Origin of the sequence: Saccharothrix sabaoui (assembly GCF_051756985.1) — a bacterium.
Lineage (GTDB): Bacteria > Actinomycetota > Actinomycetes > Mycobacteriales > Pseudonocardiaceae > Actinosynnema.
The window spans coordinates 1-41,040 of sequence record NZ_JBPKJK010000078.1; the positions used below are offsets into that span (position 1 = coordinate 1).

Below are 41,040 nucleotides of genomic sequence, written 5' to 3' on the forward strand. Positions count from 1 at the left end.
GGAAGACCGTCAGACGGTCGTGCGCGACCACTGCTGGTTGGTGCCGGTGTTGCACGGGTACTGCTTGAGGACCGCGCCGTCCGCGGTCGAGGCGGCCGGCACGTCCACGCACTTGCCGCTGTGCCGGGCCCGGAGCTGGAAGTAGGAGCCGTTCGCGACCATCTGGAACTGCTGGTTGGCGCCGGTTCCGCAGGTGTACTGGACGAGTTCGGCGCCGTCCGCCGTCGAGGCGCTCACCACGTCGAGGCACTTGCCGCTGTGGCGGCTGACGACGCGCCAGTAGCCGCCGCCGGCGTCCTGGAACTGCCACTGCTGCCACGCGTTGCCGCCGTACGCGTACTGGACGACGCGCGCGCCGTTGTCGGCGTTGGGCTGCTGGACGTCCATGGCCTTGCCGCTGTGCCGCGCGTCGACCCGGTAGAACGTGACCGGCGGGTTCGTGGAGCCGTCACCCCAGGCGTACCGGAGCCGGTCGGCGCCGGAGGCGTTGCGGACGGTCAGGTTCAGGTCGGTGCCGCTGCCGCTCAGGGCGTACATCGAGTACCAGTCGTACCCGATGGTGCCCGGCTTGCCGCCGAGGGCGGGCCAGTAGGTGCCGCCCATCCGGTTGTCGCGCATGACCTGGGCCATCGCGCGGATGTGGCGCACGAAGTTGTCGGCGCTGTTCGCGTCGCCGTAGTCGAGGCCGGTGGACATCGGCGCGCCGAACTCGGTCGCCACCGCCCGGGACGCGCAGTTGCCCAGGCGCGCCTGGATGTGGGAGCGGAAGGCGTCGTAGGTCATCGGGCCGTAGAAGAAGGCGTAGTGGTGGAAGGACAGCAGCGTCGCGGCGAAGCGGCTGTCGTTGCAGACGTCCCGCAGGTCCTGGCTGAAGCCGGTGCCGCCGATGAGCACCCGGCCAGGCACCGCCGAGGTGTGCTGGGCCAGCCAGTTCGCCGCGACGGTGCGCCAGTCCGCCGAGCTGTAGCCGTGCGGCTCGTTCATCGGCTCGAAGTAGACGTTGCCGTTCGAGCCGTAGGCACCCACCACTGCGGCCCACATCGCGTTCCACGCGGCGGGGTTCGTGATCCTGCCGCCGGAGGCGGCACCGTCCTCCCAGTAGGCGAGGATGACCTTGAACCCCCGCTCGGTCGCGGCGTCGACGGCGCCCCGGTAGGCGTTCCACCAGGTCGTGTCGGCCACGGTGTGGGTGTTGACGGGCAGCCGGACGGTGTTGACCCCCAGGGTGGCGGCCATGTCGTCGTAGAGGGCGTTGGCCTTGGCCCGCACCGTCGCGTAGCTGTCGGACCGGTTCAGGCCCTGCACGACGAGCGCACCGGTGCTGAAGTTGTCGCCCAGCACGGCCCAGTTCATGCCGCGGAACTGGCTGGTGGCGGCGTTCGCGGGCGGCGCGGGGGCGACGAGCGCCGCCGCCGCGGCGAGCGCGGTCACCGCGAGGGCGAGGAGCGACCGGCGCGACGACCGGGTTCTCCCCGGTGACTCCGACGGGCGACCGCCGGGTGCCGTGATCAGTGTCATGGAACGTCCCATCACTGGGTTGCGCTGGAGTGTGAACGTGCACATGCGTCGGCGACCGCCCGGCGGGGGAGCCGTCGACGGCCGATCGGGACTTGTGTGTCCATTGAGGACGGAGTCGGTGGTCCTACCTCGGCGGCGGTTCATTCACGCCGCGGATCGACCCGGATCTCCCGTCGGGATCTCGCACGGGGACGTTCGCGAGAGGGTGAAGAGTTCATCGTTGATCTCCTCGGCAACCACAGATGTTTGCGTTAACATTCGCGGCCGTCCCAGTGTGCGAGCAAGTGCCGGCGGTGTCAAGGGCGCGGTCGAGGGCGCGGTCGAGGGCGCACCGGCCGGCCACGGCGGACCTGTCGGTCGCCACTGGTACGTTCCCGCGAGCCCGGGCGGACGAGGTCGAGGAGGACACCGTGGCAGAGGTGGCACTGCGGCCGGTCGAGGACGCCGACCTCGACGCGCTGTTCGAGCAGATGCGCGACCCCGAGTCGGTCCGGATGGCGGCCTTCACCGCCGAGGACCCCGACGACCGCGCCGCGTTCGACGCGCACATGGCCAAGGTGCGCGCCCTGCCCGACGGCGTGCTGCGCGCGGTGACCCTCGACGGCCGCCTCGTCGGCAGCATCGCCTCCTTCGTCGTGGACGGCGACACCGAGATCACCTACTGGGTCGACCGCGCGGTCTGGGGCCGGGGGGTCGCCGGCCGGGCGCTGGCCCTGTTCCTCGACGCGCTCGCGACCCGCCCCCTGCACGCCCGCGCCGCCAGTGACAACCTCGGGTCGCTCAAGGTCCTGCGCAGGGCGGGCTTCGCGGTCGTCGGCACCGAGACCTCCTACGCCTCCGCCCGGAACGCGGAGATCGAGGAAACCGTCCTGCGCCTCGACTGACACCGGCAGGTCACCCGTACCCTTGCCGGATGCGACCCCTCCGGTACTCCGTCAACGTCACCTTGGACGGGTGCTGCGACCACGAGGCGATCCCCGCGGACGAAGAGCTGCACCGCCACCACACCGCGAACCTCGACCGGGCCGACGCGCTCCTCTTCGGACGGGTGACCTACGGGATGATGGAGGCGGCGTGGCGACCGGCCGCGCCGGCGGGGACGAGGCCCGGGTGGGCGGAGCCCTTCGCCCGGACGATCGACGCGGCGCGGAAGCACGTCGTGTCGAGCACCCTGGAGCGGGTCGACTGGAACGCGGAACTCGTGCGCGGGGACCTGGGCGAGGCCGTCGAGCGGCTCAAGCGGGAACCGGGCAGGGGGTTGTTCGTCGGCGGCGTGCGACTCCCGCTGGCGTTGGCGGAGCTGGGGCTGATCGACGAGTACGAGTTCGTGGTGCACCCCCGGATCGCGGGACGCGGGCCGACGGTGTTCGCGGGGCTGTCGGAGCTGGTCGACCTGGCGCTCGTGGACCGGCTGGAGTTCGCCTCGGGGGCGGTGGCACTGCGGTACGAGCCGAGGAGGTAACCCGGTGACCGACTCCCCGACCGCAGCCGCGCCGGCGCGGACCGCCACCCTCGTCGTCGACGACGGCACCGTGATCGCCCACCACCACTGGGACCCCGACCCCGGTACCTCACCGCACCCCGTGCCGGTGGTGCTCCAGCACGGCTTCGCCGCCGACACGCTGGTCGACTGGGCCGGGCGCGGCACGGTCGCCGCCCTCACCGCCGCCGGGCGCACCGTCGTGGGGGTCGACGCGCGCGGCCACGGCCGGTCCGGGAAGTCGCCCGACCCCGGCCGCTACGGCGAACGGCGCATGGCCCGCGACCTGCGCGCCGTCATCGCCACCCTCGACGCCCCCGCCGTGGACCTCGTCGGCTACTCGATGGGCGCGGTCGTCGCGCTCCTCACGGCCGCCGGGGAACCCGCCGTGCGCAGGCTGGTCGTCGGCGGCGTCGGCGCCGCGGTCGTCGAACTCGGCGGCGTCGACACCCGGGTCCTGCCCGACACCGTCCTCGCCGAAGCGCTCCTCGCCGACGACCCCGCCGCCCTGCCGCCCGAGGTCGCGGGTGTGCGCGCGTTCGCCGAGGCGCTGGGGGCGGACCTGCCGTCCCTCGCCGCGCAGGCCCGTTCCGTGCACCGGGGCGTCATCAACCTCGCCGCCGTCACCGCCCCGACGCTCGTCCTCGCCGGCGACGACGACCCGCTCGCCGCACGTCCCCGGGTGCTCGCCGACGCCGTTCCCGACGCCCGGCTCCGCCTGGTGGCGGGCGACCACGGCAGCACGGGCGGCCACCCCGACTTCCGGGCGGCGATCGTCGACTTCCTGCGCGGCTGACGAACGGCACCGCCCGCCACCGCGCGGACCCGGCGACGCCCTCCACCATCGACGCGGTGGATACCCGGGGTCAGCAGAAGTGATTTCCGCGCGGCGGCGGTGATCCCGAGACTGGGGGTCAGTGGTGCCGGTCGCCGAGGACCGGCAGGCGCACCGGTCCCGCCGGTGCTCCCCGACCCGGGAGGACCGCCGTGAGGGGTGCCGACGGGGGGTCCGTGCTCTCCCGCGTGGTGCGGATCTTCGAGGCGTTCGACCAGGACCACCCCACCCTGCGGGTCACCGACGTCGCCCGCCGCGGCGGCCTGCACCTGGCGACCGCGTCCCGGCTGGTCGAGGAGCTGGTCCGCCTCGGTTGGCTGAGCCGCGACGAGCACCGCCGGGTCGGCGTCGGCGTGCGGATGTGGGAGCTGGCGGTCCGCGCCTGCCCCGCGTCGGGCCTGCGCGAGGCGGCGATGCCGTTCCTGGAGGACCTGCACGCCGTGGTCGGGCACCACGCGCAGCTGGCGGTGCCGGCCGACGGCGAGGCGTTGTTCGTCGAACGCCTGTCCGCGCCCGGCGCGGTCGCCGCGGTCACCCGGATCGCCGGCCGGCTGCCCCCGCACGCCTCGTCGGCGGGCCTGGTGCTGCTCGCCTTCGGACCGGTCGAGCGGCAGGAGCGGGTGCTGGCCGGTCCCCTGCGCCGCTACACCCCGCACACCGTGGTCGACCCGCGCCGGCTGCGCGCCCTGCTGGCGGCCGTGCGCCGCGACGGGTATGCCTTCTGCCCCGGGTTCATCGACGAGCACGCCACCGGCGCCGCCGTGCCGGTGCGGGACGCGACGGGCGCGGTCGTCGCCGCGCTGTCGGTGGTCGTGCCCAACGACGACGACGCCCGCACGGCCGTCCCGGTGCTGCGCGCGGCGGCGCGCGGGGTGTCGCGGGCGCTGGGCCAGCGGGCCCGCGGGAGGTTCCCTCTCGACCAGTGAGAGCGCCGTGGTGCCGCGGACCGCCGCGGCGGCACCCTCGGACCCCACCGGCAACCCCGAGCAGCCCGGGAACCCCCGAGGAGCATCGATGACGATGAACCCCGCCGAGAACGCGCTGGTCGAACTGGTCGTGGTGGACAAGTCGCCGGTCGCCGACGACGTCGTGGCGCTCACCCTGCGCGGCCCCGCGCGGGACCGCCTGCCGGAGTGGGCGCCGGGGGCGCACGTCGACCTGGTGCTGCCGGGCGGGCTGGTCCGCCAGTACTCGCTGTGCGGTGACCGGTGGGACCCGTACGACTACCGGGTGGCGGTGCTGCGCGACCCCGCGGGTCGCGGCGGTTCGGTGTTCGTGCACGACGGGCTGCGCGTCGGCGACCGGGTGTCGCTCGGCGGTCCCCGCAACAACTTCCGCCTGGTCCCGTCCCCGTCCTACCTGTTCGTCGCGGGCGGCATCGGCATCACCCCGCTGCTGCCGATGGTCCGGCAGGCCGAGCTGGTCGGCGCCGACTGGCGCCTGCTCTACGGCGGGCGCAGCCTGCGCGGCATGGCGTTCCTGCCCGAGCTGGCCGCCTACGGCGACAAGGTCGTCGTCGTGCCGCAGGACGTGCGCGGCCTGCCGGACCTGGCCGCCTGGCTGCCCTCCCCCGGTTCGGCCACCAAGGTCTACTGCTGCGGCCCGGCCGCGCTGCTGCGGGCGGTGGAGGGGTTGTGCGCCGAGCACCCGCCGGGTCAGGTGCGCACGGAGCGGTTCGTGCCCGAGGACCGGGGCGCGCCGGCGCGGGACGAGCCGTTCGAGGTCGAGCTGCGCCGCTCCGGCCGCAGCGTGGTCGTCGCGCCGGGGCAGTCGGTGCTCGACGCCCTGAACGGCGTCGGGGTCGCCGTGCTGTCCTCCTGCCGCCGGGGGACGTGCGGGACCTGCGAGACCACCGTCCTGGGCGGTGAGCCGGACCACCGCGACTCGATCCTCGACGACGCCGAGCGCGCCTCGGGCGACTGCCTGTTCCCGTGCGTGTCGCGGTCGCGCTCCGACCGCCTGGTCCTCGACCTCTGACCACGAAGGAGTGGTTCCGTGTCGACCTCCCCGACCTCCCCGACCTCCCCGCGCGTGCCGCACGCCCCGACCGTGCCGACCACCGACGCGGACCCGTTCTCCCCCGACGTGCTGGAGGAACCGACGGCGTTCCAGGCGTGGCTGCGCGACGCCGGGCCCGTCGTCCACCTCGACCGGTACGGCGTGCACGCGATGGGCCGCTACGAGCAGGTGCGCGCCGCGCTGGTCGACTGGCAGGGCTTCCGGTCCGCCGCCGGGGTCGGGTTGGGCGACTTCCGCCACGAGGGGCCGTGGCGCCCGCCGAGCCCGCTGCTGGAGGCCGACCCGCCGCACCACGACGCGCCCCGGGCGGTGCTGTCGGGGGTGCTGGGGCCGCGTGCGCTGCGGCGGTTGCGCGCCGAGTGGTTCGCCGACGCCCGGGACCTGGTCGACGAGGTCGTGGCCGAGGGCGAGTTCGACGCGGTCACGGGGCTGGCCCGGGCGTTCCCGCTGCGGGTGTTCCCGGACGCGGTCGGCATCCCGCGCGAGGGCCGGGAGAACCTGCTGCCCTACGGCGACCACCTGTTCAACGCCTTCGGGCCCCGCAACGACCTCGTGCTCGCGGGACTGCCGCGCATCGGCGGGCTCGCCGGCTGGGTCGACGCGCGGTGCGCCCGCGAGGTGCTGTCCGACGACGGGTTCGGCGCCGCGATCTGGGCCGCCGCCGACCACGGCGACATCACCCACGAGCAGGCCCCGCTGGTGGTGCGCTCGCTGCTCTCCGCCGGGGTCGACACCACGGTCCACGGGCTGGCGGCGGTGCTGCACGCCTTCGCGACGCACCCGGAGCAGTGGCGGCGGTTGCGCGCCGAACCGCACCTGACGCGGGTGGCGTTCGACGAGGCGGTGCGCTGGGGGTCGCCGGTGCAGACGTTCTTCCGCACGGCCACCCGGGACGTCGAGGTCGCGGGGACCGTCGTCCCCGAGGGCGGGAAGATCCTGTTGTCCCTCGGCGCGGCCAACCGCGACCCGCGCAGGTGGGCCGACCCGGACGCCTTCGACCTCTCCCGCGACCCGTCCGGCCACGTCGGTTTCGGCACGGGCCTGCACCAGTGCGTCGGGCAGCACGTCGCCCGCCTGGAGGCCGAAGCGCTGCTGACCGCGCTGGCGGCCCGGGTCGAGCGCCTGGAGGTCGCCGGGCCGACCAGGCGGCACCACAACAACACCCTGCGGGCTTGGGACTCCCTGCCCGTGCGGGTCCACCCCGCGTAGTGCGGCTCTGTGCCAGGACGCGCGCCGGTCGGGAGGCGCGGCGCGAGGAGGCGAAGAACCCCTTCGAGTGATCCCCGGGCGCCTGGGGACCCCGCGGTCGGGGTCAGCGGCGGTCGGGGTCAGCGGCGGTCGGGACGGGTCAGGAACGGGCTCGTGCCGTCGGTCCAGCCGAGGAACCGCACGCCCGTCCCGCCCAGTGCCGTCCCGTCCGCCGTGAAGCGGCCACCGCCGAGCACGTGCAGCAGACCGTCGACCGCCGGTTCGAGCACGGTGCCGCGCGCCTCGCCCGCCAGCCTCTCCGCGTGGGCGAGCCGCACGGCGGGCTCGCAGAAGCTGAGCAGGAACAGGGCCTGCCGCCACGCGTACGCCGCGTTCTTCACCTGGATGAGCGCCGCGTGCCGGTGGTCCGGGCGCTGGGCCAGCCTGCGGAGGGTCCACCCGAACGCCTGCCACGCCGACCGCGGCGCGTGCTCGCGCAGTTCGTCGGTCAGGTCCAGGCCGTCGACCAGCACGGCGAGGTTGTGCGTGGTGAGGACCTGGCTCTGCTCCAGCACCATGCCGTTCGCCGCGGTGGAGCCACCGGGGGTGCCCGCCCGCCGCCGGCACAGCGCGGTGAAGTCCTCGGCGGTCCGCTTGCCCCAGCGCAGGACCGCGCGCCGGGGTTCGGGCCAGTCCGCCGGCAGGTCGTAGTAGTCCGCGTAGGGCGTGCCGGCCAGCAGGCGGCTCGCCACCACGCCGGCGTCGCGCCACTTGGTGGTGAACGTGCCGGTGAAGATGTCCGCGGCCACCTCCTCCACGAGCGGCAGCGCCAGCCCGGCCTGCTCCGCCTGCGCCCTCAGCTCGGTCACCAGCGGGTTCGGCAGCAGGGCGTGCGGGAACGCGGTGAGGGCCAGCACGACGGTCTGCCGCAGGGCCCGGTGGGCGGCCTTGGTGTTGCTCGGTTCGGGCGAGCGGTAAAGGGCGAGCGCGTCCACCCAGGGCAGCTCGGTGAACCGCACCTGGTGCTCCAGGTTGAGCAGCAGCAGGCCGCGGCGACGCCGGAACGCGGTGTAGGTCCGCTCGTGCAGCCCCGCCACGACCGGGTCGTCGATCGCCGCGCTCAGCAGCCGCGCGGTGAGCTGCGGCAGCACCTTCGCGAGCGTCTCCCCCGACGTGAGCACGCCGAGGCGCACCAGCTCGTCCGCCGGCGCTTCGAGCGCCCGCGCCGCCTTGCGCACCAGGTGGTCGGGCATCGCGGTGCCGCCGGGGACCTCGGCGGTCGCCTCGGTCCCGGACACCGCGGCCGTCACGACGTCGAGCGACGGCAGGCCGCCGTCCGCCGGGTACCGGTCCAGCCTCGTGGCCAGCACGCCGGCGAGCGCGGCGTTCGTCGGCGCGGCGACGGTCGCCACGTGGGTGGCGCGCCACGCGGCGCGCCGCGCGGTCCCGGGGACGCCGCGGCGGCTCACCGTGCCCGCGATGACGCGGCGGACCCAGCCGGCCTCCCGCGCGGTGAGCGCGTCGCCGCCTTCCGGGCAGGACTCCAGCGCGCGGTGCAGCCGCGCGAAGTTGCTCTTCGGGTTGGTCTGCCTGCCCGAGGGCGCGTGGGTGCGGCACGTCTCGGCGAAGTCCGCGAGCCACTCGGCCCGGGACGCCGCCCAGTCGGCGGGCCACACCCGGCACGGCCGGCCGCCGCGCACGTCCCCGTCCTCCCCGAGGTGCGGCAGCTCGCCGTCGACGGTGCGGCACCACAGCGCGACCAGCCGCTCGTAGAGCGGGTCCCACACGGTCAGCGCGTCGCGCATCGCGGCGAGCTGCGCCGGCACCCGCACGGAGCGCAGCGACCCGACGACGTCCGCCACCGAACCGAGGCGGACGGCGGAGCCGGAGGGCCGGGCGACCGGTTCGAAGGGCGGCACCAGTCGCAGCCGGTGCATCAGCGGGCGCAGTTCGGCGACCAGGTCGAGGGCCTGTTCCGGGAAGCCCTTGTCCAGCAGCAGCGCCACGACGGGCAGTGCCGCGTCCTCCGGCACCTCGACCCGGTAGTGGCCGCGGCGGAGCACGTCCAGCAGCTCGGCCTGGCCGGCGTCCCCGAGGTACCAGAGGTTGAGCCGCTCCCGCCCGTTCCCGCCGGGCACGTCGTCCGGGAGGGAGGCGACGCGGGCCGCCTCGTCCTCGGACAGCGGCACCTCGGCCAGGTGGCGGCCGGTCGCGAACCCGCCGTGCGCGACCTCCGGCGTCACCCACGCCGGGGTGTCCGCGACCGGGGTGCGGGAGCCGATCGCGAGCGTGCCGTCGGCCATCCCGGTGACGACGTCCTCCCAGCGCCGCAGCGTGCGCAGCGCCCGCTCGCGGTCGGCCCCGGTGCTCGCCGAGGCCACCGCGTCCAGCGCCCGCGCCAGTCGGCCGGTCGCGTAGCCGGGTGAGGCGGTGCGGAACTCTTCGGGCATCACGGACTCCACGGTCGGTCGGCCGTGGAGGCGGGATTCGAACCCGCACCCTCCCCGACCGAAGCGGGGCGATCTGCCGTTGATCCACTCCACGAGTAGCCGGATCGTATCGACCGCGCGCCCCGGCCGCCCCCGGTTTACCGGTGGGGTTCGCCCAGCCGGTCCTCGTCGGGGTGCCGGGGGCCGAGGACGGAGAGGAGTTGCAGCTTGTCGTAGCTCTCACTGCCCGGGACGGCGGTGTGGACGAGGAGCAGGTGCCCCTGGACGGGGTCGAGGAGCGTCTGGCAGTTCAGTTCGAGGAAGCCGAGGTCGGGGTGCACGTAGCGCTTGACCTCGTTGTAGTGGATGCCGATCTCGTGCTCGTCCCAGACGGCGCGGAACTCCTCGCTCTCGGCGAGCAGCAGTTCCTGGAGGTAGGCGGCCCGTGAGCCGGGCCCGCCGAGCGTGACCATCTTGCGCAGCCCGGCGACGAAGACGCGCGAGTGCAGCGGGTGGTCGTCGGGGTGGTACAGCGCCCGGGTGGCCGGGTCGGTGAACCACCGGTAGCAGATGCTGCGGGCCGGGCCGGTGTAGCGGGTGGTGTCGCCGGTGAGCGCGACGCCGAGCCGGGTCTGCCGGAGCGTCTCGCCGAGTTCGGTGACGATCTCGGCGGGGGTGTCGGCGAGCCGGTCGAGGATGCGGAGCAGGCCGGGGCTGATGTGCTCGCTGGTCGTGCCCCGCGCGGGCGGGTTGTGGCCGGCGAGGCGGAACAGGTGGTCGCGTTCGTCGAGGGACAGGTGCAGCCCCTGCGCGATCGAGGCGATCATCTCCTCGGACGGGCGCGGTCCGCGTTCCCGCTCGATCCGGCTGTAGTAGTCGGTGGAGATGTGGCAGAGCACGGCGACCTCCTCCCGGCGCAGCCCCGCGGTCCTGCGCCGCGGTCCGCGCGGGAGACCGACGTCCTCCGGTTGGAGCGACTCGCGGCGGCGGCGCAGGAACCCGGCCAGCCCGGCTCGGTCGATCACGACTGCTCCCCCTCCGGCTCCGGTGCTGGTCACCATCCTGGCACCCGCGCCGGGCGGCTGCCTCGGACTGCCGATCCCCCCTTCCGGGGACGTGGCGGGGCCCGGTGGGCCTGGGATCGACAGGCCGTGGATGTCCCCCGCCGACCGGGCGCAACCTGGTCGCACCCCTCCCCGACGAACCAGGAGCCGCACGTGGCACGCACTCGACCGGACATCACCGTTCCCGACCTCTCCGGGAAGCTCGCCGTCGTCACCGGCGCCAGCGACGGCGTCGGACTGGCGCTGACGGCCCGCCTCGCCGCCGCCGGGGCGGAGGTCGTCATGCCCGTCCGCAACCCCCGCAAGGGCGAGGCGGCTATCGCCCGGATCACGCGGCAGCACCCCGGGGCGGTCCTGTCCCTGCGGGAGCTGGACCTGTCGTCGCTGGGCTCGGTCGCCGCGCTGGGGGCCGTGCTGCGCGCCGAGGACCGCCCGATCCACGTCCTCGTCAACAACGCCGGTGTGATGACCCCGCCCCAGCGGCAGACCACCGCCGACGGGTTCGAGCTCCAGTTCGGCAGCAACCACCTGGGGCACTTCGCCCTCGTCGCCCACCTGCTGCCCCTGCTGCGCGCGGGACGTGCGCGGGTGACATCGCAGCTCAGCATCGCCGCGAACCACTACGCCGTCAACTGGGACGACCTGAACTGGGAGCGGTCCTACCGGGGTGGCCGCGCGTACAGCCAGTCCAAGATCGCGCTCGGCCTGTTCGGGCTCGAACTGGACCGCCGCAGCCGGGCCGGCGGCTGGGGCGTCACGAGCAACCTCGCCCACCCCGGCATCGCCCCCACCAACCTCCTGGCCGCGCGACCCGAGGTCGACCGGGCGCGGGACACCGCCGGCGTGCTCCTCATCCGCGCCCTCTCCCGGCGCGGCATCCTGGTCGGGACGGTCGAGACCGCGCTGCTCCCGGCCCTGCTGGCCGCCACCTCGCCGGACGCGCGCGGTGCGCGCCTGTACGGCCCCGGCGGTCCCGGGCACCTGTCCGGCGCGCCGGCCGAACAGGCCCTGTACTCCCGGCTGCGCGGCGAGGAGGACGCCGAGCGGATCTGGCGGATCTCCGAGGAGCTGACCGGTGTCACCTTCCCCGCGGACGAGCCGACCCACCCCGCCGCGGGGGTGCCGTCCGGTCCGCGGGGCGACCTCGGCGCGTGATCGACGCGCCGGACCCGGGCACGGGCACGGGGCGCTGACGACCGCCCGGCCGGCAGCACCTCGTCCTGCCCGGGGCGGCGCGAACGACGACGTGGCGGCCGGGGCAGTCCGCCCGGGCGGCGTGCGCCGCGTCGTGCCGCCCCGGACGTGTTCGGCCGCCGCCCTGCCACCCCGGACCGCCGGCTGCCGCCGACGCGCCCCCGCACCGCTCTTTCATCCACATGCGACAGTGGAAGCTAAAGCTACCGCAAGGACTTTTAGCACCCGCGCGCGTTGACTGGCCGAACGGGGCGTGACTACATTGACTCGCTGATCAAAGTCTATCGGTCCCACTATCGAAACTTTCGACCTTCGGTGGACGTCCACCGCAGCGGCACCCGTCGCCACCGACGCCGGAGCCCCCGTGCGACGCGGCCGGTCCCGACACCGATGTCAGGAGACGACACATGTCAGCACCAGCAGGGCGTGCGCGCCGCGTCCTCGCCGTGACGGCCGCCGCCGTCGCGGGCACGCTCGCCGTCGGCCTGGCGGTCGCCGCGCCGTCCACCGCCGGGCCGGGTTCGACGCTCGGGCAGCTCGCCGCCGCCAAGGGCCGCTACTTCGGCTCGGCCACGGACAACCCGACGTTGACCAACGCCCCCTACACCGCGGTGCTGGGCAGCGAGTTCAACCAGATCACCGTCGGCAACACCCAGAAGTGGCAGTACACCGAACCCAGCCGCGGGCGGTTCGACTACACCCAGGCCGACCAGATCGTCGCCTTCGCCCAGGCGCACGACCAGATCGTGCGCGGCCACACCCTCGTGTGGCACAACCAGCTCCCCGACTGGGTCGCCGGCGTGCCCGCCGGCGAGCTGCTCGGCGTGATGCGCAACCACATCGCCAACGTGGCCGGCCACTACCGGGGCAAGGTCGTGCACTGGGACGTGGTCAACGAGGCGTTCGAGGAGGACGGCACCCGGCGGCAGTCGGTGTTCCAGCAGAAGCTCGGCGACGGCTACCTCGCCGAGGCGTTCAAGGCCGCCCGCGCCGCCGACCCGAACGCCAAGCTCTACTACAACGACTACAACATCGAGGGCATCGGCGCCAAGAGCGACGCCGTGTACGAGCTGGTGAAGTCGTTCAAGCAGCAGGGCGTCCCCATCGACGGCGTCGGCATGCAGGCCCACCTCGTCCTCGGCCAGGTGCCCGCCACCCTCCAGCAGAACATCAAGCGCTTCGCCGACCTCGGCGTCGACGTGGCCATCACCGAGCTCGACATCCGCATGCGCACGCCCCGCGACGCCGCCAAGGACGCCCAGCAGGCGCGGGACTACCGGGCCGTGGTCGACGCCTGCCTGGCCGTGACCCGCTGCGTCGGCATCACGGTGTGGGACTTCTCCGACGGCCACTCCTGGATCCCCTCGGTCTTCCCGGGCGAGGGCGCGGCCCTGATCTACGACGAGGGCTTCGCCAAGAAGCCCTCCTACTGGGCCGTTCACGAAGCACTCGGCGGCACCACGACCACCACCACGACGACGACCACCACGACCGGCGGGAACGGCAGCGGCTGCACCGCCACCTACCGCGTGACCGGCCAGTGGCACGGCGGCTACCAGGTTGAGGTCACCGTCCGCAACACCGGCACCACCGCCACGACCGGGTGGACCGTCAGGTGGGCCCTGGCCCCGGGGCAGACCGTGGGCAACGCGTGGAACGGCGTGGCCACCGTCACCGGCCAGGACGTGACCGTGCGCAACGCCGCCTACAACGGCAGGATCGCCGTCAACGCCACCACCGCGTTCGGCTTCACCGGCACCTCCACCGGCGCCAACCCCGTGCCCACCGTCACCTGCGCCACGACCTGACCGCTCGCGGACGACGCGACACCGTCCTTTCCGTCGATCGCGTGGAATGCCAAGCGATGCCCAAGTCCCTGTCGGACGGGCCCACCCCGGCGCACACTGGTGCCCCACCCGGACATCGACCGACGACGGCGAGGTGATGGCTGTGCCGACCTGGACCTGCGTCGTGGTCTTCTGCGCGGTCCTGCTGCTGGTGGCGCACCTGGTCCAACGGCGCGACCGCGCTCGACGGGCGGGGTTGGTGGCACCGGCCGACACCACGGGGCGGTCCGGTGCCGACACGACGGCACGGGCCCGGCTCGGCCCGCACGGTGCCGGCGACGGCTCCACGGCCGGCTCCCACGGCGGTGACGGCGGCAACTGACCCGCGTCCCGCGGGCTGCTCGCGATCAGGTGGAACCGGTCCGCCGCCGGGGGCACGTCGCCCCCGGTGGCGGCGGTCGCGAGTGGACGCACGCCGTCCCGATCGCGGCCGTCACACGGTCGGGTAAGGGGGGCTCCCCGTTCCGGTGACAGTGCGGTGGTGGGCCGCCGCGGCTTCCTACGCTCGACGGACACGCCGCGCGAGGGAGCTGATCCTGTGACCCGGTCCACCATCCTCATCGCCACCGAGCGACCGACCGAGGACAGCACCGTGCCGGCGGCGAAGGTCGCGCAGGTCTGCGCGCACCTGCGCGACTGCGGGTACGAGGTGATGGTCGTGCACTCCACCGCCGACGCCGCCTCCGCGATCACCGCCCAGGCCGACCTCACCGCCGCCGTGGTGAGCTGGGAACTGGTCGGCGGCCCGCTCCAGCCCCCCGCCGGCGGCCCGGCCGTCCCGGGCGGCGTGCTGCGGATGCTGCTGGACCGGTTCTCCTCGCGGCTGCCCGTGTTCCTGCTGACCACCGGCGACTACAGCGACGAGACGCCGCTGTGGGTCTCCGAGGTCGTCAACGGCTGGATCTGGCTGCTGGAGGACACGCCCGACTTCATCGCGGGCCGCGTCGACTTCGCCGCGCGCCAGTACCTCGACCACGTCCTGCCGCCGTTCTTCCGCGAACTGCGCCGGTTCGACGACACCCACCCGTACTCGTGGCACACCCCGGCCCACGCGGGCGGCATCGCGTTCCTCAAGTCGCCGGTCGGTCGGGCGTTCTTCGACTACTTCGGCGAACGCCTGTTCCGCACCGACATCTCGGTGTCCGTCGGCGAACTCGGCTCGCTGTTCGAGCACACCGGCCCGGTCGGCGAGGCCGAGCGCAACGCCGCGCGGATCTTCGGCGCCGACGAGACCTACTTCGTGCTGCACGGCACGTCGACGTCCAACCGGATGATCATCCACAGCGCGGTCGCCAACGACGAGATCACCCTGCTCGACCGCAACTGCCACAAGGCGATCAACCACGGCGTCGTCCTCACCGGCGCGCGCCCCGTCTACCTGGTGCCCACCCGCAACGGCTACGGGATCACCGGGCCCGTCCCGCCGCACCGGTTGACCGCGGACGCGGTGCGCGAGCAGGTCGGGCGCACCCCGATCGCGGCGGGCGCGGTGCGCCCGGACCCGTCGTACGCGGTCATCACGAACTCCACCTACGACGGCCTCTGCTACGACACCACCCGGGTGGCCGAACTGCTGGGCGCGTCCACCCGCACCCTGCACTTCGACGAGGCGTGGTTCGCCTACGGCCGGTTCAACCCGCTCTACGCGCGCCGCTACGGGATGGCGGTCGACGGCGACGGGACGCCGGACGGGCAGCGCCCGACCGTGTTCGCCACCCACTCGTCGCACAAGCTGCTGGCCGCGCTGTCCCAGTCCGCGATGATCCACGTGAAGTCCGGCGGGAAGGCGCCGTTCGACCGGTCCCGGTTCAACGAGACGTACATGATGCACGGCACCACGTCGCCGCTGTACCCGATGATCGCCTCGTGCGACGTGGCGGCGGGCATGATGGACGGCCCGGCCGGGAACTGGCTGACCACCGAGGCGATCACCGAGGCGGTCCGGTTCCGGCAGGCGATGATCCGGCTCGGCAGGCGGCTGGCCGAGGCGGGCGACCGGCCGCCGTGGTTCTTCGGCGTGTGGCAGCCGACCGAGGTCACCGACGAGCGCGTCCCGTTCCACGAGGCCCCGCTCGACCTGCTGCGCACCGACCCGGGCTGCTGGGCGCTGGAGCCGGGTGCCGAGTGGCACGGCTTCCCCGACCTGGAACCCGGTTTCTGCCTGCTCGACCCGGTCAAGGTGACCGTCACCTGCCCCGGCGTCGACGCGCTCGGCGGGGTGTCGGCGTTCGGCGTCCCGGCCCGGGTGGTGACGGCGTACCTGGAGACCCGGCGGATCGTGGTGGAGAAGACCGACGTCTACACGTTCCTGGTGCTGTTCTCCATGGGCATCACGAAGGGCAAGTGGGGCACGCTGCTCGACGCGCTCACCGACTTCAAGCAGCTCCACGACGACGGCGCCCCGCTGGGCGAGGTGCTGCCGGACCTGGTGAAGGCCCACCCCGCGCGGTACCGGGGGCTGACGCTGCCGCAGCTGTGCGCCGAGATGCACCACACCCTCGCCGACGCCAAGGTCGTGCAGCTGCTCAACGAGGCGTTCACCAGCCCCACGCCGCCCACGGCGGTGATGACGCCCGCCGAGGCGCACCAGCGCTTCATCCGCGGCGAGACCGAACTCGTCGCCCTGGACGCCCTGGCCGACCGCGTGGTCGCCACCCAGGTCACGACCACGCCGCCCGGCATCCCGGTGCTGGTGCCCGGCGAGCGCGTCGGCTCGCCCGACGGCGCGCTCCTCCGCTACCTGCGCGTGCTGGAGGCGTTCGACCGGCGGTTCCCGGGGTTCGCCAGCGAGACCCACGGCGTGCGCCACCAGGACGGCGGCTACTGGATCTCGTGCGTGACCGGGTAGCGGCGTCGGCGGAGGCCGTTCCGGGCGCGGCGGCGAGGCGGCGGTCGCGGTCCGCCGGTCGCCGGGCCGTTCACGGCGTGCGGTGACCGGGGTCCGGCGGGACGCGCAGCGCCAGCAGGGCGGTGTCGTCGTCGGGGCGGCCTCGGTCGTGCTCGGTGATGGCGTCGCCGAGGCGGGTGACGGTCTGCCGGGCGTCCATCCCGCGGCACTCGGCCAGGACCCGGGCGAGGGTGTCCTCGCCGAACTGGGGGCGTTCGCCGTCGCCGTCGCCGTCGACGGGTGGGCGGGCCTCGGTGGCGCCGTCGGTGTAGAGCAGCAGGGTGTCGCCGGGGGCGAGGCGGAAGCGGGTGTCGGTGAGGGTGGTCTCGCGCACGACGCCGAGCAGGGTGCCGGTGCGCCCGGCGGGCTGGACGCGGCCGTCGGCGCGGCGGATCAGCGCGGGCGGGTGCCCGGCGAGGGCCAGGCGGCCGGCGATGCCGCCGCGGGTGGCGTGGAAGGTGGCGTAGACGGCGGTGAGGAACCGGTCGCTGCGCTGGTCGAGCATGGCGGTGTTGAGCTTGGTGAGCACGGTGGCCGGGGACGCGTGCCGGGTGGCCTCGGCGCGCAGGGTGTAGCGGGCCAGCGCGGTGACCTTGGCGGCCTCGGTGCCGTGCCCGCACACGTCGCCCATCACGGTGGCCCACCACCGCCCGGTGGTGGGGAACAGGTCGTAGAAGTCGCCCACGACCCGGTCGCCGTACGCGGGCAGGTAGGAGGCGGCGACCTCCAGCCCCGGCACGGGGGTGAGGGTCGGGGGCAGCAGGCTGTCCTGGAGGCTGCGCGCGAGGTGGCTGGAGGCGGTCAGCGCGGTCCGGGCGGTGTCCAGGGCGGTACGGGCGGTGATCAGCGACTGGCGCAGGTTGAGCTCGTTGCCCACCGCCCGCGCGAGCGTGGCCAGGGTCTTGAGCTCCTCGGGCCGCCACCGGCGGGGCTCGTCGTCGATCACGCACATGCTGCCCAGCACCTCGCCGCCCGGTCCGAGCACCGGGTAGCCGGCCCACGCGCCGATGCTCATCGGCACCACCGAGGGGTGGTCGCGGGTGCGCGGGTCGGTCGCCGCGTCGTCGACCACGAACCGCTCACCGGCCAGGCCGACGAGGAAGTAGCAGAAGCTGTCCCGCACCGGGGTGTGGCGCTGCGCGGGGTCGCGCGGGGTCACCCCGACGCAGGACTTCCAGAACGAGCGCTGGTCGTCCACCAGCGTGATGAACGCCCGCGCGCAGCCGGTGGTGGCCGCCGCGATCTGCGCGAGGTCGTCGAACGCCTCCTCCGCCGCGGTGTCGAGCAGGCCGGTGGCCCGCACCGCGGCCAGCCGCGCCGGGTCCGACAGCGCCGCCGGCAAGCCGTCCTCCCGCAACCCCCCGGGGAAGCGCACACCGTTGACCACAGCCACGACGAACCCCTTCGTGACGACCACCGGTCATCCGTCCGGGGCACCCCTCGCCGGACCCGTGAAGACCGGCAGGTGCCCACCGTAGTCTCCCCGCCGGGCGAGGCGGTCCTCCCGCCCGGTCGGGTTCGGTCCCTACGGCGTGGCGGTTTCCGCCGGGGGGTCGGCGAACCGGGTGACGAGGAGGTCGATCCGCCCCTCCTGGCCGTCCGGGGGGATGCGGCCGCCGTCGGCCAGGACGGCCATGCCGTGCAGCGCGCTCCAGGTGACCTCGGCGAACAGTTCGCGCCGCGCGCCCGGCGGGAAGCAGTGGACGAACTCGTCGAACCCGGCCCGCATCGCGGGCGGCGTCCCGGCGCTCGCGAACCGCAGGTCGGTGGGCAGGACGAACATGGCCTGGTACAGGGCGGGGTGCCCGGTCGCGAACTCCAGGTAGGCGCGGCAGACGGCGCGCAGGGCCCGTCCGGCGTCTGCGGCGTCTAGGTCTGCGGGGTCGGCGTCTGGGGGGTCGGCGTCTGCGGCGGCGGAGTCGGGGTCGGCGTCTGCGGCGGCGGGGTCGGGGTCGGGGTCGGCGGGGTCGGGGTGGGCGGCGGCCTGCCGCGCGCGGCGCAGGTGGGCGGCGAGTTCGGCGAACCCCTCCAGCGCGACGGCGCCCACGATGGCGTCCTTGCCGCTGAAGTGGCTGTAGAGCACCGGCTGGCTGTACTCGACGCGGTCGGCCAACCGCCGGGTCGTCACCGACTCCCAGCCCTCGGTCTCCGCGAGTTCGCGCGCGGCCGTGACGATCAGCCGGTGGCGGTGGGCGCGTTCGCGTTCGCGGCGCTCGCTGATGGCGGACATGGCGGCATCATAGCAACGCTAGACATCCTGTCGGCGACAACGTAGCGTTGCTGTCGTTGCTAGCGCCGCTAGGAAGCGGTGCCGCCGTCCAGGGGGAGGACCCACTCGTGCTCACCACCACCGCCACCGCGCTCGCCTTGCTGATCGGCGCGGGCATCATCGTCATCGGCGTGCGCGCCCTCGTCGCGCCGCGGGCCGCGGCGGGCTTCGGCATCCCCGGCACGCCGACCGAGGACCGCACCTTCCGGGCGTGGCTGTCCGTCAAGGCGGTGCGCGACATCGCCTCGGGCGTCTTCGTCCTCGTCCTGGTGCTCGCGGCGACACCGCAGGTGCTGGGCTGGTTCATGCTGGCTGCCACCGGCATCCCCGTCGGCGACGCGCTGATCGTGCTGCGCAGCAAGGGACCGAGGGCGGTGGCCTACGGCGTCCACGGGGGCACCGCCGCCGTGATGCTGGTGATCGGCGTGCTGCTGCTCGTCGCGTGACCGGGCCCCGGTCGGCCTCAGCCCATCAGCACCTCCCCCGTCAGGAACGCCAGGTCCAGGGCTTGCGGGGTGTCCGGGTCACCACCGCGGTCGGTCGCGCCGGTCAGCTCGACGTGGATGCCGCCGGGGTGCGTGCCGAGGCGTCGGTGGACCTCGAAGAAGCCCTGCACCTCGTCCACGACCCGGTCGAAGCGGCTCGCGCCGGGCGCGTTGCGGCGCAGCGGGTCGCACTGCCACACCACGTCGTGCCCGGACGCGGTCACCGCCTCCACGATCGGCGGCAGGGCGGTGCGGACGCGGTCGCTGCCCATCCCGACCATCAGCGTCACCCTGCCCGCCCGGAACCGGGGGTCGAGGCGGGCGACGTACTCCGCGACCAGGTCCGGCGTCGCGGTCGGGCCGATCCCCACGCCGATCGGGTTCGCCAGCAGCTCGACGAAGGCGATGTGCGCGCCGTCGGGCCGGGCGGTGCGCTCCCCGATCCACAGGAAGTGCCCGGACAGGTCGTAGAGCCCCGTGCCCGTGCGCAGCATGGCGCGCTCGTAGTCCAGCACCAGCGCCTCGTGCGAGGTGTGGACCTCGGCCCCGCGCAGCGCCCCGGTGTCGACGCGGCACGCGCGCACGAACCCCAGGCCCGCGTCGACCTCGTCCGCCAGCGCCCCGTAGCGCACCCCCCAGCGGGAGGTGCGGACGAACTCGCGGTTCCACTCGTTCACCCGCGCCAGGTCGGCGAAGCCCGACCGGGTCAGGTCGCGCACGAGGGTCGTCGTGGAGCAGGCGTCCAGGTAGGTCCGGGCCATGCGCGCGGGGTCGGGTGACCGGTCCGCCGCCTGCCCGGCCGGGTCGGCGAGGGGTGGTCGCGGCCCGGCGTGCCGCCCCGCGAACCGGCCGACCTGCACCACGGGGAGACCCGACGCGTAGGTCAGGACCAGCGCCGCCTGCGCCAGGGTCCGCAGGTTCGCCGTGACCCGGGCTTCGGGGTCACCGGCACCGGGGTCACCGGCACCGGGGTCGGGTGCCTCCGCGCGGTCCTCGCCCTGGAGCAGGAACGCCTCGCCACGCGCCACCCGGGCGAGGTGCGCGCCGAGCCGGTCGACCTCGGCGGCCGGGACGACGGGCGGTGCGCTCGCCGGCATGTCGTGGACGGACCTGGCGTGCTCGTCGTCCGACCACCGGGGCTGCCGGGCGGCGGGCTTCGCCAACGCCGCCGACACGCCGGGGAACCCGGGCGCGTCCCGGTCCGGCAGGTCGACCAGCGTGCCCTGGTCCCGCATCACGTCAGCACGTTCCCGTTGCCCGGCCGCACGGCGCGCGAGCGGCGCAGGTCCAGGTGCACGAAGCCGCGCTGCAACCAGCGGTCCCGGCCGTCGTAGCGCGGGGTGAACGCCGACCGCCCGTGCAGGGTGATCCGGTTGTCCACCAGGGCCATCGTGCCGGGGGTCAGCACCAGGGAGGTGCTGACGGCGGCCAGCGCGTCCGCGAGGGCGTCCAGCGCGGTGCCGGCGGCCTGGTCGAGCGGGTGGGTGCTCGCGAAGTCGACCCGCACGTCCGGGTCCTCGACGTCGCCGACGAGCACCGCGTGGGCCTTGGCCGCGGCGCCGGCCGCGCCGAACGAGGCGGGCGCCTCGGTGACGTAGCGGTCCTCGGCGAGTACGGCCAGGGTCGCCTCGGGGAGCAGCCGGACCGCCTGCCGCACGCAGGCCGTTGCCAGCGCGGCGACGTTGTCGTGGTCGTTGCGCAGGCAGAACAGCGAGAGGTAGTCCGGCCGGAACGGGTGGAAGGCGTTCTCCACGTGCATCTGGAGCCGGGTCGACCCGGCGTTGCCCTGGAACTCCTCCCGACCGGGCACCGGGACGACGTCCTGGAGCAGCGCGCCGAACTTCTCCTCGCGGAACGAGACCAGCTCGCCGAGGTAGAGGTCGACCATGACGCTGACGGCCGCCGCTCCGGTCGCCTGCCGCTGCACGGAGTTCATCACGGTCGGCGTCGGCGGCAGCAGGTCGTCCGCCGCGATCGGCAGGTTGCCGATCACCAGGACCCCCGTGTCGCCGGGGTCGTTGCGGAAGGCCCGCAGCGCCTCCCGCAGGGCCGCCGGCAGGCGCGCCGACGTCCGGCGCGCGGCGGCCACCCACTCCGGCGCGTCGACGAGGCGGGGTTCGACCCGGCTCAGCCCGTCGGCCAGCTCCCCCACGAGTGCGCGGTCGGCCGCGGTCAGCACGATGCCGCGCACCGAGGACGCGTGCAGGTTCAACGTCATGATTTCCCCCCGGGTGTGGTTCAGTCGTGGTAGTGGATCGAGATCTTCTCGTCGAGGTGGTCGTCGAACGCGATCATCTCGGCCTCGCTGCCGTGCACCGACATCACGAACGCGGGCCTGCCGGAGAACTCCGGGTAGGGCCGGACGAGGTCGCCGGGGAACAGGAACCTGGGCGTCAGCTCGACGCAGTCCAGCTCCGCGACCTCGTCGAGACCGGCGATCTCCCGGATCACCCCGGCGCCGCCGCACGGCACGATGTAGTTGCTGGCGTAGCCGGTGATCCGCGGTTCGTCGGTGAGCCCCACCGGTTCCCGCCCCAGGGCGACGCGCAGCGCGTTGCCGATGAAGTCGATCCCGGTGCTGTGCCGGACGATGAAGTGCGACACCCCGGAGCCGCCGATCCTGGCGCCGACGTCGAACACGAACGGCGTCCCGTCGGAGCGGAGGCGCAGCTCGGAGTGCACCGGTCCGCTCTCGATCCCGAGCGCCTCGTTCACCAGGCCGATCTGCTCCACGACGGTCGACCGGACGTCCGGGGGCAGGTTCGCCGGGGCGCGGTAGACGCCTTCCTCGAAGTACGGTCCGCGCGGTTCGCCCTTGTAGCCGATGGAGTGGACGTAGGTCCGGCCCCGCCGGACGAAGCTCTCCACCGCGAACTCGGGGCCGTCGACGTACTCCTGGACGAGCAGGCCGCGCGCGGCGGACTCGGGCGGCAGGTCCCGCCGGGCCACCTCCTCCACCCGGAGCAGCTCCTCGGCGAGGTCGGCCGGGTCGTCCACCCGGACCACGCCCATGCTGCCGTACGCCGACGCGGGTTTGACCACCACGGGGAACCGGAGGTCCCCCAGCGGCGGGGGTTGGGCCGCGACGGGCACGGCGACCGACGCGGGCGTGTGGGCCCCCGCCGCGCGCAGGAGCCGGTGCACGCCCCGCTTGTCGGTGGCGTTCACCGCGGCCTCGGGCGAGATGCCCGGCAGCCCGAGCTCCGCCGCGATCACCGCGGTGATCGGCACCGCCGGGTCGTCCATCGTGAACACGCCGTCGAGCCGGTGCTCGTCGCGGTAGGACCGCAGCGCCCGCAGCGCGTCGGCCGGGTCGCCGAGCACGTCGCAGCGGAGGACGTCGACGACGCCGTCCGGCACGTCGTCGACGACCTCGCCGGGGCGGGGCACGAGGACGAATTCACAGCCGACCCGGTCGTGCGCCTCGAACACCCACGGCAGCACGGGCCGCGCGTGGATCAGTCCGATCCTCGGTCTGTCGATGACTTCTCCCCTTTCAGCGCACGGCCCTCGTCCGGCCGTCGAGTCGGGTCCCCCGAGCGGACCACGAGCAGCACGCCCGCGGCGGCGAGCGCGAACAGCGTCACCTCGAACACGGTGAACACCGGGGCCACGCCCAGGACCCATTCGGTGCTGCGCACCAGGAAGGGCAGGCACACGGCCGCCGACGCGGTGAACAGCGGCCCGCGCACCAGCACCAGTTCGTGCGAGAGGACGTACACGGGCGCGGTGAAGACCGCCCCGAGCAGGAACAGCGCCCCGAGCTGCGCCAGGGACAGGGACCAGAGGTCCTCGCCGATCAGCAGCGCGGTGGGGACCAGCATCAGGGTCGCCACCCCGGCGATCCCCGGCAGGGACGCGAGCGAGGGCAGGTCCCCCATCTCGGCCCGGTAGGCGAACCCGTAGAGCGAGTAGAAGAACGTCCCCGCCAGCGCCAGGCCGACGCCGAGCGCGATCGTCCAGCCGGTGGCCTGCGCCAGGCCGACCGGGACGCCGTGGCGCAGGCCGTAGACGACGGACGCCGCGACGGCGAGGACCGTCCCGACCCACTTGGTGGGCGTGGACCGCTCCCGGAACGCGGCCACGCCGATGACCAGGGTGAGGCAGGGCATGAGGCCGACCAGGATGCCGCTCGCGGACGCCCCGATCATCGTGATGGCGAAGACGGTGCACACCGAGTAGAGGAAGAACCCCAGCAGCGCCAGCTTGGCCAGCGCCACCGGTCGCCGCAGCGCGACGACGGACGCCTTCCGGTACCTGGCCTTGACCAGCACCAGGCCGATGACCACCGGCAGGGTGAACAGCGTGCGGACGCCGGCGACCGTCAACGGCGGCAGCTGCGCCAGCAGCCGTCCGGACATCACCCAGCCGCCGGTCAGCAGGGCCACCATGCCCACCGCCATGACCGGCACCCGGAGGGCCCGCCAGCTCACGACGCCCCGCGCCACTGGCCGCGGCACCACTGCCCGCCGTGCCGCGGCCCGCCCTGCCACTGGCCGCCGTGCCACTGCCCGCCCTGCCGCTGCCCGTCCTGCCGCCGGCCACCGCGCCGACACCGGACCCGCGCCGGGTCGGCCGCGCACCGTTCCACGCGCACCGGGTCAGAGCTCCCCTACGCCGAAGCTCAGCGCCGGGACCCGCTCGGCGGTGCCCCGGTAGCGCCGCAGCACCTCCTGCTCCTCGGTGAAGGCGAACTTGTCCTTGTCCGCGCCGGGTCGGAGGTAGCGCCGCACGAACTCCGTCGCCGTCGCCCGGTAGTCGTCGTCGTCCGTGACGGTCGCCTCGATCGACTCGATGGCGTCGACCAGGGCGCGCAGCGCCGCGTACACGTCGGGCATCGACATCCGGAGCTTCCCGTCGCCGGCCGGGGTGATCGCGCCGTGCTCGCTGAGCCAGGAGTACAGCAGCACCCCGGTGCCGGAGTCGAAGACCCGCTCCGCCTTGGGGTCGAGCGGGTAGCGGAACAGCCGTTCCAGCAGGATCATCTCGATCACCGCGTCACCGAACGGGACACCGCCCTCGGCGCAGGTGAGCAGGCTCTGGCTGTCGACCTTGATCTCCTCCAGCAGGCCGACGAACCAGTTGATCTTCACCTGGATGTGCTCGTCGAACGGCTTGAGGCCCTGGTGGTGGAAGTAGTCGTGCAGGTACCCCCACAGCGACCGGGCCTCGTAGACCTCCTCCGGCGTCAGCGCCCCGGACACCATCGGCAGCGAGTCGGCGGTGAGCAGCGCGCGGGCCGCGGGCACCGAGAACGCCTGGTAGATGCGGCGGAACTTGTTGAAGAAGAACATCGCGAACTCCTGCTTGTCCGGCTTGACCGCGGCCGGGATGTTCTCCGGGAAGAACACGATGCAGTTGCCCCTGCTGATGCCGTCGCTGCCGACGAGCAGCTGCACGGACTGGCAGATGTTCTTCGGGTGCGGGAACCGCTGCGACATCAGGGCCAGCGCCTCGGGTTCCTGCCGGCGCACGGCGAACGCCTCGAACCCGCGGCGGACGGGCGGTTCGGAGTTGGTCATCAGCAGCGGGCCGATGAACACGCCCAGCGCGCCGTCCGGCGCGGGCACGACGGCGTCGCGCACGCGGTCGAACAGGGGAACGGTGCCCAGCCCGGCGTCGAGCCACGCCCGCGTGTCCGCGGCGAACGCGGCGGCGGACCCGTCGTCGCCGATCCGGTCCAGCACGTCCACGGCGACGTCGAGCAGCTCCTCCACCAGCACGCGGTCGTGGTCGGTCGGGTCGGCGATCCGGCCGTCGAGCTTCTGGCGGACGCGGATCTCGTTGCAGAGCGGGATGACCCGCTGGGACAGCAGCTTGACGGCCTCGCGTTCGGCCGCCGACATCTCGATCATGCGTTCCCCCTGGGGTCGCTGGGTCAGACCGCCCCGGCGGTGACCCGCCGGTGGACGAGGTCGTCGTAGGCGTCGAGCAGGCGCGAGGCGACGGGCCCGACGCCGTACTCGCGGTGGTCCACCGACCGGACCGGCTGCACCTCGTAGGCGGTGCCGGTGACGAACACCTCGCTCGCCCGGTCGAGCGCCTCGGGCAGCAGGTGCCCGACCACGACCTCGATGCCCAGTCGCCGCGCGAGCGCCAGCACGGTCTGGCGGGTGATGCCGTCGAGCAGGCAGTCGCACGTCGGGGTGTGCAGGGCGCCGTCGACGACGAGGAACAGGTTGGCCCCCGTCGCCTCGGCGAGGTAGCCGCGGTAGTCCAGCAGCAGCGCGTCGTCGTACCCGGCGGCCTCCGCGGCCCGCCTGGCGAGCGTGCAGATCTGGTAGAGCCCGGCGGTCTTGGCCGCGGTGGGCGCCATCCTGGGCGACGGGCGCACCCACTCGCTGGTGCCGAGGGTGATGCCGTGCCGCTTGGCGTCCGGGGAGAACACGTGCGGCCACTCCCAGGCGGCGACGGCCACGTGCGCGGTCGCCCGCGGGGCGGTGATGCCCAGGCTGTCGCTCCCCAGCCAGGCGATCGGCCGGACGTAGCCCTGCTCGATGCCGTTGGCCTCGACGACCTGCGCCGTCGCCGCGTCCAGCTCGGGGACGCCGACGGGCAGGGTCAGGCCGATCTCGCGGGCGGAGGCGAGCAGTCGGGTGCTGTGCTCGGTGAGGCGGAAGACGACGCCGTCGTAGACGCGTTCGCCCTCGAACACGCTGCTGGCGTAGTGCAGGCCGTGGCTGAGCACGTGCAGCCGGGCGTCGCGCCACGGCACCAGGGCGCCGTCGAGCCAGATCCACCCGTCGCGGTCGTCGAGGCCGCCGCTCATCCCGCCGTCCCGACCGGGACGTGGATGGTGAAGCCCATCGGCACGGGGCCGTAGTCGCGCAGGACCACCAGGTCGTGCTCGCGCGCGGCGGGCAGGGTGGTGATGCAGCCGTCCGTGAGGCCGTTCGCGCAGTCCGAGGCGGCCTGGGCGTTGCTCGTGGTGATCACCCTCGTCATGCCCTCCGGCACCAGGTGCTGCGGCGCGGGGTGGGTGGAGACGGTGGCCGGTTCCCGCTGCTCGCGGGCGGCGAGGAGCATGTTGAACGTCGGCATGATGAACATGTCGGCGAGCACGAGCCGGTGCAGGTTGCTGAACACGAGCGTGTGCAGGTCCGGGTAGACGACGCAGCCGAGCAGCGCGTGCGTGCCGTCGTAGGACATCTCCTCGACGGCGGTCTCCAGGGTGCGGTGCAGCCGGACCTCGCCCTCCACCCCGCGGTTGGCCAGCCACACCCTGGCGGCCTGCTCGCAGTTCGTGCCCGCCGGGCCGAGCGTGTGGACTTCCGTGATCCTGGTCAGGGCGTTCTCCGTCGTGGTGGCCACAGACGTCATCGGCATTCCTTAGGGTGATTTAGCGCGGTACGCGCGGCGATCGGCCGCGTCGGACCACGGGTGCTCGATTCATCGACCGCTTTTCGGGCATACCGATCCGCCGCGCCCACGGAATCGCGGACAACGGCAATGGAGAGGGAAATGTCGGTTTTGCCCGGGAACTGTTCCGGCGCGTGCGCGCGAAACCGGGAAGCGGCACGGCGATCACCGCCGAACAGTTCGTGAACCGACACAACCCCGATGCGCGGGTCGTCCGGTCAGGATCGCGGAATACCTGCGGAAATCCGCACCCGGGAGCGCACGCGACCACCCGCGACGAGCTGACCAGGCACTACCCGACGCGCGGGCTGACCTCGACCTCGTCCGGGAAGGGCGCAGCACCCCGTTCGCAGGACCGGTATTCCGGCGACGAACGCACTCATCTGGTCTGACATGGACAACCGATACCCCCCAGGCCCGCCACCGCGGGCTGCCTCACACGAAAACGCCGGGAGATCGCGTCCACCCGGGGAAGGCGATCTCCGCTATTCACCGACTCGAACCGGACAACGAAGAGGATCGGACGCGGCCCCCGTACCGGTCCATGACGAACTCCCCCGCGACCCACTCTCCCAAAAGTTTCACACGAAGCCAATAGGCAATCGGGTGAACGCCGACCGGCCGCCCGATCACGGGCGGTGCCGTTGCGTGGTCGTGCGCGAGCGCCACCCTCGGGCTCGACGTCGCCCGGCCCGCCGCCGTTGCCGGTCGCGGGACGACGCACCCCTCACCGCGTGAATGGATCGCCGCCGGCCGGGTAGGCCTTTGCTCACCGCGGGGGCGTGCCGCCCGCGCGGGAGGGTCGTCCACGGGCGGCCCGGTCGAACCGGGCCGGATCGTTGAGCAGACAGCGCCGGCCCGGTTCGGTCCCGTCCCCGCCGGTCGGCCGGGCCGCGGGACCGGCGGCGTCAGGCCCCGGTAGCGGTGTCGGCCGGGACGGCGGGCTGCGCGGTCAGCACCAGGGCGGCCTGGTCGTCCTCGCCGACGTTGCCGGCGGTGAAGCGGGCGACCGCGTCGATCAGGCGGCCGAGGGTGTCGCCGGCGGTGGGGCGGGCGCAGCGGGCGAGGGCGGTGTCGAGCCCCTCGTCGTCGAACTGGGAGCCGTCGGGGGCGCGGGCCTCGGTGATGCCGTCGGTGACCAGGACCAGGCTGTCGCCGGGGTGCAGGTCGACCCGGTGCACGTGGAAGACGGGGTCGGGGTCGACGCCCAGCAGCATGCCGCGGGTGATCGAGGCGGTCACGGTGCCGTCGGCGCGCAGGACGCGGGGCGCGACGTGCCCGGCGCGGATGAGTTCCACGGCCAGGTGGCCGCCGCGGTTGGCCAGGTGGCCGTGGACGAGGGTGACGAAACCGGTGCCGTGCGCGCGGGGGCGTTCGACCAGGGCGGTGTTGACCGCCCGCACGACCTGGAGGGGGTCGGGCAGCACGCGGGCGATGGCGCGGGCGGTGTTGCGCACCAGGGCGGTGGTGGTGGCGGCCCGCGCGCCGCGCCCGCACACGTCGCCGATGAGGAACGCCCACCGCCCGTCCGGCAGCGGGAACACGTCGTAGAAGTCGCCGCCGACCTCCAGGCCCTCGCCCGCCGGGTGGTAGTGGGTGGCCACGTCGGCGCCCGGCACGGCGGGCAGCTCGGGCAGCAGCAGCCCGGCCTGGAGGTCGTGGGCGAGGCGGGCGCGCTGGGTGTACTGGCGGGCGTTGCGCGCGGCCAGCGAGGCGCGGGAGGCCAGCTCCCCGGCCAGGTGGACGGCGTGGCCGTCGAGCGCGGCCGTGCCGGTGGTGAACAGGGTCAGCGTGCCGAACGGGCGACCGCGGTCGGTCAGCGGGATGCACAGGTAGCCGGTGACGCCCAGTTCGGCCCACGGTCCCGGGCCGGTGGGCGCGCGGCGGGCGACCTCGGTGGTCGCGAGCGCCAGCACCCGGACCACCGCGTCGTCCCCGTCGTCGTGCACGGGCACGTGGGTGGCCAGCAGGTCGGCCTGCGCCGGGTCGACCGCGGCGGTGGCCAGCCGCCGGACGCGCCCGGACTCGACCACGTCGACCGCGCACAGCGGCGCGAGCTTCGGCACGCACAGCTCCGCCAGGCAGCGCAGGGTCTGGGTGTGGTCCAGGTCGCGCGACAGCGCGGTGCCGGCCTCCAGCAGGAAGGCCAGGTCGTCGCGGGCGGCCTTCTCCTTGGCCTCGGCGGCGGCCTTGGCCTGCTCGATGCGGTGGCGCTCGACGGCCAGCGCGGCGGTGTCGGCGAAGATGCGGGCCAGCGCCAGGTCGGAGTCCTGCGGGCGGCGCGGTGTGCGGTGGTACATCGCGAAGGTGCCCAGCAGGCGGCCGTCGCGGGCCAGGATCGGGGTGGACCAGCACGCCGCCAGCGAGGCGCGCGCGGCCAGCTCGCGGAAGTCGTCCCAGAACGGGTCGCTCGCGATGTCGGCGACGACGACCGGGCTGCGCCGGTGGGCCGCGGTGCCGCAGGAGCCCACGCCCTCGCCGGTGGCGATGCCGTCGATGGCCTCGTTGTAGAAGTCGGGCAGGCTCGGCGCGGCCCCGTGCCGCAGGCGCCGGCCGTCCTCGTCCGCCAGCAGCACCGACACCAGCGTGTCCGGGGTCAGCGCCTCGATCACCCGCGCCATGCCGTCGAGCACCTCGGACAGCGGGGCGTCGCGCGCGATCTGCTCCAGCAGCGCCCGGTGCTCGGCGGTCAGCCGCTGCGCGTGCTTGACCTGGGTGATCTCCACGCCCAGCACCGTCACGCCGGTGACGAGGCCGCCCTGGTCCAGCCGCGGCTCGTAGACGAAGTCGAAGAACGCCTCGCGCTCGCGGCCCGCCTGCCCGAGCACGATCCGCGCGTCGCGCGCCGAGTAGGGGCGCCCGGTGCGGTAGACGCCGTCGAGCAGCGCCAGGAAGCCCTGTTCGGCCAGCTCCGGCACCAACCGCCCGATGGGGACGCCGGTGCGCGCCCGGTCGCCGCCGCCGATGGCCTCGAAGAACGCGGCGTTGGCCGCCTCCACCATGTGCGCGGGTCCCGACAGCAGCGCGAACACGGCGGCGGACTGCCCGAACAGCGCCCGCACGTCGGAGGTGTCGCGTGGTCGGTCCCGCGCCGGGCCCGAACCGGCAACCGGATCGTTCTCGTGGACCATCGCCGTCTCCGCCCGTCCTCGCGCCCACGTCGTCGGTCCGGGCGGCCGTGCACCGACCATCATCCCCCACCCGGGGGACGGCGTCAGCGCGCGAGGCGCCGGCCACGTCGACGAAAACCGGGATGACCTGGTCCGACCCGGTGGCGGACAACGTCCTGGCCGGTCCCGGCGACACCCCCGACAGCCCCGGGGCGGCCCCGACAGCCCTGGGGCGGCCCCGCGAGCGCCGCGTTCGGCGCGCCCCCCGCTCAGCGCGACGAACGCGGCCGCGCGGCCGCGAGGTCGATGGTGCCCGCGATGACCTCCTGGGCGACGTGGCCGAGCTTGAGGTTGTGCCCGCGGGCGTGGCCGCGCAGCGCGGCGAAGGCGGCGTCCATGTCGACCCCGAGGCGTTCGGCGACCAGCCCCTTGGCCTGCTCCACGACCACCCGGCTGTTCAAGGCCGCCTGGAGCTGCTCGGTGAGCACCTGGTGGTGGTGGATCGAACGCTGTTGCAGCAGGCCGACGGTGGCGACGTCGACCAGCGCCGTGGCGGTCCGCAGGGCGGTGGCGTCCAGCTCGCCCACCCGGTCGCGGAACAGGTTCAGCGCGCCGATCACCTCGTTGCGCAGGCGCATGGGCACCGCGTCCACCGCGACGAACCCGGCGTCGGTCGCCGCCGCGGTGAACCTCGGCCACCGCTCCCCCGCGTTGAGCAGGTCGGGGTGGCCCACCCTGGTCCCCGTCGCGAACGCGTCGAGGCACGGTCCCTCGTCGTTCTGCAGCTGGAAGAGCTCCAGCAGCCGGACCTGCTCGTTGGACGTCGCGATCAGCTGGAGCCTGCCCCGCTGGTCGGCCAGCAGCAGCCCCGCCGCGTGCACGTCGAGCAGTTCCACGCACCGGTCCACGAGCATGTGCAGGAAGTCGATGACGTCGAAGTCGTCGACCAGGGTGTCGGCCAACTCGACGAACGTTTCGACGAGACGATCGCCGTCCATCGCAGCCACCTCCATCGGTGTGTTCGGGGTGCGGGGCCGCGCCCCACCCGTTGTCACGGTCGTCCGCCGTCGCGGTGGAACCGGCGCCGGCGCGCCACCACGTCGGCGGCCAGGTCGCTCAACGGCACCTGCTCGACGAACGCCCTGGCCCGCAGGGAGGCGAACGCGTCCGCCATGCCCACGCCCAGCTGCGCCGCCACCATGCCGGTGGCCTGGTGCACCTGCGGGTTGTGCAGCGGCAGGACGTCCCCGGCGGCACCGCCGGCCGCGCCCAGGCCGGCGTGCTCGTCCAGCAGCAGCCGCAGGGCCAGTTCCCCGAACGCCAGGGAGTCGGTCAGCGTCGCGGCGTCGAGGTGACCCCCCTCGACGCGGTACAGCAGCAGCACACCGACCCGGATCGCGCCCACGCACAACGGCAGGGCGAACAGCGACGCCGCCCCCGCGTCGACGGCCAGCGGCGCGAACACCGGCCACCGGGTCCGGCCGGACGGGGCGTCGAGGTCGGAGACGAGCGCCGGACCGCCCCCGCGCCAGACGTCCACGGCCGGTCCCTCCCCCACCGTCACCTGCAACTCGGCCAGCCTCTCCCCCAGGGCGTCCGTGGCGCACAGGACCTCCGGCCAGCCGGAGGTGTCCACGGTCAGCACGGCGCCGCTGACACCCAGCCGCTCCACCGCCGACCGGCAGAGAACGCCGACCGACACGGGCACGTCCAGTTCGGCGGCCCTCTCCGCGATCCAGCGGCTCACCAGCGCCAGGCGACTGGTGGTGTACCGGGCCATCCGGGGACCTCCCGTCACCTCGTCGCGCGGTGCGACCCGGACACCCCCGCACCGCGATCGGCCCACCCCGCGCACCGGGGACGCCGCGCCGGTCCGGTGACGTCCCCGATCCGCCGCGAGCGGTCCGGGGGTCAGCGGTGGACGGGTCAGCGGTGGACGGGACCCGGCCGCCGGCGGCGACTCGTGTCGAGCCGGACGCGCCTGCGCCACAGCGGGCCGCGGGGCACGGCGGTCGGCGGGTCGGGCGGGGGCGTGCCCGGTGACCGCGACCGGTCGGCGGCCGTCACGCGGGCGAGGTGGCGGTGGCGGCGCCCCGGTCGGGGGTCCGTGCCAGGAGGTCCTCGACGGTGGCGGTCGAGTCGGGGTCGGCGGCGGCGTGCATCGCGGTCGACCGCGGCCACCAGCCGCCGTCGACGCGGCCCCGCGCACCGGTGAGCGGTTTCACCGCCCACCGGCACGCGTGATCGCGTGCCGCGGTGGGACCGGTGGTGGAACCGGACTGGTTCGGGATCATCTCGGCGCTCCCGCCTCCGACCGGACCGGCCGGTCGGACTTCGTGGTGCGCCCAAGGCGACGCCGACTCGGACATCGGCGTTCAACGCGCCCTCGGTAATGCCACATTACACCGGAAATCCACCGGAAAACGCGCACGGCGGATTTCCGTGAATTCCCGCCGACGCGGTGGCGACTTCACCGGAGGCCCGTCGGGGCGGGATCGGGACGACGTCGCGCGGCGGCCCGGCGGACGTCCGTTCGGTCCGGCGGGCGGTCCGCGCCGGTCCCGTCGGTCCGCGGTGTCAGGCGCCGCCCGCGCGGTCGCTGATGTTGCCCACGACCGTCTTGCCGTAGGTCGCGCCGCTCGACTCGCCCGAGCACAGGCAGCCCCGGGACAGTCCACCCGCCTCGGTCGCGGAGCAGAACCGCCGCGCGAGCGGGTCGTGCGCGTCCACCGGGTGGTGGCACGCGGAGCAGGGCACCGGGGTGCCCGGCGTGGAGAGGTCGTCCGTCAGCAGTTCGGTCGTCGACATCGATCCGTCCTTCTCGTGGTCGGTACCACTGTTGTCCGGGACCCGGCAGGTCCACGCGTTCCCCTGGCGGGCCGGACGGGTTGGGCGGGCCGGCCGGCTGGCGGGCCCGCGGTCTCACACCACGACGACGGTCTTACCCCGGGAATGGCCGTCGACCACGTGCTGGACGGCCGCGGGGGTGTCGCTGAGCGGGTAGGTCCGGTCGACCGCGGGGGTGACCGCGCCGGACTCGACGAGCCCGGTGAGCGCGAGCAGGTCGCGGGCGTTCTCCGAGTTGACCAGACCGCGCAGCGTCTGGCCGGTGAACAGGGACAGCACGGGTGCGCGCAGGGTGCGGTCGAAACCGCCGAGCCACCGCCCACCGGTCTCGGAGCCGACGATGACCAGTCTCCCACGCGGGGTGAGGACGCGCCGGAGGTGGGTCAGCGAGCGGTGCCCGCCGATGTCGAGGACGACGTCGTAGCGCTTCCCGCCGGCGGTGATGTCCTCACGGGTGTGGTCGATGACGTGGTCCGCGCCCAGGGAGCGGACCAGGTCGGTCTTCGCCGTGCCGCACACGCCCGTGACGTGCGCGCCGAGCGCCTTGGCGATCTGCACGGCGAACGTGCCCACACCCCCCGAGGCGCCGATGACCAGCACGTCCTGCCCGGCCCGCACCCGCCCCGCGTCGCGCACGCCCTGCAGGGCCGTGAGCCCGGAGATGGGCGCGGCGGCGGCCTGCGCGAAGTCGAGGTTGGCCGGTTTCGGGGCGATCCTGTCCTGCCGCGCGACGGCGTACTCGGCGAAGCAGCCCTCGCCGATGCCGTAGACCTCCTGGCCCGGCCGCACGGCGGTCACGTCCGCGCCGACGGCCTCGACCAGCCCGGCGACCTCCCGGCCCCGCACCCGCGTCCTCGGCCTGCGGAACCCGTAGCCGAACAGCCGGATCGGGTAGGGCAGGCCCGCCATGATGTGCCAGGCGCCCCGGTCGACCCCGGCCGCGCGCACCCGCACCAGCACCTCGCCGGCGGCGATCCGGGGCCGGTCGACCTCCTCCGACCGCAGGACGTCCAGCGCCTCGCCGTACTCGTCCTGCACGATCGCGCGCATCCTCCGCGCCCCCGGTGGCGGTTGCGCCGGTCCGCCGTTCTGCTCGACTCCCATGATTTCCCCTTAAAATCGCGAGCGTACGCCTCTGCTCACGAATTCACACCGTTTCCTTGATCGCGGACAAATACCGCGCGAATGCGCGCTTTCCACGGGAATCACGCCGGGACGGTCGGGGCGCGGTCACCAGGGTCCCGAGGTCGGCTGCCGGAACGCGCGGATGCGGTCGGCCAGTGCGCGGGCACCGCGGTGGGAACGCCGCCGCTCGGCCTCGTTGCGCAGCGGCCGCAACCGCTCGGCGGTGCGGGCGGACACCAACCGCTCGCACAGGTCGACCGCGCGCCCGCCCGCCTCCACCGCGTCGTCCACCCGGTCGTCGAGCAGGTGGCACACGGCCAACGAGATCAGGCCGAACGCCCGGCCACGCGCCCTGTCGCCCCCGTAACCCGCCACCGCCGCGGCCAGCAGCGGCACCGCGAGGCGCGCGTACCGGGGGTCGACCACCACCGCCAGCTCGGTGCGCACCATCCCCGCCACCACCGAGAGGTCCGCGGAGGCGGCGGACAGCGGCCCCGTCGCACCCGGCGCCCCGGCGAGGTCGCCCTCGACCTCCGCGAGCAGGGCCACCGCCTTCGCCTCCTGCCCCAACCGCGCCCACGCCCACGCCGTGTTCACCCCGAGCAGGGCCGCCACCCGCGACGAACCGCCCGCCTGCGACGAGCCACCCGCCTCCGCCGCCAACCCGCCGAGCCGGAACTCCGCCAACGCCCGGGACGGCTCGCGGTGGTGCAACCACAACCGGCCCACCCGGCAGTACACCTCGGCCGTCAACGCCCCGTCCCCCACCGACGCCGCCAACGTCACCGCGGTGTTGAAGTACCCCAGGGCCGCGCCCACCATCCCGGTGTCGAACGCCGCCCACCCGGCCGCGCTGTGCAGGTCCGCCACCGCCGTGCGCAACCGCACCCCGTCGAGCCCGGGGGCGGAGAAGTCCAACAGCCCCAACGCGGAAGGCAGACGACCCACCGCCGCGTCCCGGGCGAGAGCGCCGCCGTACCGGCGGTCCAGGGCCCGCACCTCACCGGTGAACGCCTCCAGGCCCGCGACGGACGAGACGTCCGGTCCCGCCGGCGGCGCGCGGTGGGGACCACCGACGGCCTCGTGTGCGCGGTCGGGCACCTGCCACCTCCGGACGCCGAAGAAACGCGGTCTGCCGGGGGCCGGGGCAACCGCGACGATCCTGTCACGCTTCCCCGATCGGGGAAGCGCCGGGACCCGGGTGCCGCGACGGCGCGACCGTCTCCGGACCGGGGGTCGGCGTGCTCCCCGTGCCGGTCGACGCGGCCGGGCCGGAAGTACGCCGCCGGGCCGGGAACGCGCGATCCGCGACCCACCGGCGGCCCCGTCGTGCCCGGTCGGCGCGGGACGTGTGGTTGGGTGGACCCCCGAGTGGTCGGAGGTCGCCGTGGACGGTGACGTGGTCGGAGCGGATGACGTGCTAGCAGCAGCCGAGAGCGCACCCCCGGTGGAGTCGGTCGAGGTCGTCGCACGCGACCTCGCCAAGCGGTACGGCGCCTTCGACGTGTCGTTCCTGCTGGTCGACCTCGTCGACGAACAACTCGTGCGGCTGACCTCGACCGCACAGGCCCCCGACGGGCGGAGCGCGGAACGGGTCGACCTGCGCGGCAGCGCCTACGAGGAGGTCCTGCGCACCCAGCGGCCGTGGCAGGAGCACGACAGCGACGGGGCCCGGGTGGTGCTGCCGGTGACCAACCGCGGCGACTGCGTCGGCGTGCTGGAGGTGACCGTGCCCTCCCTGGACGAGAAGATGCTGGAACAGCTGGCCGAGGCCGCGCACGCACTGGCCTACGTCATCGTCACCGACCGCCGCTTCACCGACTACTACCACTCCGGCCGGCGCACCACGACCATGAGCCTGGCCGCCGAGATCCAGCACCAGCTGCTGCCCTCGGCCTCGTGCTGCGAAGCGGGCCAGTTCACCGTCGCCGCCGCCCTGGTGCCCGCCGACGACATCGGCGGCGACACCTACGACTACTCCCTGGACCGCGACACCCTGCACCTGTCGATCACCGACGCGGTCGGCCACGACGTCGCCTCGGCGCTGACCGCGACGCTGCTGGTCGGCGCGCTGCGCGGGGCCCGCCGGGCGGGCTGCGACCTGGCCGAGCAGGCCGAACGGGCCAACCAGGCGCTGCTGGACCACGGCCACGGGTCCTTGGCGACCGGGATGCTGCTGCGCGTGGACCTGCGCGGGGGCGAGGTGGACCTGGTCAACGCCGGCCACCCCGCCCCGCTGCTGCTGCGCGACGGCGTGGTGGAGCCGGTCGAGCTGGAGGTCGACCTGCTCTTCGGCGTCATCCCGTACCGGTACCGGGTGCAGCGGCTGGAGCTGCGCCCCGGCGACCGGCTGGTGCTGATCACCGACGGCATGTTCGAGCGCGACGCCGTCGACGCGGACCTGCCCGCGCTGATCCGCGACACCGGGGAACTGCACTCCCGGGAGGTCGTGCGCGCGGTGACCAGGGCGGTGCGGCGAGCCTGCGGCGACCACCTCCAGGACGACGCCACCGTGCTCTGCCTGGACTGGCACGGGACCGGCCGCACCGAACGCCAAGCGGACAACGGGGCCGACACCGACACCGCCTCGCCCGCCCGGGACGGCGAGGACGGAACTCGCTGACAGCCCGCACGGGCACGTCCGGCACGGGCACGTCCCGATCCGCCACCGCCCGCTCCCGGCTTAGCGCCGCCCGTTCCCGCTCCCGGCCCAGTGCCGCCCCCTCCCGGCCCGGTGCCGGTGGGTTCCGATCCGGCACTGCCGGGTTCCGACAATCGGGTGGGGTTCGCCGGAGTCCGCCGACGCGCCGTGCGCACGGCGGTCGGATGCGGTAGCGATGACGAGGTGGACCCGCCCCCTCCCGCCCAGAACGGCCCGCCCGTTCCCCGCGCGGGCCTGTCGTTGTCGGCCCGGTCGCACGGTGACGCGGTGTTGCTCTCCCCCACCGGCCGACTCGACCTGTCGACCTACGCACGGCTGCGCGACGGGCTGCTCAAGCACCTGGTCGACCAGCCACGCGCGGTGGTCGTCGGTCTCGGCCCCGAGCTCGACATCGGCAGCGACAGCCTGACCAGCGTGTTCGTCTCGGTCTGGACGCGCAGCCGGCCCTGGTCCGACACCCCGCTGCTGCTGGTCGCCACCACCGCCGGACACCGCAGCACGCTCGCCCGCAACGGCGTCCCCCGGTTCCTGCCCTGCTTCGACCGGTTGACCGCGGCCCTGGACGCCGTGGAGAACCCGCCACCGCGGCAACGGGACCAGGCGCAACTCCCCCTCGACGCCGACACCGAACACCTCGCCCGCGACTTCACCCGGCGCACCTGCCACCGGTGGCGGGGCCTGCACGACATCACGCCGCGCGCCGTGCTGCTGGCCGGCGAACTGACCGGCCTGGCACGGTCCACCGCGGCCTCCGGCACCACGCTGGTCCTGCTGCTGGAACGCCGACCCGCGCACCTCTCCATCACCGTGCGCTGCGTCGGCGCCACGTCGACCCACCCCGTCACCGCACCAGACCTGACCAGGGCACAACGGCTGAGCACCGCCCACGGCACGGTCCGCACCCCCGACGGCGCCGTCATCTGGGCCACCATCGGCCTCGACCGCCACCGGATCTGAACGCCGGCGCGAGCCGCGCGACAAGAGGGGGACGCGCCCCCGGTCAGCCCGTGCCGAAGACCGCGAAGGAGGCCCAGGGTGCCCGACGACCACCGTCCTCTGCCGCGGCCGGGTCAACTCGTCGGTGAGGATCGCCCCCGCCGTCTGCCGCACAACCGCTGCGCCACACCGAGATCGACCCCGACCACGTGTCGCTGCGTCTGCTGCCACAGCCCGTAGAACCCCAGCGCGCGGTAGTCGTCGCGGAACAACGGCACGCACCCGCGCCACACCCCGCGTTCATCGGTCGACCACACCTGCCGGATGCGCACCCGGATCACGCGCAGCCGGTCACCTTCGCCAACTCCGGCCGCGCGCACAGTTCCCCGACGACGCGTTCGGCGTCGGTGTCGAAGACGTGGAAGTAGCGGTACCGGCCGTCGGTCAGCACGACCGCCCTGCGGCTGTCGGTGGTGAACGACAGATCACGCACCCGGTCCGCGGAGAAGAGGTCCAGGGTCGAGGTCGCCGCGGCGTGGAGCCCGGTCAGGTCCCAGAAGGTCACCTCGCGGTCGTGCTGGACGGCCAGCACGCTCCCGTCACCGCTCAACGCGATCCTGTTGGTCACCTGGCTCAAGCCGGGAACCCTGGCCACCTCGCGCCCGTCGGCGACCCGGTAGACGGAAGCGTGGTCGCCGGCGTCGTCGTGCAGAGCCAGGAACCCGCCGTCCTGGCTGAACACCGGCGGCACGCCGGTGTGGAAGTGCGGGAACGCGACGCGTTCCCTCAGCGATCCGTCACCGCCGAGGTCCAGCAGTCGAGTGGTCGAACCAACGGGTCGCACCTCCTCTACGAGCACCACCGGGTCGGTCGGGCTGAACACCGCGTACCGGGCGGCGGGCAGGTCGGTCGACACCGGCCGGGCCGGGTCGGTGAGGTCCCACAGCGTGATCCGGTCCGTCTCCCGCCACTCCGGCAGCACGGCGGCACTCAGCGGCGTACCCAGCTCCAGGCCCCGGGTGAGCAGGAAACGACCGCTGTGGTCCAGGCCGATGGGCGACAACGGGCGCGGCAGCACCCCGACCTCGTGCGGCGCTTTCAGGTCGGTGAGGTCCCAGAGCCTGGTGCGACCGTCTTCGTCCGCGGTGACCAGGAGGCGTCCATCGCCGCTGAGGCTCCCGGTGCGGACCTCCGCGTCGAGGTGGCCCAGGCCGGTGAACGGCGTGGTCGAGGTGTCCCAGAGCCTGCGCCGGTCGTCCGCGTCCACGTGCAGGACCAACGACGAACTGAGGATCTTGCCGGTCTGGAAGACCCCGCCCTGCTCTTCGAGCGCCGTCAGCGCGCCCCGGCCGAGGTGGAACGCGGTCAACGCGGTGTAGGCGGTGAACAGGCCGGCCCTCGTCTCCAGGGTCTGGGCACCCAGGTAGGCGCGCACGCCCAGGCGCGCGGCTCCCGCCGGGTCATCGGGGGCCAGCGCCGACGCCATGGCCGCGTCGGTGAGCGCCTTGGCGTACGTCTCCCGCTCCCGGGCGGTCTGCTGCGCCCGCAGCGCCCACGTCGTCGTACCGGCCAGCACGAGCGTCACCGCGGTGAGCACCGCGGTGAGCCGCTGCAGTTGGCGCGCACGGCGCAGTTGCCCGGCACGCGCGGCGCGGTCCGCGGTGACGCCGGCGTCGAGGAACTCCTGTTCCAGCGCGCTGGGCAGACCACCCCGCTCGCGCCAGGCGACCGCCGCGTCGAGCTGGACACCACGCAGCAGCGCGCCGGGGTCCCGCCCCAACCCCGACCACGTGCGCGCGGCCTCGGCAAGCCTGCCGCGCAGGCGGATGTCCTCGCGGTCGTCGTCGAGCCAGGCCCGCAGCCTCGGCCAGGACCGGATCAGCGCCTCGTGCGCCATCTCCGCGGTGCCGCCGTCGCGGACGAGCAACCGCGCGGAGGTGAACGCGGTCAGCACCGCCACCAGGTCCGGGTCGTGCTCGACCTCGGCCACGTCGAGCCGCCGCCGGGTGTCCTCGGTGCCCTCGCCGAGCGCGACCAGCCTGCCGAACAAGGCGCGGGCGGCGGCCTGCCGGGCAGGGGACAGACTGCCGTGCACGTCCTCCGCGGTGCGGGCCACCGCACCGTCCAAGCCGCCCACCGACCGGAACCCCGCCAGCGTCAACAGGTGCCCGCTGCGACGCGCCCAGGTCTGCCGCAGCACGTGCGACAGCAGCGGCAGCACGGCGGGACGCCCGTGCGCCTGGGCCACCAGCTCGGCCAGCAGCGCCCCCTCCACCGCGCAGTCCCGCCGCTTGGCCGGGTGCACGATCGCCCGGCGCAGCTCGTCGGTGCTCATCGGCCCGACCACGACCTGACCGCCGGGCAGCGCCTCCAACAACGACGGGTGGGCGGCGCAGTGGGCGAAGAAGTCCGACCGCAGGCCCAGCACGACCCGGCACACGCTGTTCGCGGCCGACGCCGCGGTGATCAACCCCCCGACGAACACGTCGCGCTCCGCCGGGTCCGCGCAGAGGGTGAACACCTCCTCGAACTGGTCGACGACGACCACGACCTCGGCATCACCGTCTCGCGCGGCGGCCTGCAGGAGCAGGCGGTGCAGTCCGCGCCGGTCCTGCGCCCACTCCCGCGCGACCTGCCCCGCGGGCACCCCCAACAGCGGGGCGAGCGCCGCCGACGCCTGCTCGACCGGGTGCGGGCCCGGGGTGAGCACCAGCACCGGACGCCCGTCGAGCGCCGGCAGCACCCCGGCGCGCAACAACGAGGACTTCCCCGAACCGGACGCCCCGAAGACCACGACCACCCGCTGCCCGCGCAGTCGCTCCAAGGTCTGCGACACGAGCCGTTCACGACCGGCGAAAAGATCCGCCTCGTCCGGGGTGAACGCCCTCAGCCCGGGATAAGGAGCGACATCCGCGACATCAGGTGATTCGACGGGCAACGCCGGACGCGCGTTCAACTCCGCCGCGACGGAGTGCCACCGACGTTCCCACTCCTCTTCCTCCCCACCACACGCCCGCACGAAAGCGAGCGTCACCTCCAGGCTCGGCAACTTCCGCCCACCCGCCGCCTCGGAAAGCGTCGTGGCCGAGTAGTGCGCGACACGACCGAGTTTCCGATAAGAGGGCGACCCGGCGCGCACGCGAAGAAGGCGCAGGTCGACAGCGAATTGAGTCAGCGCGGAACCATCAGGCGACAACGGTTGTTCGACACGCGGCACGGCACATCCCCCATGACGTCGACCGCGGCCATTGTGCGGAGCTTTTTGTCAGGTGTCCAGTCGCCCGGCGCCTGACAACGCGCACGCCCTACACAGGTGGTGCGGACGTCCCGCAGATCGGGGGCGGGACGTCCGCACCACGATCGGAACCCGATTCGGAGGATCGAGTGACAACGAGGATGACCACCACCATCACGGCCCTCGCACTGGCGGCAGCCGGCGCGCTGGCCGCCGCCACGCCCGCGTCCGCGGCGGCGGAGGTGCCCACCCCGCTGCCCGGCGGCGTGCTGAGCATCTACGTCGACAACGTGAACACCACCGGCGTCATCCAGGTGCGGTTCCGGCGCACCGCGGTGGGCAACGTCACCGACCGGATCAACCTCGGGTGGGTGAGCCCCACCGGCCAGATGCACCTGGGACCGGCGTTCGTCAGGGTCGAGGTGGGGCAGGAGGCCGTCCACACCTGGCCGACGTGGATCGGCCCGGGGTGCAGCAAGCCCGTCATGGAGGTGAACACCGACAGCGACCCGGAACGGGAGTACCTGGTCGACAACACGAAATTCGCCTGC

The 41,040-nt window shown here is 74.1% G+C and carries 35 protein-coding genes and 1 tRNA gene; 14 read left to right on the top strand and 22 right to left on the bottom strand.

Features of this window, described 5'->3' with window-relative positions:
• Positions 1–9: 9 nt before the first annotated feature.
• A complete protein-coding gene (locus ACR807_RS23495) occupies positions 10–1,518 on the bottom strand; it encodes an RICIN domain-containing protein (protein ID WP_438923548.1) in 1,509 nt (502 codons plus the stop codon).
• Positions 1,519–1,928: 410 nt separating this feature from the next.
• Here ACR807_RS23495 and ACR807_RS23500 point away from each other — a divergent pair, with 410 nt between their 5' ends.
• The 6 genes from ACR807_RS23500 to ACR807_RS23525 all read left to right on the top strand — a co-directional run bounded on the left by ACR807_RS23500 (position 1,929) and on the right by ACR807_RS23525 (position 7,061).
• Positions 1,929–2,402 carry a GNAT family N-acetyltransferase gene (locus tag ACR807_RS23500; RefSeq protein ID WP_438923549.1) on the top strand — a complete coding sequence of 158 codons (474 nt, stop codon included), beginning with the start codon at positions 1,929–1,931 and terminating at the stop codon, positions 2,400–2,402.
• A 29-nt stretch (positions 2,403–2,431) separates the two neighbouring features.
• A complete protein-coding gene (locus ACR807_RS23505) occupies positions 2,432–2,980 on the top strand; it encodes a dihydrofolate reductase family protein (protein ID WP_438923550.1) in 549 nt (182 codons plus the stop codon).
• A gap of 4 nt (positions 2,981–2,984) precedes the next feature.
• A complete protein-coding gene (locus ACR807_RS23510) occupies positions 2,985–3,794 on the top strand; it encodes an alpha/beta fold hydrolase (protein WP_438923551.1) in 810 nt (269 codons plus the stop codon).
• Positions 3,795–3,985: 191 nt separating this feature from the next.
• The gene (locus ACR807_RS23515) at positions 3,986–4,759 is read left to right on the top strand and encodes an IclR family transcriptional regulator (RefSeq protein WP_438923552.1); all 774 of its coding nucleotides are present in this window, start codon (positions 3,986–3,988) and stop codon (positions 4,757–4,759) included.
• 88 nt (positions 4,760–4,847) lie between these two features.
• Positions 4,848–5,810: a PDR/VanB family oxidoreductase gene (locus ACR807_RS23520; RefSeq protein WP_438923553.1), complete on the top strand. Its 963-nt coding sequence runs from the start codon at positions 4,848–4,850 to the stop codon at positions 5,808–5,810.
• Positions 5,811–5,828: 18 nt separating this feature from the next.
• Positions 5,829–7,061, top strand: a complete 1,233-nt coding sequence (locus ACR807_RS23525) for a cytochrome P450 (protein ID WP_438923554.1) — start codon at positions 5,829–5,831, stop codon at positions 7,059–7,061.
• A 119-nt stretch (positions 7,062–7,180) separates the two neighbouring features.
• Here ACR807_RS23525 and ACR807_RS23530 read toward each other — a convergent pair whose 3' ends face one another.
• The 3 genes from ACR807_RS23530 to ACR807_RS23540 form a co-directional block, all read right to left on the bottom strand.
• Positions 7,181–9,490: a hypothetical protein gene (locus tag ACR807_RS23530; protein WP_438923555.1), complete on the bottom strand. Its 2,310-nt coding sequence runs from the start codon at positions 9,488–9,490 to the stop codon at positions 7,181–7,183.
• 22 nt (positions 9,491–9,512) lie between these two features.
• Positions 9,513–9,584: transfer RNA gene (locus tag ACR807_RS23535), tRNA-Arg, on the bottom strand.
• 43 nt (positions 9,585–9,627) lie between these two features.
• Positions 9,628–10,494, bottom strand: coding sequence for a helix-turn-helix transcriptional regulator (locus tag ACR807_RS23540; protein WP_438923556.1), 867 nt, complete (start codon positions 10,492–10,494; stop codon positions 9,628–9,630).
• Positions 10,495–10,686: 192 nt separating this feature from the next.
• Here ACR807_RS23540 and ACR807_RS23545 point away from each other — a divergent pair, with 192 nt between their 5' ends.
• The 4 genes from ACR807_RS23545 (at position 10,687) to ACR807_RS23560 (ending at position 16,422) form a co-directional block, all read left to right on the top strand.
• Positions 10,687–11,688: an SDR family oxidoreductase gene (locus tag ACR807_RS23545; protein WP_438923557.1), complete on the top strand. Its 1,002-nt coding sequence runs from the start codon at positions 10,687–10,689 to the stop codon at positions 11,686–11,688.
• A 446-nt stretch (positions 11,689–12,134) separates the two neighbouring features.
• Positions 12,135–13,535, top strand: coding sequence for a glycoside hydrolase family 10 protein (locus tag ACR807_RS23550; protein ID WP_438923558.1), 1,401 nt, complete (start codon positions 12,135–12,137; stop codon positions 13,533–13,535).
• 142 nt (positions 13,536–13,677) lie between these two features.
• On the top strand, positions 13,678–13,896 hold the full coding sequence (locus tag ACR807_RS23555) for a hypothetical protein (RefSeq protein ID WP_438923559.1): 219 nt from the start codon (positions 13,678–13,680) through the stop codon (positions 13,894–13,896).
• 216 nt (positions 13,897–14,112) lie between these two features.
• Complete coding sequence (locus ACR807_RS23560) at positions 14,113–16,422, top strand: Orn/Lys/Arg family decarboxylase (protein WP_438923560.1); 2,310 nt, start codon at positions 14,113–14,115, stop codon at positions 16,420–16,422.
• Between the two features lie 70 nt (positions 16,423–16,492).
• Here ACR807_RS23560 and ACR807_RS23565 read toward each other — a convergent pair whose 3' ends face one another.
• Together ACR807_RS23565 and ACR807_RS23570 are read right to left on the bottom strand one after the other, a co-directional pair.
• Entirely contained in the window at positions 16,493–17,878 is a 1,386-nt protein-coding gene (locus tag ACR807_RS23565; RefSeq protein WP_438923561.1) for a PP2C family protein-serine/threonine phosphatase, read from the bottom strand.
• A gap of 108 nt (positions 17,879–17,986) precedes the next feature.
• Positions 17,987–18,691 (bottom strand): TetR/AcrR family transcriptional regulator, encoded by a 705-nt coding sequence (locus ACR807_RS23570; protein WP_438923562.1) that lies wholly within the window; start codon positions 18,689–18,691, stop codon positions 17,987–17,989.
• Positions 18,692–18,798: 107 nt separating this feature from the next.
• Here ACR807_RS23570 and ACR807_RS23575 point away from each other — a divergent pair, with 107 nt between their 5' ends.
• A complete protein-coding gene (locus tag ACR807_RS23575; RefSeq protein WP_438923563.1) occupies positions 18,799–19,176 on the top strand; it encodes a DUF4267 domain-containing protein in 378 nt (125 codons plus the stop codon).
• Positions 19,177–19,193: 17 nt separating this feature from the next.
• On the opposite strand, the gene ACR807_RS23580 is transcribed toward ACR807_RS23575, so the two are convergent.
• The 15 genes from ACR807_RS23580 to ACR807_RS23650 form a co-directional block, all read right to left on the bottom strand.
• The gene (locus tag ACR807_RS23580) at positions 19,194–20,450 is read right to left on the bottom strand and encodes a 3-deoxy-7-phosphoheptulonate synthase (RefSeq protein WP_438923582.1); all 1,257 of its coding nucleotides are present in this window, start codon (positions 20,448–20,450) and stop codon (positions 19,194–19,196) included.
• A complete protein-coding gene (locus ACR807_RS23585) occupies positions 20,450–21,433 on the bottom strand; it encodes a TauD/TfdA family dioxygenase (RefSeq protein WP_438923564.1) in 984 nt (327 codons plus the stop codon). The genes ACR807_RS23580 and ACR807_RS23585 overlap by 1 nt, the downstream gene beginning before the upstream one ends.
• Before the next feature lie 20 nt (positions 21,434–21,453).
• Positions 21,454–22,659 carry an ATP-grasp domain-containing protein gene (locus tag ACR807_RS23590; RefSeq protein WP_438923565.1) on the bottom strand — a complete coding sequence of 402 codons (1,206 nt, stop codon included), beginning with the start codon at positions 22,657–22,659 and terminating at the stop codon, positions 21,454–21,456.
• Positions 22,660–22,673: 14 nt separating this feature from the next.
• Positions 22,674–23,648 carry a DMT family transporter gene (locus ACR807_RS23595; RefSeq protein WP_438923566.1) on the bottom strand — a complete coding sequence of 325 codons (975 nt, stop codon included), beginning with the start codon at positions 23,646–23,648 and terminating at the stop codon, positions 22,674–22,676.
• Complete coding sequence (locus ACR807_RS23600; RefSeq protein ID WP_438923567.1) at positions 23,645–23,812, bottom strand: hypothetical protein; 168 nt, start codon at positions 23,810–23,812, stop codon at positions 23,645–23,647. The genes ACR807_RS23595 and ACR807_RS23600 overlap by 4 nt, the downstream gene beginning before the upstream one ends.
• A 4-nt stretch (positions 23,813–23,816) precedes the next feature.
• Positions 23,817–25,070 (bottom strand): DUF6421 family protein, encoded by a 1,254-nt coding sequence (locus ACR807_RS23605; RefSeq protein WP_438923568.1) that lies wholly within the window; start codon positions 25,068–25,070, stop codon positions 23,817–23,819.
• Positions 25,071–25,093: 23 nt separating this feature from the next.
• Positions 25,094–25,984 carry a branched-chain amino acid aminotransferase gene (locus ACR807_RS23610; protein ID WP_438923569.1) on the bottom strand — a complete coding sequence of 297 codons (891 nt, stop codon included), beginning with the start codon at positions 25,982–25,984 and terminating at the stop codon, positions 25,094–25,096.
• Positions 25,981–26,535, bottom strand: a complete 555-nt coding sequence (locus ACR807_RS23615) for a type 2 periplasmic-binding domain-containing protein (protein ID WP_438923570.1) — start codon at positions 26,533–26,535, stop codon at positions 25,981–25,983. The genes ACR807_RS23610 and ACR807_RS23615 overlap by 4 nt, the downstream gene beginning before the upstream one ends.
• Before the next feature lie 947 nt (positions 26,536–27,482).
• Positions 27,483–29,705, bottom strand: a complete 2,223-nt coding sequence (locus ACR807_RS23620) for a SpoIIE family protein phosphatase (RefSeq protein WP_438923571.1) — start codon at positions 29,703–29,705, stop codon at positions 27,483–27,485.
• A gap of 248 nt (positions 29,706–29,953) precedes the next feature.
• Positions 29,954–30,682 (bottom strand): GAF and ANTAR domain-containing protein, encoded by a 729-nt coding sequence (locus ACR807_RS23625; RefSeq protein WP_438923572.1) that lies wholly within the window; start codon positions 30,680–30,682, stop codon positions 29,954–29,956.
• Between the two features lie 53 nt (positions 30,683–30,735).
• Positions 30,736–31,464, bottom strand: a complete 729-nt coding sequence (locus ACR807_RS23630) for a GAF and ANTAR domain-containing protein (protein ID WP_438923573.1) — start codon at positions 31,462–31,464, stop codon at positions 30,736–30,738.
• A gap of 283 nt (positions 31,465–31,747) precedes the next feature.
• A complete protein-coding gene (locus ACR807_RS23635; RefSeq protein ID WP_438923574.1) occupies positions 31,748–31,978 on the bottom strand; it encodes a hypothetical protein in 231 nt (76 codons plus the stop codon).
• Positions 31,979–32,261: 283 nt separating this feature from the next.
• Positions 32,262–32,492, bottom strand: a complete 231-nt coding sequence (locus ACR807_RS23640; RefSeq protein ID WP_438923575.1) for an RGCVC family protein — start codon at positions 32,490–32,492, stop codon at positions 32,262–32,264.
• A gap of 114 nt (positions 32,493–32,606) precedes the next feature.
• Positions 32,607–33,635: an NAD(P)-dependent alcohol dehydrogenase gene (locus ACR807_RS23645; RefSeq protein ID WP_438923576.1), complete on the bottom strand. Its 1,029-nt coding sequence runs from the start codon at positions 33,633–33,635 to the stop codon at positions 32,607–32,609.
• A 126-nt stretch (positions 33,636–33,761) separates the two neighbouring features.
• Positions 33,762–35,141 carry an NsdA family TPR-like regulatory protein gene (locus ACR807_RS23650; RefSeq protein WP_498371972.1) on the bottom strand — a complete coding sequence of 460 codons (1,380 nt, stop codon included), beginning with the start codon at positions 35,139–35,141 and terminating at the stop codon, positions 33,762–33,764.
• Here ACR807_RS23650 and ACR807_RS23655 point away from each other — a divergent pair.
• Together ACR807_RS23655 and ACR807_RS23660 are read left to right on the top strand one after the other, a co-directional pair.
• On the top strand, positions 35,074–36,279 hold the full coding sequence (locus ACR807_RS23655; protein ID WP_438923578.1) for a PP2C family protein-serine/threonine phosphatase: 1,206 nt from the start codon (positions 35,074–35,076) through the stop codon (positions 36,277–36,279). The genes ACR807_RS23650 and ACR807_RS23655 overlap by 68 nt on opposite strands.
• Before the next feature lie 222 nt (positions 36,280–36,501).
• Positions 36,502–37,275, top strand: coding sequence for an STAS domain-containing protein (locus ACR807_RS23660; RefSeq protein ID WP_438923579.1), 774 nt, complete (start codon positions 36,502–36,504; stop codon positions 37,273–37,275).
• A gap of 316 nt (positions 37,276–37,591) precedes the next feature.
• Here the strand turns inward: ACR807_RS23660 and ACR807_RS23665 are convergent, their stop codons facing one another.
• Positions 37,592–40,471, bottom strand: a complete 2,880-nt coding sequence (locus ACR807_RS23665; RefSeq protein ID WP_438923580.1) for an nSTAND1 domain-containing NTPase — start codon at positions 40,469–40,471, stop codon at positions 37,592–37,594.
• A 179-nt stretch (positions 40,472–40,650) separates the two neighbouring features.
• Between ACR807_RS23665 and ACR807_RS23670 the strand changes: the two genes are divergently transcribed.
• Positions 40,651–41,040 (top strand): hypothetical protein (locus ACR807_RS23670; RefSeq protein WP_438923581.1); only part of this gene is annotated, 390 nt, incomplete at its 3' end.

What these genes read in the sequence shown, in the direction of transcription:
- ACR807_RS23635 (WP_438923574.1), bottom strand. Translation starts at nt 31,978, where the DNA reads ATGATCCCGAACCAGTCCGGTTCCACCACCGGTCCCACCGCGGCACGC.
- ACR807_RS23630 (WP_438923573.1), bottom strand. Translation starts at nt 31,464, where the DNA reads ATGGCCCGGTACACCACCAGTCGCCTGGCGCTGGTGAGCCGCTGGATC.
- ACR807_RS23570 (WP_438923562.1), bottom strand. Translation starts at nt 18,691, where the DNA reads ATGTCCGCCATCAGCGAGCGCCGCGAACGCGAACGCGCCCACCGCCAC.
- ACR807_RS23615 (WP_438923570.1), bottom strand. Translation starts at nt 26,535, where the DNA reads ATGACGTCTGTGGCCACCACGACGGAGAACGCCCTGACCAGGATCACG.
- ACR807_RS23620 (WP_438923571.1), bottom strand. Translation starts at nt 29,705, where the DNA reads ATGGTCCACGAGAACGATCCGGTTGCCGGTTCGGGCCCGGCGCGGGAC.
- ACR807_RS23580 (WP_438923582.1), bottom strand. Translation starts at nt 20,450, where the DNA reads ATGCGGGACCAGGGCACGCTGGTCGACCTGCCGGACCGGGACGCGCCC.
- ACR807_RS23550 (WP_438923558.1), top strand. Translation starts at nt 12,135, where the DNA reads ATGTCAGCACCAGCAGGGCGTGCGCGCCGCGTCCTCGCCGTGACGGCC.
- ACR807_RS23505 (WP_438923550.1), top strand. Translation starts at nt 2,432, where the DNA reads ATGCGACCCCTCCGGTACTCCGTCAACGTCACCTTGGACGGGTGCTGC.
- ACR807_RS23610 (WP_438923569.1), bottom strand. Translation starts at nt 25,984, where the DNA reads ATGAGCGGCGGCCTCGACGACCGCGACGGGTGGATCTGGCTCGACGGC.
- ACR807_RS23640 (WP_438923575.1), bottom strand. Translation starts at nt 32,492, where the DNA reads ATGTCGACGACCGAACTGCTGACGGACGACCTCTCCACGCCGGGCACC.
- ACR807_RS23520 (WP_438923553.1), top strand. Translation starts at nt 4,848, where the DNA reads ATGACGATGAACCCCGCCGAGAACGCGCTGGTCGAACTGGTCGTGGTG.
- ACR807_RS23495 (WP_438923548.1), bottom strand. Translation starts at nt 1,518, where the DNA reads ATGACACTGATCACGGCACCCGGCGGTCGCCCGTCGGAGTCACCGGGG.
- ACR807_RS23605 (WP_438923568.1), bottom strand. Translation starts at nt 25,070, where the DNA reads ATGATCGAGATGTCGGCGGCCGAACGCGAGGCCGTCAAGCTGCTGTCC.
- ACR807_RS23530 (WP_438923555.1), bottom strand. Translation starts at nt 9,490, where the DNA reads ATGCCCGAAGAGTTCCGCACCGCCTCACCCGGCTACGCGACCGGCCGA.
- ACR807_RS23625 (WP_438923572.1), bottom strand. Translation starts at nt 30,682, where the DNA reads ATGGACGGCGATCGTCTCGTCGAAACGTTCGTCGAGTTGGCCGACACC.
- ACR807_RS23585 (WP_438923564.1), bottom strand. Translation starts at nt 21,433, where the DNA reads ATGACGTTGAACCTGCACGCGTCCTCGGTGCGCGGCATCGTGCTGACC.
- ACR807_RS23645 (WP_438923576.1), bottom strand. Translation starts at nt 33,635, where the DNA reads ATGGGAGTCGAGCAGAACGGCGGACCGGCGCAACCGCCACCGGGGGCG.